The organism is Kitasatospora sp. NPDC048286, from assembly GCF_043201735.1.
Classification (GTDB): domain Bacteria; phylum Actinomycetota; class Actinomycetes; order Streptomycetales; family Streptomycetaceae; genus Kitasatospora.
Map to the genome: position 1 here is coordinate 1 of NZ_JBICZE010000020.1, position 56,687 is coordinate 56,687.

At 72.5% G+C, this 56,687-nt stretch carries 49 protein-coding genes and 1 pseudogene (1 of these 50 running past the window's edge); 22 read left to right on the forward strand and 28 right to left on the reverse strand.

Annotated elements, in window-relative coordinates; translation table 11 throughout:
- Window positions 1–586 precede the first annotated feature (586 nt).
- The 5 genes from ACGF13_RS34975 to ACGF13_RS34995 all read right to left on the reverse strand — a co-directional run bounded on the left by ACGF13_RS34975 (window position 587) and on the right by ACGF13_RS34995 (window position 5,639).
- Window positions 587–1,960, reverse strand: coding sequence for a Helicase associated domain protein (locus tag ACGF13_RS34975; RefSeq protein WP_392883184.1), 1,374 nt, complete (start codon window positions 1,958–1,960; stop codon window positions 587–589).
- 388 nt (window positions 1,961–2,348) lie between these two features.
- Window positions 2,349–3,086, reverse strand: coding sequence for a VOC family protein (locus tag ACGF13_RS34980; RefSeq protein ID WP_392883186.1), 738 nt, complete (start codon window positions 3,084–3,086; stop codon window positions 2,349–2,351).
- 368 nt (window positions 3,087–3,454) lie between these two features.
- Window positions 3,455–3,718 (reverse strand): hypothetical protein, encoded by a 264-nt coding sequence (locus tag ACGF13_RS34985; protein WP_392883187.1) that lies wholly within the window; start codon window positions 3,716–3,718, stop codon window positions 3,455–3,457.
- A gap of 41 nt (window positions 3,719–3,759) precedes the next feature.
- Window positions 3,760–4,503: a response regulator gene (locus ACGF13_RS34990; protein ID WP_392883188.1), complete on the reverse strand. Its 744-nt coding sequence runs from the start codon at window positions 4,501–4,503 to the stop codon at window positions 3,760–3,762.
- Window positions 4,500–5,639, reverse strand: coding sequence for a sensor histidine kinase (locus ACGF13_RS34995; RefSeq protein WP_392883189.1), 1,140 nt, complete (start codon window positions 5,637–5,639; stop codon window positions 4,500–4,502). Before ACGF13_RS34995 ends, ACGF13_RS34990 begins: the two co-directional genes overlap by 4 nt.
- 167 nt (window positions 5,640–5,806) lie before the next feature.
- Here ACGF13_RS34995 and ACGF13_RS35000 point away from each other — a divergent pair, with 167 nt between their 5' ends.
- From ACGF13_RS35000 to ACGF13_RS35010, 3 genes are all read left to right on the forward strand, one after another.
- Window positions 5,807–6,997: an alpha/beta hydrolase family protein gene (locus ACGF13_RS35000; RefSeq protein ID WP_392883190.1), complete on the forward strand. Its 1,191-nt coding sequence runs from the start codon at window positions 5,807–5,809 to the stop codon at window positions 6,995–6,997.
- Between the two features lie 208 nt (window positions 6,998–7,205).
- Complete coding sequence (locus tag ACGF13_RS35005; protein WP_392883192.1) at window positions 7,206–7,484, forward strand: hypothetical protein; 279 nt, start codon at window positions 7,206–7,208, stop codon at window positions 7,482–7,484.
- Window positions 7,485–7,914: 430 nt separating this feature from the next.
- Window positions 7,915–8,682, forward strand: a complete 768-nt coding sequence (locus ACGF13_RS35010) for a hypothetical protein (protein WP_392883194.1) — start codon at window positions 7,915–7,917, stop codon at window positions 8,680–8,682.
- Between the two features lie 537 nt (window positions 8,683–9,219).
- Here the strand turns inward: ACGF13_RS35010 and ACGF13_RS35015 are convergent.
- A complete protein-coding gene (locus ACGF13_RS35015) occupies window positions 9,220–9,945 on the reverse strand; it encodes a hypothetical protein (RefSeq protein ID WP_392883195.1) in 726 nt (241 codons plus the stop codon).
- Here ACGF13_RS35015 and ACGF13_RS35020 point away from each other — a divergent pair.
- Together ACGF13_RS35020 and ACGF13_RS35025 are read left to right on the forward strand one after the other, a co-directional pair.
- The gene (locus ACGF13_RS35020; protein WP_392883196.1) at window positions 9,944–10,489 is read left to right on the forward strand and encodes a hypothetical protein; all 546 of its coding nucleotides are present in this window, start codon (window positions 9,944–9,946) and stop codon (window positions 10,487–10,489) included. The two genes, ACGF13_RS35015 and ACGF13_RS35020, sit on opposite strands and share 2 nt — an antisense overlap.
- Before the next feature lie 535 nt (window positions 10,490–11,024).
- A complete protein-coding gene (locus ACGF13_RS35025; protein WP_392883197.1) occupies window positions 11,025–11,429 on the forward strand; it encodes a DoxX family protein in 405 nt (134 codons plus the stop codon).
- Window positions 11,430–11,461: 32 nt separating this feature from the next.
- On the opposite strand, the gene ACGF13_RS35030 is transcribed toward ACGF13_RS35025, so the two are convergent.
- The gene (locus ACGF13_RS35030) at window positions 11,462–12,574 is read right to left on the reverse strand and encodes a hypothetical protein (RefSeq protein ID WP_392883198.1); all 1,113 of its coding nucleotides are present in this window, start codon (window positions 12,572–12,574) and stop codon (window positions 11,462–11,464) included.
- A 438-nt stretch (window positions 12,575–13,012) separates the two neighbouring features.
- On the opposite strand from ACGF13_RS35030, the gene ACGF13_RS35035 reads away from it, so the two are divergent.
- The 6 genes from ACGF13_RS35035 (at window position 13,013) to ACGF13_RS35060 (ending at window position 19,996) form a co-directional block, all read left to right on the forward strand.
- On the forward strand, window positions 13,013–13,294 hold the full coding sequence (locus ACGF13_RS35035) for a hypothetical protein (RefSeq protein ID WP_392883200.1): 282 nt from the start codon (window positions 13,013–13,015) through the stop codon (window positions 13,292–13,294).
- A complete protein-coding gene (locus ACGF13_RS35040) occupies window positions 13,284–13,718 on the forward strand; it encodes a GNAT family N-acetyltransferase (protein ID WP_392883202.1) in 435 nt (144 codons plus the stop codon). The genes ACGF13_RS35035 and ACGF13_RS35040 overlap by 11 nt, the downstream gene beginning before the upstream one ends.
- An 885-nt stretch (window positions 13,719–14,603) precedes the next feature.
- A complete protein-coding gene (locus tag ACGF13_RS35045; RefSeq protein WP_392883204.1) occupies window positions 14,604–14,855 on the forward strand; it encodes a hypothetical protein in 252 nt (83 codons plus the stop codon).
- A gap of 611 nt (window positions 14,856–15,466) precedes the next feature.
- On the forward strand, window positions 15,467–15,673 hold the full coding sequence (locus tag ACGF13_RS35050; RefSeq protein WP_392883206.1) for a thiazolylpeptide-type bacteriocin: 207 nt from the start codon (window positions 15,467–15,469) through the stop codon (window positions 15,671–15,673).
- Window positions 15,674–15,778: 105 nt separating this feature from the next.
- A complete protein-coding gene (locus ACGF13_RS35055) occupies window positions 15,779–16,681 on the forward strand; it encodes a lantibiotic dehydratase (RefSeq protein WP_392883208.1) in 903 nt (300 codons plus the stop codon).
- Window positions 16,682–16,723: 42 nt separating this feature from the next.
- Window positions 16,724–19,996: a BTAD domain-containing putative transcriptional regulator gene (locus ACGF13_RS35060; protein ID WP_392883210.1), complete on the forward strand. Its 3,273-nt coding sequence runs from the start codon at window positions 16,724–16,726 to the stop codon at window positions 19,994–19,996.
- A gap of 64 nt (window positions 19,997–20,060) precedes the next feature.
- Here the strand turns inward: ACGF13_RS35060 and ACGF13_RS35065 are convergent, their stop codons facing one another.
- The 6 genes from ACGF13_RS35065 to ACGF13_RS35090 form a co-directional block, all read right to left on the reverse strand.
- A complete protein-coding gene (locus tag ACGF13_RS35065) occupies window positions 20,061–21,692 on the reverse strand; it encodes an alpha/beta hydrolase (RefSeq protein ID WP_392883212.1) in 1,632 nt (543 codons plus the stop codon).
- An 837-nt stretch (window positions 21,693–22,529) separates the two neighbouring features.
- Entirely contained in the window at window positions 22,530–24,887 is a 2,358-nt protein-coding gene (locus ACGF13_RS35070; protein WP_392883214.1) for a Helicase associated domain protein, read from the reverse strand.
- 38 nt (window positions 24,888–24,925) lie between these two features.
- Complete coding sequence (locus ACGF13_RS35075) at window positions 24,926–25,363, reverse strand: helix-turn-helix domain-containing protein (protein ID WP_392883216.1); 438 nt, start codon at window positions 25,361–25,363, stop codon at window positions 24,926–24,928.
- The gene (locus ACGF13_RS35080) at window positions 25,360–26,067 is read right to left on the reverse strand and encodes a helix-turn-helix domain containing protein (protein WP_392883218.1); all 708 of its coding nucleotides are present in this window, start codon (window positions 26,065–26,067) and stop codon (window positions 25,360–25,362) included. The genes ACGF13_RS35075 and ACGF13_RS35080 overlap by 4 nt, the downstream gene beginning before the upstream one ends.
- On the reverse strand, window positions 26,064–28,226 hold the full coding sequence (locus ACGF13_RS35085; protein WP_392883219.1) for a hypothetical protein: 2,163 nt from the start codon (window positions 28,224–28,226) through the stop codon (window positions 26,064–26,066). The genes ACGF13_RS35080 and ACGF13_RS35085 overlap by 4 nt, the downstream gene beginning before the upstream one ends.
- Before the next feature lie 7 nt (window positions 28,227–28,233).
- Window positions 28,234–28,569 (reverse strand): helix-turn-helix domain-containing protein, encoded by a 336-nt coding sequence (locus ACGF13_RS35090; RefSeq protein WP_392883221.1) that lies wholly within the window; start codon window positions 28,567–28,569, stop codon window positions 28,234–28,236.
- A 333-nt stretch (window positions 28,570–28,902) separates the two neighbouring features.
- On the opposite strand from ACGF13_RS35090, the gene ACGF13_RS35095 reads away from it, so the two are divergent.
- Complete coding sequence (locus ACGF13_RS35095) at window positions 28,903–29,631, forward strand: MBL fold metallo-hydrolase (RefSeq protein WP_392883222.1); 729 nt, start codon at window positions 28,903–28,905, stop codon at window positions 29,629–29,631.
- Between the two features lie 118 nt (window positions 29,632–29,749).
- On the opposite strand, the gene ACGF13_RS35100 is transcribed toward ACGF13_RS35095, so the two are convergent.
- The 3 genes and pseudogenes from ACGF13_RS35100 to ACGF13_RS35110 form a co-directional block, all read right to left on the reverse strand.
- Window positions 29,750–30,247 carry a DUF4259 domain-containing protein gene (locus ACGF13_RS35100; protein ID WP_392883421.1) on the reverse strand — a complete coding sequence of 166 codons (498 nt, stop codon included), beginning with the start codon at window positions 30,245–30,247 and terminating at the stop codon, window positions 29,750–29,752.
- Complete coding sequence (locus ACGF13_RS35105) at window positions 30,244–31,029, reverse strand: transposase (protein WP_392883224.1); 786 nt, start codon at window positions 31,027–31,029, stop codon at window positions 30,244–30,246. Before ACGF13_RS35105 ends, ACGF13_RS35100 begins: the two co-directional genes overlap by 4 nt.
- A gap of 622 nt (window positions 31,030–31,651) precedes the next feature.
- Window positions 31,652–31,840, reverse strand: a pseudogene (locus ACGF13_RS35110) (ISL3 family transposase); the annotation flags it as partial.
- A gap of 614 nt (window positions 31,841–32,454) precedes the next feature.
- On the opposite strand from ACGF13_RS35110, the gene ACGF13_RS35115 reads away from it, so the two are divergent.
- The 3 genes from ACGF13_RS35115 to ACGF13_RS35125 all read left to right on the forward strand — a co-directional run bounded on the left by ACGF13_RS35115 (window position 32,455) and on the right by ACGF13_RS35125 (window position 34,473).
- Window positions 32,455–32,583: a hypothetical protein gene (locus ACGF13_RS35115; protein ID WP_392883226.1), complete on the forward strand. Its 129-nt coding sequence runs from the start codon at window positions 32,455–32,457 to the stop codon at window positions 32,581–32,583.
- Between the two features lie 80 nt (window positions 32,584–32,663).
- Entirely contained in the window at window positions 32,664–33,659 is a 996-nt protein-coding gene (locus tag ACGF13_RS35120; protein WP_392883227.1) for a hypothetical protein, read from the forward strand.
- A gap of 175 nt (window positions 33,660–33,834) precedes the next feature.
- Window positions 33,835–34,473, forward strand: a complete 639-nt coding sequence (locus ACGF13_RS35125; protein WP_392883228.1) for a hypothetical protein — start codon at window positions 33,835–33,837, stop codon at window positions 34,471–34,473.
- Window positions 34,474–34,542: 69 nt separating this feature from the next.
- Here ACGF13_RS35125 and ACGF13_RS35130 read toward each other — a convergent pair whose 3' ends face one another.
- The 4 genes from ACGF13_RS35130 to ACGF13_RS35145 are packed head-to-tail and all read right to left on the reverse strand — an operon-like array spanning window position 34,543 to window position 37,589.
- Window positions 34,543–35,421 carry a glycosyltransferase family 2 protein gene (locus tag ACGF13_RS35130; protein WP_392883230.1) on the reverse strand — a complete coding sequence of 293 codons (879 nt, stop codon included), beginning with the start codon at window positions 35,419–35,421 and terminating at the stop codon, window positions 34,543–34,545.
- A 7-nt stretch (window positions 35,422–35,428) separates the two neighbouring features.
- Window positions 35,429–36,190, reverse strand: coding sequence for a hypothetical protein (locus ACGF13_RS35135; RefSeq protein WP_392883231.1), 762 nt, complete (start codon window positions 36,188–36,190; stop codon window positions 35,429–35,431).
- On the reverse strand, window positions 36,187–36,945 hold the full coding sequence (locus ACGF13_RS35140; RefSeq protein WP_392883232.1) for a hypothetical protein: 759 nt from the start codon (window positions 36,943–36,945) through the stop codon (window positions 36,187–36,189). Before ACGF13_RS35140 ends, ACGF13_RS35135 begins: the two co-directional genes overlap by 4 nt.
- Window positions 36,942–37,589 (reverse strand): 2OG-Fe(II) oxygenase, encoded by a 648-nt coding sequence (locus ACGF13_RS35145; protein ID WP_392883233.1) that lies wholly within the window; start codon window positions 37,587–37,589, stop codon window positions 36,942–36,944. The genes ACGF13_RS35140 and ACGF13_RS35145 overlap by 4 nt, the downstream gene beginning before the upstream one ends.
- A gap of 297 nt (window positions 37,590–37,886) precedes the next feature.
- Between ACGF13_RS35145 and ACGF13_RS35150 the strand changes: the two genes are divergently transcribed.
- Window positions 37,887–38,651: a sporulation protein gene (locus ACGF13_RS35150; protein WP_392883235.1), complete on the forward strand. Its 765-nt coding sequence runs from the start codon at window positions 37,887–37,889 to the stop codon at window positions 38,649–38,651.
- Window positions 38,652–38,799: 148 nt separating this feature from the next.
- Here the strand turns inward: ACGF13_RS35150 and ACGF13_RS35155 are convergent, their stop codons facing one another.
- The gene (locus ACGF13_RS35155) at window positions 38,800–40,293 is read right to left on the reverse strand and encodes an FG-GAP-like repeat-containing protein (RefSeq protein ID WP_392883236.1); all 1,494 of its coding nucleotides are present in this window, start codon (window positions 40,291–40,293) and stop codon (window positions 38,800–38,802) included.
- Between the two features lie 375 nt (window positions 40,294–40,668).
- On the opposite strand from ACGF13_RS35155, the gene ACGF13_RS35160 reads away from it, so the two are divergent.
- Window positions 40,669–41,166, forward strand: a complete 498-nt coding sequence (locus tag ACGF13_RS35160; protein WP_392883238.1) for a phosphoribosyltransferase — start codon at window positions 40,669–40,671, stop codon at window positions 41,164–41,166.
- 51 nt (window positions 41,167–41,217) lie between these two features.
- Here ACGF13_RS35160 and ACGF13_RS35165 read toward each other — a convergent pair whose 3' ends face one another.
- Window positions 41,218–42,210 (reverse strand): Lrp/AsnC family transcriptional regulator, encoded by a 993-nt coding sequence (locus ACGF13_RS35165; RefSeq protein WP_392883239.1) that lies wholly within the window; start codon window positions 42,208–42,210, stop codon window positions 41,218–41,220.
- Between the two features lie 209 nt (window positions 42,211–42,419).
- Here ACGF13_RS35165 and ACGF13_RS35170 point away from each other — a divergent pair, with 209 nt between their 5' ends.
- On the forward strand, window positions 42,420–44,015 hold the full coding sequence (locus ACGF13_RS35170; RefSeq protein ID WP_392883422.1) for an MFS transporter: 1,596 nt from the start codon (window positions 42,420–42,422) through the stop codon (window positions 44,013–44,015).
- Window positions 44,016–44,092: 77 nt separating this feature from the next.
- Here the strand turns inward: ACGF13_RS35170 and ACGF13_RS35175 are convergent, their stop codons facing one another.
- On the reverse strand, window positions 44,093–44,413 hold the full coding sequence (locus ACGF13_RS35175; protein ID WP_392883240.1) for a hypothetical protein: 321 nt from the start codon (window positions 44,411–44,413) through the stop codon (window positions 44,093–44,095).
- A 256-nt stretch (window positions 44,414–44,669) separates the two neighbouring features.
- Window positions 44,670–45,026, reverse strand: a complete 357-nt coding sequence (locus tag ACGF13_RS35180) for a beta/gamma crystallin domain-containing protein (protein ID WP_392883241.1) — start codon at window positions 45,024–45,026, stop codon at window positions 44,670–44,672.
- Between the two features lie 418 nt (window positions 45,027–45,444).
- Here ACGF13_RS35180 and ACGF13_RS35185 point away from each other — a divergent pair, with 418 nt between their 5' ends.
- Complete coding sequence (locus tag ACGF13_RS35185) at window positions 45,445–46,968, forward strand: S8 family serine peptidase (RefSeq protein ID WP_392883242.1); 1,524 nt, start codon at window positions 45,445–45,447, stop codon at window positions 46,966–46,968.
- A gap of 208 nt (window positions 46,969–47,176) precedes the next feature.
- Window positions 47,177–48,655 carry a purine-cytosine permease family protein gene (locus ACGF13_RS35190; RefSeq protein ID WP_392883244.1) on the forward strand — a complete coding sequence of 493 codons (1,479 nt, stop codon included), beginning with the start codon at window positions 47,177–47,179 and terminating at the stop codon, window positions 48,653–48,655.
- 102 nt (window positions 48,656–48,757) lie between these two features.
- Here ACGF13_RS35190 and ACGF13_RS35195 read toward each other — a convergent pair whose 3' ends face one another.
- From ACGF13_RS35195 to ACGF13_RS35210, 4 genes are all read right to left on the reverse strand, one after another.
- Window positions 48,758–49,960 (reverse strand): glycosyltransferase, encoded by a 1,203-nt coding sequence (locus ACGF13_RS35195; protein WP_392883245.1) that lies wholly within the window; start codon window positions 49,958–49,960, stop codon window positions 48,758–48,760.
- A gap of 79 nt (window positions 49,961–50,039) precedes the next feature.
- On the reverse strand, window positions 50,040–50,705 hold the full coding sequence (locus tag ACGF13_RS35200; protein ID WP_392883246.1) for an HAD family hydrolase: 666 nt from the start codon (window positions 50,703–50,705) through the stop codon (window positions 50,040–50,042).
- Window positions 50,706–50,759: 54 nt separating this feature from the next.
- Window positions 50,760–52,274 carry an MFS transporter gene (locus ACGF13_RS35205; RefSeq protein ID WP_392883247.1) on the reverse strand — a complete coding sequence of 505 codons (1,515 nt, stop codon included), beginning with the start codon at window positions 52,272–52,274 and terminating at the stop codon, window positions 50,760–50,762.
- Between the two features lie 125 nt (window positions 52,275–52,399).
- Complete coding sequence (locus ACGF13_RS35210) at window positions 52,400–53,875, reverse strand: amidase (protein WP_392883249.1); 1,476 nt, start codon at window positions 53,873–53,875, stop codon at window positions 52,400–52,402.
- A 292-nt stretch (window positions 53,876–54,167) separates the two neighbouring features.
- Between ACGF13_RS35210 and ACGF13_RS35215 the strand changes: the two genes are divergently transcribed.
- Both ACGF13_RS35215 and ACGF13_RS35220 read left to right on the forward strand, forming a co-directional pair.
- Entirely contained in the window at window positions 54,168–55,280 is a 1,113-nt protein-coding gene (locus ACGF13_RS35215; RefSeq protein ID WP_392883250.1) for a transposase, read from the forward strand.
- A gap of 377 nt (window positions 55,281–55,657) precedes the next feature.
- Window positions 55,658–56,687 carry the 5' portion of a methyltransferase domain-containing protein gene (locus ACGF13_RS35220; protein ID WP_392883251.1) on the forward strand. The gene runs 8 nt beyond the window's last position, so 1,030 of the gene's 1,038 nt are visible here — the first part of the coding sequence; the start codon lies at window positions 55,658–55,660; the stop codon falls past the right edge of the window.

The following is a 56,687-nucleotide window of genomic DNA, read 5'->3' on the forward strand; positions in this document are numbered from 1 at the left end:
GGGCCGAACGGTCGCGGGGCGTGGCTTGGCGGTAGGCCGTTCACCGGCGGGACAGGTGCCGGTGTGGCTTGATGCAGCAATTGTTGCCAGGCGGGGCCGGTCACCGACAAGACCCCCTCGCTACGACCCACCGTCGTAGCCATGGGCGGACGGCGTTGACCCGAGGAGTGGACGCCCGCAGCGCGCCGGCCCCCGCTGACCCCTCGCAGCCTGAGCAAACACTCTCCGACCACTCGCCAAATAGTCTCAAAGTGGCGCAAAACGGACACCACTATCCGTCGTCGTACACCGCATTCCCGTGTGAGCGCACTCACCACACCGGCCCCGGCAACATGACCGACCGGCCCACCGCCACCACGCTGAGTCAACACCGGGCGGCCGCCATTGAGACCGCCACCACACCCGGCAGACACGACGGCAGGCGGTTGTCCCGCGCGCTGACCAGCACGGATGCGGGACAACCGGCACTGTCCCGAAGCAACCTCCGGGGCAATGCCCGGGGCAACGTCCGGAGCAACTCCCGGGGCAACCCCAGGCCCGGCCCGGCTGCGGCCAGGACGGCAGCGTCGATGCGGTGCGGTGCGGGTCAGCCGGTGACGGTCTCGGCGTGCCGGGTGAGCGCGTCCAGGAGCGCGGTCTGCTGCTCGGTCAGCTTGCCGCCGGTGCGGGCCGTCGCCTGCTTGCGCAGCCAGGTGCCGGGGCGGAAGGCGGGGTCGTCGCCGAGGCCGGTGCGGTTGGCGGGGCCGGTGAGGGTGCCGTCGGCGGCGAGGTAGGCGAGCAGGCGGCGGTAGGAGCGGTTCCAGTCCGGCTCCAGGCGCCACAGCTCATCGAGGGCGTCGAGCTTGGCGGCCTGGTCGGGGCTGAGGTTGTCGGCCTTGCGCTGGCGGCGCATCCACGCGCCGACCGCGTAGCCGTCGAGCTTCTCGGTGGCGGGGATCGCGAGGTGGCCGTGCTGGGTGGCGAAGGCCTTGGCGTAGGCGTGGCCGCGTTCCCAGGCGTTGGCGTGCTTGGACCAGATCATGCCGAGCGCGTCCAGCTCGCTGACGCGGGCGGCGTCGAGCAGGTGCTGGCCGTTCAGGTGGCGCTGGCGGTCGAGCCAGGAGATCAGGGCCGCTTGCGCCGTCTTGTCGGTGGGGTCGAGGTGGCCGTGCTGGAGGTGGAAGGCGGCGGCGACGGCGTGCATGCGCTGCCACTCGACCGCGCGCGGGTTGAACGCGCGCAGCTTCACCGTCTGGAGGATCCGCGCCGCGTGGCGGCGGGCATCGATCCGCAGCCAGTCCACCGGCGACTCCACCGGCGCCGGCGGCTGCTCCCCCTCGTCTCCGGCTTCGCCAGCCTCGGCGGCCGCGCCGTCCTCCGAGGCCGTGGTGGTGAGCAGGGCCGGCTGGGCGCGGTGGGCGCGCAGCTCGGTGATCCGGCCGACCACCCGGGCATCATGCGCGGCCAGGGCGCGCAGGACGCGCCAGACCGTGCGGAAGGAGGAGGCCTCGATCTCGGCGTCCGCCTCGGCCTTCACCGCCTCGCCAGCGTCGTGGACCTCGGCCGGGTCCGCGGCCGCCGTGTCGTCACCGACCACCGGGGTCGGCAGGTAGACCGGGATGACGCCCCAGGACACCTTGCCCTGCCGGTAGGACTGGCGCAGCGCCCGCCCGACGGCCTGGACGATGTCGATCACGCTCGACTTGGGGTCGGCGAAGCAGACGGCGTCGACGGCGGCGACGTCGATGCCCTCGGTCAGCAGCCGGCTGTTGCAGATGATGCAGCACTGCTCGCCGTCCTCGCCGGTGGAGGCCTTGAACTCGGCGAACGCGGCCCGGCGGTCCTTGAGCCGGTCGGTGCCGGCCACGGCGAGCGCCGTCAACCGCTCGGGACGGTCCGCGTCCTTCAGCAGGGCGGCCGCCGCCGGCAGACCGTCGGCGAACTCCCGCGCCCCCGACACCCGGGAATGGAACGTGATCACCCGGCGCAGCTCCACGCCGCCACAGGCCTCGCTCGTCCAGCTCGCGACCGATCGCGAGAACGGCGTCGCGCAGGCGCAGCAGCGCGGCGCTCGTGCGGGCCGGCTCCCGGACCGGGGCGGGGTTGACCCGTCTCAACATTGTTTGACGAGTCTCAGCGAAGTTTGACCGTCCGGGCGGCCCGGCAGGTGATCTTGACGGGTGGTGGGACGCGGGCCCTGGAGAGATCCTTGACGCTGGGCTCCGGCGCTTTCGGCCCGCTCGTGACCTTCCTGGCGTCCGACGAGGCGCGTTGGATCACCGGGGACGCCACCCCGTCTCTGGCGGCATTGCGCTGACCCCACGCCGTCTTCGCCGCTGACCCGAGCCGGACGGAGTCGTCGCTCGGGCTCAGCGAGGGCTGAGGAGGCAGAACTCGTTGCCCTCCGGGTCGACCAGAATCTTCCACGAGATCGAGGACTGGTCGATGCCAGGGTCGGTGGCGCCCAGGGCGCGCAGCCGGGATTCCTCTCCCGCCAGGTCGTCATCGAGGTAGGGAGCGACATCGAGGTGGACGCGATTCCACCCGCTCTTGATATCGGGAGTGCACACGAACTCCAGGTAGGGGCCGACGCCTTGGGTGGAGCGCAGGGAGGCGTGGTCGCCGGCGACCTCGTGCACCGTCCAGTCCGTCGCCTCGCCCCAGAACCGGGCCATCGCGCGCGGGTCGGCGCAGTCAACCACCACCGCGGCGATCGGCCCGGTGTCCCGGTAGATGGGGCGGGGTTCCAGGACGCAGAACTCGTTGCCCTCCGGGTCGGCCATGACCGTCCAGGGGACATCGCCCTGGCCCACATCAGCGAGGGTCGCGCCGAGGTCCTTCAGATGCGCGACCAACTCCGCCTGGTGGGCGGCCGAGGTGGTGGCCAGGTCGATGTGCACCCGGTTCTTCACCGTCTTGGGTTCGGGGCGGGTGATGATGTCGATGCAGACGGCCGTGGGGGCGGGGTAGTCGAAGCCCACGGGTTCGAGGTTCGTCACGCCGGGTGCCTCGCTGTCGACACCCCAGCCGAGTGCCTCCGCCCAGAACCGGCCGAGCACGGAGTCGTCCTGGGCCTTCATATTGATCTGCACGAGTCTTGTTGCCATGCCGCAAATCCTAGAACCGGGCCCAGAGCCAGAAGTACGCGGTCAAACTTCGCCGAGACGCCGTCAAAGTTCGGTGAGACAACCGAGCCGCCGTCAAACTTCGCTGCGACTGGTCAAACTTCGATGAGACGGGCCACACCGGACTCCTTCGCTCTTCGTTCTCGCTGTCCCAGGTCCAGGCGCGATACGCCGTGACCTGGGGAAACGGGCTGGTACCGTCCTAGCGAACCGGACATAGCGGGCACGCTGGGACGGTGCTGGGACAGCGGTGTCCCGGGTCTGTCCCAGCCCCCGGGCGGCCAGGGGCCGGCCCGCCGCTGCCGACGGTATCCGCCCGCACCGCGGCCCGTGGGCCGTTCTGGTCGACATCACCCCGCCGCCCCGGCCCCGGCGACGAGCAGACCGCGGCGCAGCTGGCGGCCTGCGCCCGGGTGTGGGAGCAAGGCGGGCGAGGACGGGTCGGGCCGGGCGTGGGAGCGGTGCTGGAGGGCGTTCCCGCGGCTGCTGGTGGTCCTGGTCGGCACGGCGGCCGCCGGGGTGCGGTCGGCGGTGGCGGATCTGCGGCTGGCCGCCGAGGAGAACCCGGTCGTCGCCCCGCCCACCGGGTTCTCGGTGCCGTCGACGAAGCCCAACAGGTCGCGGTCGTCGAAGTAGCGGAAGCCGTGCGCGGAGTCTACGCACCGCCGGGGGTGTCCCCTTCGGGTCTGCCGTCCCCGCCGGTGGGGCGGCGGCCTGTGGGCGGGGGGTTCCCACCTGCGGTGACCATGCCTGTCTCGTAGGCGATGACGACCATCTGGGCCCGGTCATGGGCGTGGAGCTTGGCCAGCAGCCGCCGGACATGTGTCTTGACGGTCGCGATGCTCAGCCCCAGGTGCTCGGCGATCGCGAGGTTGGGCAGTCCCCGGGCCACCAGGCGGAGGACTTCCCGTTCCCGTGGGGTCACGCCCGCCAGCTCCCGGGTGAGTCGCGGGCGCGGCTCGTGGCGTCCGGCGAACTCGCGGATCAGGCGGCGGGTGACCGCGGGCGCGAGCAGGGCGTCGCCGGAGGCGACCACCCGCAGGGCTGTCAGCAGGTCGGCGGGGAGGATGTCCTTCAGGAGGAACCCGCTGGCTCCGCCGCGCAGTGCCGCGTACACGTACTCGTCCAGGTCGAACGTGGTGAGGACCAGCACGCGGGTGCCGACGGCGTCCGGATCCGCGCAGATGCGCCGGGTGGCCTCCAGGCCGTCCATGCCCGGCATCCGGATGTCCATCAGCACGACGTCGGGCCGCAGCCGCAGGGCGAGTTCGACGGCCTGCTCGCCACTGACGGCCTCGCCCGCGACGGTGAGGTCCGGCACGCTCTCGATGAGCAGGCGGAAGCCCGCCCGCAACAGCGCCTGGTCGTCGGCGATGAGAACCCGGACCGGCCGGTTCACCGTGCTGTCTCCGGTCCGCAGGGCAGCCGCGCATGCACCCGGAATCCGCCCGTCGCCAGGGGGCCGGCGGAGAGGGTCCCTCCGCACATGGCCGCCCGCTCCCGCATCCCGATGAGTCCGTGCCCGCCGCCAGGACGCCGGGACGGGATCCAGGACGGGATCCGTGACTGCGCGGCGTTGACGACCTCGATCTCGACCGCCTCGGGACCCGTCCGGGACAGGTTCACCCGGCAGTCCGCCGATCCCGCGTGCCTGACGGCATTGGTGAGGGCTTCCTGAACGATCCGGTAGACCGCCAGTTCCACACCCGGGGGGAGCGGTGGACCCGGGTCGACGGACAACTCCACGCGCGGGCCTGCGCCGTCCGCGAGCGCGGGCAGGTCCGCCAGGCCGGGGGCGGACCCCAACTCGGCTCCGTCACCGGGTGATCGCAGAACGCCGAGCATGCGGCGCATCTCGGTGAGCGCCGTCCGGCCCGCGGTCCCGACCAGTGCGAGGGTGTGCTCGGCCTCCTGCGGGTTGGTGGAGGCCACCGCACGGGCCACCTCGGCCCGTACCGCGATGACCGTCAGATGATGGGCCACCACGTCGTGGAGCTCGCGGGCGATCCGCAGGCGCTCGTCCGTCACGGCCTGCCGGGCGGCGAGTTCCGCGTACGACCGCTGCTCTCTCAGTGCGGTGCCCACCAGCCAGGGCAGGGTCATCATCAACGACGCGAAGACGACGCCCCCCGCGGCCCCGGAGACCGGGACCGGTCGCGGTACGAGGACCATGGCCGCCGCGACGGCACCCAGCGAGCAGCCGAGCGCCGTCGCGGACCGGCGCCGCGGTTCCCGCGCCGCCACCGTGTACAGGGCAGCCCCGACGGGAACCCAGGACTCCTCCCATCCGGTGAACGCCATGGCGAAGACCGCTCCGGCCAGGACCGTGTACAGAACCCGGACGGGCCATCTACGCCGTACCGCGACCGGCAGCCAGACCACCGCCGCCACGGCTCCCGCGCCCCAGCCACCGCTGCGCGTCTCGCTCGCGCCGAACGCCAGGGCGAGGAGCACGGCCGCGACCGTGTCCACGCCGTGCCACTGTCCGTCCCGCAGACGTCCGGCCACCAGCGGCCGTGACTGCCCATCGCCCATGCCGGCCACGCTATCCGAGCGGGGCCCGGGGCCTGTCAGCCCGGAGGACGTCATCTCGCAGGCTGAGTCATCCGCGCGGCCGATGCCCGTCGTACCCTCCTGGGCTGACACCGGGTTCCTCCCCGGGGGCGAAGCCGTCGGGCTCGTCGGGCGGAACAGTGGAACGCATGAATCGGAGAACACTGCTGTCCTCGTGCGCCGGACTGACCGCCGCCATGGCCCTGGGTCCGCTCGCGCCGCCGGCCGTCGCGCGCCCGGGGCAGGAGGAACCCGTGCGGTTCCGGCTGCCCGCCCCGAACGGGCCGTACCCGGTGGGTACGGTCGCGCTGCACCTGGCCGACACCACGCGGCCGGACCCCTGGGTGCCCTCCCGCCCCTGCCGTGAGCTGATGATCAGCATCTGGTACCCCGCCCGCGGCGGCGCGGCCCGCCCCACTGCTCCCTGGATGCCTCCGGCGGCGGCCGACCGGTACCTGGGCCTCCTCGGCCTGCCCGCCGGCCGGGTACGGCTGGGAGGCACCCACGGCCACGAGGGCGCTCCCGTCGGCGGCCCACCAGGCCCCCTGCCGGTCGTGCTCTACTCTCCCGGTGCCAACGCGTCACGGTCGTTCGGCACCGGCATCGTGGAAGACCTCGCCAGTCACGGCTTTCTGGTGGTCACCGTCGACCACACCCACGACGCGGCGGCGGTCGCCTTCCCCGGTGGACGCGTCGAGACGAATCCGCTGGGCGGGGTCAGCGACTACGCCAAGGCCCTCGCGGTCCGTACCGCCGACATCCGCTTCGTCCTGGACCGGCTCGCCGTCCTCCGCTCGGGCGGTCACCCCGGCGTCTGCCGCACCCCGCCGCCCACAGGCATGCGCGGGGCGCTCGACCTGCGGCGCGTCGGAATGTTCGGCCACTCCCTGGGCGGCGCCACCACCGCCGCGACGATGCTCACCGACGGGCGGATCACGGCGGGAGCGAGCCTCGACGGGGGCGCGGCGGGCCCGGTGGTGGACGCCGGCCTCGACCGTCCCTTCCTGGTCGTGGACACCCCGGGCAAGGGCAGCATGGAGAGCAACCCCGCCCTGCGTGCGTTCTGGTCTCATCTGCGCGGCTGGCGCCTGCATCTGACCGTACGGGGAGCCGCGCACCAGTCGTTCGGCGACGACGTGCTGATCCTGCCGCTGATCGCCCCTCTCCTGGGCATGTCACCGCCCGATCTGGAGGAAGAGGTCGGGACGATTCCCGGGCACCGGGCACAGGCGTTCCAACGCGCCTACCCGCGGGCCTTCTTCGACCTCCACCTCCGCGGCCAGGGGCAGCTGCTCGACGGTCCCTCCCCCGGCTTCCCCGAGGTCGACTACGCCCGGTGAACGCCTTTGGCGCCGGTCCCGGCCGGCGTCGCGGTCGCCGACCGAGGCCGCGGAACCGCTGCAGGCCTGCCAGCAGCCTGCCCGGTGTCTTGATCAGGTGATCCGGGAGCGCTGAACATTCGGGTGACGGAGGCCGGTGCTCCGGAGATACTGCGGTCACGGGGGCCTGCCGGAATTCGGGCCGCAGACTCGCAGGGGAATCACGGGGATGAGGAAGAAGCTGCGCGTGAAGGGTGCCGCGCTGGCCGTCCTGGCCGGTGTGTTGGCGGCGGCCGCCGCCATCGCGGCGGGGCAAGAGCACTGGCCGAGCACCGGGGGCGTCGTGCAGGCGAAAGACGACTACTATCCGAGCCCCGGCGGGATCGTGCAGGCCGGAGACGACTACTGGCCGCACAGCGGCGGCGTCGTGCAGGCGAAGAACAACACCTGGACGAGTGAGGCGTTCCGGCCGGACTTTGAGGCGGGCACCCTGGACCTGCGGGCCTGACGTCGTCCTGGTGGGAAGGCGATCGCGCCCGGAATGTGGTGGTGACGGAAGCCCTCGACCACCCGGGTGTCGCGGGGACCGAGTTCGGTGTACGCAATCGGGCCCGGCCAGTCGCCGTAGGCAGGGGTGGGGAAGCCGTCGCTGCTCGGCATGGCCGGGGTCCTACGTGTCGTACGCCGCCCGGAGGCCGTGGACGTGGGCCTGGTAAATGGTCCACCGGCGGCGCGGGCCCGTTGTCCGGCCGGGTTGGCCGTTGGCCGCCGGCCGGACGGCGGGTGGGCGGCGGCGGTAGCATGCGGCCATGCGGATCGCTGAACGCCTTTGGTTGGCAACGGTCTTGGGGCTTACCTGCCTTGCGGCGGCCGGGTGTTCGGGGGGAGGGTCCCCGACGGGCCCCGGCACCGGTACGGGTGCGGCCGGGGCCACTGCGGTGGCCGATGTCGAGGGCACGGAGTTCGGGTCCGGTCACATTCGGCAGATCGTCGAGTCCGTGTACGTGCCGGGCACGGCGGGGCTGCGCGGCGGCGAGGTGTTCCGCCCCGGGCAAGGGAAGCCGCTGGCCCTGTCGCCCTGCCGGGTGGAGCAGCCGAAGTCCGGGGTGCGGGTCGATGACAGGATCCGGATCGGGTCGGCGACGGTGCCCGTGCCCGCGGCGATCTACGAGCTGCGGGTCCCGGCGGAGTCGGACGGGATGTGGGCGAGCGTGTACGTGCTCACGCCCGGCGCGGACACGGCGAAGCTGCTCGCGGACCTGCTGGCGGCGGGTCAGGCGTGCGGGTCGCGCACGGTGGCGGCCGCGGACTCCTCCTCGCGGGCCTCGGCGCGGGTGGCGACCGCCGCGTGGGCCGCCATGGGCGCGGACGGCCCGGAGGTGGCCGTGATCAGCGCGTCGGTGCCCGATGCCGCCGGTGCCACGGCCCCGCCGAAGGGGCCGAACTGGACCATCGGCCCGGACGGGAGGCTCGCGCCGGACGGTGACCTGACGGCCCTCCGCCCGTCCGGTGAGGGGTTCCTGGACTACGGCGAGGCCGTGTTCTACGGCACCAAGGGCCGGATCCTGGTCGAGGTGGCCAAGGTCGGCGGGAACTACCCCCCGACGGGCTCGGCGCCCGACGTCCCGGCCGTAGAGGAGGCGTACCCGGCCGCGCAGCGGGCCCTGAAGGAACTGCTCGCCGGGTTCGCGGGCCTGCCGGACTGACCCGGGGGCCGGCGACGTCGGCGGCGCTCAGACCGGCGGGGCGGGGGCGGGCAGGGAGGCAGGGTTGACCGGAGCCGGCCCGGCCGGGGTGACGTCCTTGCGCGTCGGGCCGGGTCCTTCGGCGGAAGGTGCCTGTCGAGGCCTCCTCCTCAGCCGCCCCGACTGGCCTGGTCACCCCAGGCCGCACTGGGAGGAGAAGTTCGGCCAGTTGTGCTGGAAGGGCTTCCCCTGGCAGGGCGCGCCGACCGAGGCCCACCAGATTCTCCGCGAGGCGCAGCGGGAGGCGGACGCGACCTGCCAGAGCTGCCCGGCCCCTGGCCGCAAGCGGGTTGTATGGATCTGGGATGACTGTTGCGGCACCTGGATCATGCCCTGGGTGAAGACCTGCTGTGACAGCTGCTACTGGGTACCCCGGAACCTTCTCGACGACGGGGAGTACCGGTTCTTGTTCGAGACGTACGAGGAGCCCTCTGCCTGGCCCGCAGCGGACTGAACCACGTCAACGACCAGCCGCCTGGTCACGCTCCTCGGGGCCGCTCAGGAGGTCAGTGCTGCCGTCACGCGGGCGAGCCGGTCAGGCGGCAGGGCGAAGCCGTTGGCTGGGTTGCGGTAGGAGTAGCCGCCGTCGTTGACCTGGTGGCCGGACGCGGCCGTGGTCCAGCGCACCGGACCGCACTGGCCCTGGTCGTCCAGCAGGGCGGCCGCAAGGCGCTCGGGGTGTTCGACCGCGGTGCGGGCCCGCAGTGCTGCCGCCAGCCGCTCCACCGCCGTGGCCGGCACGGCCGCGTCCCCGAACGCGGGCAGCAGGAGCAGCAGGCGGGCGTGGGGGTCGATAGTGGAGCCGCCTTCCGGGCCATTGTCCGCCGCCGCCGTCAGCTCGGGCCACGACAGGGCTGGGCCCATGAAGTGGCCGTCGTCGCTGGCCAGCAATTCCGCGCGGTCCCAGCCCGGATGGTGCAGGAGGTAGTCGGTGCCGGCATCGTCTTCGAGGTTGCGGTAGACGATGTGCAGCCGGCAGCCCGCGTTGACCGGGACGGTGAAGACGGGCCAGTCCCGGCGCTCGAGCATCCGGTGATGGAAGTCCAGGGCCGCTTCGTAATCGGCGCCGAAGAGGAGCTTCTCCGTTTCCTCCCCCTGCGCGCAGGAATAGAGGTGCCCCGGCCAGAACAACGGGTCTTCGAGCAGCTCAGGGCGATGGGCGAGGCGGCCGCTCTCGTAGCCTGGGATCCGATCCGGAGGAACGTTCGTCACGCCGACCATCATGCAACTCACCACCGACACCCCCGTCGAGGCCGGCTGCCAACCCCAACTCGTGCCTGCCCAGGACGCTGGCACCGCCACCTCGACCGCCAGCGCCGCGCTGCTCGCCTTGGCCTACCCGCCCGACACCTCCCACCCCGGATGGCTCGTCTCCGGGCTGGACACCGCGACCGGCGACATCGTCTTCCGCTTCGACACCGGCACCACCGAGTGGGACAACCTCACCGCCGAACGAGGCCTCCGCCGTCACGGCTACGTCTCCTTGGCCGGCCTCCTCCACGAAGGGTGGACCCCACTGCCCGACACCGGACACAGCACCCACCTCCTGCCCGCCGTGCCGCCCGGTGACCACGACCGCTGGTCAGCCGGTGACGGTCTCGGTGTGCTGGTGCAGGGCGTCCAGGAGCGCGCTCCGGTGGTCGGTCGGCTTGCCGTCGGTATGGGCCCCCGCCTGCTTGCGCGGCCGGGTGCCGGGCCGGAACGTGGGGTCGTCGCCGGGCCCGGTGCGGTCGGCGATGCCGATGGGGTGCCGCCGGCGGCGAGGTAGGCGAGCAGGCGGCGCTCGGAGCGGTTCCGGTCCGGCTCCAGGCGCCACAGCTCGTCCGGGGCGTCGAGCTTGGCGGTGGGCGGTATCGCCGGGAACCGGCCGGACGGCGGCGGGGATGGCAGCCCAGGCGCAGCGCTGCGCGCAGGTCGCGGCAGCGGGAGCAGTCCGGTGGCGGGATGGTGTGTCCAGCGGCTTCGGTGGCAGGGACGAACGACCGGGCCGGCCCCGGCAGGACGGCGGGCGACCACGGTCACCGGTCAGGGATCTTCCTGGACGCCGCCGTGTTGCCCGTGATCCATGAAAGGCCCGACACCGGCAATTGCGGTGGCTGAGCACGGGCGACCGCCTCGGCCCGCACGCCTGCGGCCGGGCTCAGGGCCGTCAGCGTCACCGGCTGGTCGCGGCGCCGGCCGAGCAGAGCCCGCAGGGCGCCACCTGCCCCGGGGAGAAAATTCCTCTCACCGGACCGATGAGTTCGGATGGTGGCGGCGGTCAGATCCGAGAAAGCAACGACAGCTGCCCGGGGAGACCTGAAATGTCCAGCACCGCCACCGCCGTGAAGTCCAGCCAGGCCGTCGTCCGGACGGTCTGGACGCTGCGGATCCTGCTCGCGCTCTTCTTCGCCCTGGCCAGCGCGCTGCCCAAGCTGCTCGCGCTCCCCGCCGCCACGACCGTCTTCGACGCCATCGGCTGGGGCCATTGGTTCATGTACCTGACCGGGCTGGTGGAGCTCGCCGGGGCAATCGGTCTACTGGTCGGACGGCTGGCCGGGCCGGCCGCGACGGCGCTCATCGTCTTTCTGGTGTTCGCGTTCGTCACCCAGCTCGCCGCAATGCACGGGGAGAACGCCGGGACCCCGTTCCTCTTCATGGTGCCGCTGGCCGTCATCGCCTGGAACCGACGCGCCGAGACGGCCGAGCTGCTCGGCCTCCGTCGTTAGACCGGGACCTGAAGGACGCCCGGTGTGCCCTGTCAGCCGTCGAATCGAGACCAGGGGATGTGCAGGTCGCCAAGCGGGCCCAGCGCGCTGCGGTGACAGGCCCCGATCCAGACGTCGACCTCGTCCTCGTTGTGCCAGTCCGGCGAGATGTGGGCAACGACGCCGGGTCCCACGAGAAAGTCAGTGGGGACAATGGGCGCGAGGAACGGCCGCAGCGGCACGCGACGCAGGCAAGCCTCCAGCTTCGGGATCAACTGCGTGGGGAAGTTGCGGGGGAAAGCCTTGTACGGGGCCGTCATCGCGGCCTCGTAGAGGGAGAACTGCAGGAGGAATCCGCTGAGCGGCTCCTGCTCGGGTACCGGCTGGGTGTCCTCGGTGAGCCAGACGATCGGATCCGTGTCCTCACCATCGAGCTCCCAGGGAATCGACCAGTCCCAACCCCCGTGGTTCTCGTCGGCGAAGAAGAGCCGCTCGCCCCGGTTGTCGGTCGACAACCTTGTGACCGACCTGATCCGGTTCTGGCCGCCCCGGATGGCCGGGCGTTCGCCGGCCAAGCGGTAGAAGCGGGCAAGCGCCAAGGGAAGCGATTTGGGTATCTCAGTGAAGGGAGGCTGCCGTTCAGTGACGGGGTGCCAGCCGGTTACGAAGAGCTCCAAGGCAAGGCCAGGGTCCGTCTTCACATGGTCGAGCCATCCGATGCCAGGCAGGGCCGGTGGGACAGCCGGAGGCCGCACCTTGGTGAGGACCTCGCGGCTCAATGGCGGGGCGATCCGCAGGCGGCAGCGGATGAGTTCGTCACTGGTGTATTCGCACATGCCGACCTGGACGACACCGAGGTACAGGCAAGCGTCGTCAAGTCGCACAGCAAGGTGGAGCGGTAGTCCCGTCTGATCGCTCACTGCAGTGAAAGGCAGCGGCTTCACGAGCCGCGAGTAGACAGGCGCAGGAACAGGGCCAATCAGGCGGAACTCCTGGTCGTTCCACACCCCGCCGTCCGCGGGATCCGGGAACGGATCAGCAATGATCACCATCGCTGCCGATCCGAGTGCCACCAAGGCGCCAGCTACCGGAAACACGTGAACGTCGGGACCGGCGAGATCGATCACAGCACTCACATCGACCATGTTCAGGCGTGTCAGCGGCATCCGACGAGTCTATCCGGGATAGATCACAGCCCCGCCGCTGCAGTGAGTTTGCCCACTCGTACCCCTCTCCTGCCAGGGGAGTGCCGACGCCCTGGGCGGGAAACGATCACGTACAGCCTGGGAAAAAGCCTCACTCGGCGCCTACATAGGCCCTGATCAGGGAGTTTCGTCGGCGCCCCTTCGGTCTCTGCCTGCGGTACCAGAGCCTGCCGCTCGACCCTGGCCACCTTCTCCTCCGCGGCGGCGTTGAACACTGCCACGACGAACCGTCGCACCTCGGCCTCCTCCGTCTCCTCCAGAGAGACCGACACGATGTGTTGATTGAGAGCCACCCTGGCTGAGGGGTGCGACACGCCGCGTTCGGAGCAATGTCGTCGACTGCTCCGGTTGGCCGCGACACGCTGTGGCCCTTGATCACGGTCATGTCAGGAGGCCAGGGTGGCTTTGCCACGCGAGTTGCTGTTCGAAAAGATCCGGCGGGACCGACGTCAGGACCCGATGGTCTCGGGCCGGCAGCTGGCCCTGCGCTACAAGGTCAGCCGGAACACGGTGGCGGAGGCGCTTCGCTCGCCCGTGCCGAGGACGCGCAAGAAGCCGGAGCCGCGCACGTCGGTGCTGGAACCGGTGAAGGGTCCGTATCGACGAGATGCTGTGGGCGTGAGCCCATGTTTTCGTCAGCTCCCAGGCGCGCTCGGTATGGTCTTGGCACATGAGCGTTGACGTTGAGATCGTTCGCGAGACGAATGACGAGTTGGTGGACGCCTTTGCGCGCCTACTCCCGCAGTTGTCAACAGCGGCCAAGCCGCTGGACCACGGCACGGTGGCCCGGATGGTGACCTGCAACTCGAACACGCTGCTGGTCGCCCGGCTCGATGGGGTGATCGTCGGCACGCTGACGTTGGTCATGTCACCGCTGCCGTCCGGCTTGCGGGCGCGCATCGAGGATGTGGTCGTCGATGCGGCCGCACGTGGGCACGGGGTCGGCGCAGCCCTGACAGATGAGGCTGTCCGACTGGCGAAGGATGCTGGTGCTCGAACGGTTGACCTGACGTCCCGCGCATCACGACAGGCCGCGAATCGGCTCTACGAGCGGGCAGGGTTCCAGGCCAGGGATTCGAAGGTCTACCGGTTCACAATCGCCTAAGAACTCCTAACGAAATGATCTCCGAGGGGGCGGTTCCGGGTGTTGTCAGGCAGCATGGGAGTGATGAACTCGGAAGAGCCGGTGCCTCGGGAGTTGAAGGCCCTCGATACGGTCTCGCTGGTCAGGCTTGAGGAACGGGCATGTGGGCTCCGGCTCAACCAGCGATTGGACCCGGCATGGGTGCAGGCGAATGCTGCGCCCGATGGGATTCACTACCTGTGGCCGGCCGTTTGGAACAGCCTGCCTCACCGCCCCGGCGTTCCACGTCAGTTGCGCTGCGAACTGCTTATCGCGCTTCATGCGGGAGACCGCGTGATGAGCCTGTTGGACGTCCTTCCTGGTGACTTCGCTCCTCTTCCGAGAGTCACCTCACAGGACGAGGGCATGAAGGTCAGCCAGCTCCTGGACAGCTCCCCGAGCGTCAGGGAATGGCTACTGGGCAGGAGCCTCCCGGGCCGGCCGTGAGAAGCGGCGCCAGCAGATGAGCGCACACCCCAGGCTCAGCCTTCCTCTTCGGCCTTCAGCTCGGCGGCGCGTTCCTGACGCTGCTTCTCCACGACGAAGCCCCAGGCTTCCGTCGGCGGCCTGTCGGGCCGCTCCGGCGTCCTTGCCGGCCGCGGTCACGGAGGCGTAGGCGTCGGTGGCGGCCTCACGGGCCACCATGGAGGACCAGCGCGCCTGGTTGGCGGACACCCGGGCGCGGGCCGCGGAGGCCGTGGCCTTGCCAGCGTCGCGTGCCGCGGCCTGGGACGCAGTGCGGGCGGCGGAGGCGGAAGCAGCGGCACGGCCGGCGGAGGCTTCGGCGTCCTTCGCGGACTCGTAGCGTCCGACGGCGACTTCACCATCGCCCCCGGCCCGGACGCCGTTCGCACCCCCGGCACCGCCGTGTACGTGGTCTCCGGCCAGGGCCAGCGGGCCCTGCCGCTGGGCGATGTGTTCCACTCCGTTGTCCGGTTCGAGGGGCCGGACCGGCAGGTGATCTGGGACGTCGACCCGGCCGCCGCTCGCGCGGCGCGCAGCCGCATCGCCGACCGGGCCGGCGCCTCCGGGGACCTCCTGGTCGCCGCCCACCTGCCCGGCACGTGCTTCGGACGCGTCATCACCGGCGGCGGGCCCCGCCGCTTCACCGCCGTCTGACCGCCGCCGAGGGGCCCGGGCCGGTGCCGCGAGGGGGCTGGCCGGGATTCGAGCGGTGCCGTTGCGGTGGCCCGGCCCTCGGGGCGCGTGTGCTCCGGTTCCGCCCCGGCGGTCGGCGGGGGCGCCGCGTGGCGGAGGAGCCGACGGTCCGCTTCCGGGACGCCGAGCTGGACCGTTCGACAGGACTGTGACGGCGGGCCTCCCCGGCCGACCCTCACACCGGCGGCGTGCGGGCCGGATCCGGTCGGGTCGGACGACCGTACGCATGCGGGCGAACCGGGCGCCGCAACGTCCCGCCGGGGGTACGGCCGCGGGCGGGGCCGGGAACGGATTACCGGCCAATGTCCCGGCCGTCCGGCTCGGCGGCGCCCGCCGCGACCTAGACTCGGCCCACGGGGCGGCGCGAAGGCTGGGGGTCGCAGCGATCCGAGCCGCTCGCCCACGAGGGACCGCGCACGTCCGCGGCATCCGCTCGGGACTGCCGGTCGCGGCCTTGGCCCGGTACGCCCGCCCTGTCGGGGTTCGCCCTCGTACGCCCAGTCCAACTCGCTCCAAAACGTGCCGAATTGACGATGCGTCACCATCATCATTTCGAGAACCGGGAGACCTCCATGTCCGAACAGCTGCAGGACGCCCTCGCGCTCGACGACCTCGACCTGGGCGAGCTGACCGTCACCGCGCTGCGTGACAGCATCGCGCTGCCGGAGGGCGGCGCCTCCAGCAGCCCCGCCTCCAGCTCCTGCAACTCCTCCTCCAACACCAGCATCGTCCACCCGCCGGCGACCAGCGTCATCCACCCGTCGGCGTCGGCCGTCTGAGGATCGCGCGACTGAACCACCGAACCACCCACGGGACCCGGCGCGTTCCGGTGCGGACGCGCCGGGTTCCTCCCTCGTCCGCCCGCCCATCGGAGGTCCTCCGCCGTGCCCAACCGCGCCCCGGCCCCGGCCGCATCGGCACCCGCGCCACCGGTCACCGCGGCCTACGCGCTGGTGCGCGCCACGGTGCTGACCCGGGCCGCGCAGTCCGCCCCGTCCGGCCTCGTGCGGGACCTGCTGGCCCGGCTCACCGCCGTGGAGGCCGCCGACGCCGCTCTGCGGCCCGCCCTCGGCGACGATCTGTACGCCAGCCGGGCCGAGCACGGCGAGGAGTTCCACCGGCGGGTCGTGCTCCCGCTGCGCCGGGCCCTGCACGGCGGCCGTGCGCCGCGCCCCGCGCAGCTCGACCGGCTCGCGGACCTGCCCGTGCGGGTCCCCCGGCTCGCGCACTGGCTGGAGCTGAGGCGGCGACACGCCCTGCTGCTGGCCGAGCTCACGGCGGCGGTGGCGCCGGCGCTGGCGGCCGAACGGGCCGCGCTGGCCAAGGTGTGTCGCGAGCCCGCGTTCCGGCGCGCCGTCGCCCTGGGCAGCGCCGACCTGCTGCGTGCGGTGGTCAACGCCTCGGCGGCGAACCCGGAACGGGGCGGCAGGGCACACAAGGAGGAGGCCGCCGTACTGCGCCACGCGCTGCGGGCGACCGGCAAGACGAGCCCGCTGTCCTGGTTCACGGCGGTCGGCTGGGCCTCGGACGAGCTGCGCGGGAACGGGACGCAGACCGCCCCGCGCGTGGTCGTCCGGGAGAACCGGGCCCTCGTCGCAGCGCTGGTCGACGCCCTGCTCGACGAACCCCGGCGCAGCCGGAGCCTGCCGCACCGGATGACCAGCGCCGCCCGCGTCGACGCCGGGCGGCCCACTACCGGCGCACGCGGGTGGTGCGGCCGGCGACCTTCCGAACATGACTGGTCGCTTGAGCGCCCCGCGCTCGGTGCCGCCCGGACATCGGGATAATGATCTTGATTGATCGGTGGTGCTGAGCGAGGAGCGGGCGGGGTGCGGATCAAGGTTCTGGGGCCGCTGCAGGTCGTACGGGGTGGGGACAGGACGGCCTTCGAGATCGGCGGGGCCCGGCTCCGGCTGCTGCTGGTCCGGCTGGCGCTCGACCCCGGGCGCGTGGTCACCCGGGAGCGTCTGGTGGACGACCTCTGGGAGGACACCCCGCCGGAGGAACCGGCCGGCGCCCTGCAGTCCCTGGTCTCCCGGCTCCGCCGGGCTTTGGGCACCGACCGCCCCGTCATCGGCTCGCACCCTGCCGGGTACCTGCTCGACCTGCCCCGGGCAAGCGTGGACGCCTGGGACTTCGAGCGTCGGGCGGCGGCGGGGCGGGCGGCGCTGGCGGCGGGCGGGTTCACCGAGGCGGTCGCGCTGCTGGGCGGGGCGCTGGAACTATGGCGCGGGGCACCGTTCGCGGACGCCGGGGGCGCCGGATTCACCGCCGCGCCGGCGGCCCGGCTGGCGGAGCTGCGGCTGTCGGCTGTCGAGGACTGGGCCGACGCCCTGCTCGCCCTCGGCGAGGCCGGCACTCTGCCGCGGCTGGTTGCCGAACTCACCGGACTGTGCGTCACCCACCCGCTGCGCGAGCGGGCCGCCGTCCGACTGATGCGCGCGCTCCACGCGGACGGGCAGCAGGCGGCGGCGCTGGAGGTGTTCGATCGGACCCGGCGGGCGCTGGCCGAGGAACTGGGCGCCGACCCGTGCGCCGAACTGCGGGACGTCCACCTGTGGGTGTTGTCCGGCGCGCAGTCGCCGACGCCGGCTCCGGCCCCGGTTCCGGGCGGGTTCCCGGCCGGGCGGGCAGCGCTGCCCACCTGGCTCACCGCTCTGGTCGGCCGCGACGAGGCCCTGACGGTGGTCCAGGAGCGTCTGCGTCGCTCCCGTCTGGTGACGCTGACCGGGCCGGGCGGCGTCGGCAAGACCCGGCTGGCGGTCGCGCTCGCGGCGGCCGCGCCGCCCGCGACGGACGTGCGGCTCGCCGAGCTCGCGGGTGCCGACGGCCCGGACACGGCGGCCCGGGTCGTGCTGGCCGCCGTCTGCCGCCCGGCGGAGGCCGGGGCGCTGGCGGGCGGCCTGCCCGCCGGCGATCAGTCCGGGGACCCCGTCGAGCGGATCGTCCGAGCCCTGGAGGGACGTGACGTCCTGCTCGTCCTGGACAACTGCGAGCACCTGATCGAGGACGCGGCCCTGCTGGCGCACCGCCTGCTGGCCGCCGCACCCCGGCTCACCGTGCTGGCCACCAGCCGCGAACCGCTCGGCGTCCCCGGCGAGGAGCTCTGGCCTGTGACGCCGCTCGCCGTACCGGCGCCCGGCGCCACCGTGCAGGAGGCGCTCGCGCACCCGGCCGTCGCCCTGTTCGCCGAGCGGGCCGCCGCGGCCCGTCCCGGATTCGCGTTGGACCACGACACCGTCGAGCCGGTCGTCCGGATCTGCCGGGAACTGGACGGCCTGCCGCTGGCCCTCGAACTGGCGGCGGCCCGGCTGCGGGCCCTGAGCCCCGGCCAGGTCGCGGCCCGGCTGCACGACCGGCTCCGACTGCTCGACCGGGGCCCCCGCACCGGCCCCGACCGCCACCGCACGCTGCGCGCCGTCGTCGCCTGGAGCTGGGAGCTGCTCGACGAGGACGAGCGAGTGCTGCTGCGACGGCTCTCGGTGTTCGCCGGCGGGATGACCCTCTCCGACGCGCACCTGGTCTGCGCGGGCGACTGGCCGGACGGGCCGACGCCCGACCCGGTGACCGTCGAGGACCTGCTGACCTCCCTGGTCGACAAGTCCCTGGTCGACACGCCCCTGCTCGCATCCGCCGGCCGGGAGCCCGGGGCGGTGCGGTACCGGCTGCTGGAGACGGTTCGCGCGTACGCCGCGGAACGGCTCGTCGAAGCCGGCGAGGACGGCCGAACCGGTGCCGCCCACCTGCGCTGTTTCGTCGGGCTCGCCGAGAACGCCGAACCCCTGCTGCGGACGGACGGCCAGATCGGCTGGCTGGCCCGGCTGGACGCGGAGCAGGGCAACCTGAACGCGGCACTGGGCCGGGCGGTCGCCGTCGGCCCGCCGGAGCACGCGCTGCGACTGGCGGCCGCCCGGGCCTGGCCCTGGCTGATGCGCGGCCAGGGCCGTGAGGCCGGTGAGCGGACGGCGGCCGTTCTCGCCGCCCACGGCTTCACTCCGCCGCCCGGTCTGGAGCAGGCGCACGCCCGGTGCGTGATCCTGGCCCAGCTCACCTCCCCACTCCGGGAGACCGGTGACGCCGCGATCCCGCCCGAGGCGATGGGCACGGCACTGGTCACGGCACAGCAGGCCGATCACCCGGTCGCCCTGGCCGCCGCGCTGCTGCTCGCCATGGCGGGGCCGCCGGACGCGGTGGGTACGACGGCGCAGCAGTACGCCGAGCACCCCGATCGATGGATGCGGGCCGCCGCCCGTCTGGTGCTCGGCCGGGTCGAGTTGAGCGCGGGCCGGATCGGGCACGCCGAGCACTTCCTGCGGACCTCGGTCGACGGCTTCCGCGCCGTGGGCGACCGCTGGGGGCTGGCCCTGGCGCTGGTCACGCTCGCCGCACTGCTGTCCGTCACCGGCGCCGCCGAGGAGGCCCTCGCGGCGCTGACGGAGGCCGGTGAACGGGACGCCGAGATGGGCGGCTCCGGCGAGGCGCCGCTGTCGCTGCTGCTGTCGGGCCGGCTGCGGGCACGCTGCGGCGAACCGGCCGCGGCCCGGGCCGACCTGGAGCGCGCGCTGGCCACCGCCGAACACGCCAGGGACCCGCAACAGCAGGCCGCCGCCCACTACGCGCTCGGCGAACTCGCGCGGCGCGAGGGGGACTTGGAGGCGGCGCTGCGCGGCCAGCATGAGGTGCTGCGGCGGCTGGAGCAGCTGCCCGCGACCGGGCCCGGCGCCCCGGCGCGGCTGCACCTGCTGGCCCTGCTGCATACCGGTCTGGCCCGCACCCAGCAGCGGCGCGGCGCGCCTGACGCGGCCGGCCCGCTGCACCGCCGTGCCCTGCAACTGGCCGCGGACAGCGGCGACCAGCCGGTGCGGGCGGACGTCCTGGAGGGGTTCGCCGAGTACTGCCTCGCGCGCGGCGAGGCAGCGCGCGGTGCGGCGGCGCTGGGCGCGGCATACGGCCTGCGCGGGGCCCACGACGTGGGCGACCCGGAACTGCGGGCCGTCCTGGAGGGCTGCTCCGAGGCCCTCGGGGAGGCCGGCTTCCGGGCCGCCTGGGAGCGTGGCAGGGCGCTGTCGCAGCCGGAGTCGCTGGCCCTGGAGGCGGGCTGACCAGCCCTTCGGAGGGCGTCCGGCGCGCCGCCCCGGGTGGGTGGCGCGCCGAGCGGATGTGCGATCAGCCGGTGAACGGCGGTTTGGCCGGCGCACAGACCGTACCGGGGGCGGGCAGAATGCCGTCGATCAGGTATCGGGTCTCGTACCGGGCGGCGCAGTCACTGGGGTTGGCCAGCACGGTGTGGCCGTAGCCGTCGACGGTCAGCAGCTGCGCGCGGGCGAGCGAGCGGGCCATCGCGCGGGACCCTTCGTACGGCATGGCCGGGTCACCGGTGTTGGCGACCACCAGCACCGGCCGGGCGGTCGGGTGGTTCCAGGGGCCGTCGTAGCGGTCGCGGTCCCGGGCGGGCCAGTCCGCGCAGCGCTCGTCGGTCCAGGCGAAGTACGGGCCGGCCTCGCCGGAGCGGGCCCGGGCGGACACGGCCAGGGCCGGGTAGTCGGCCCGGGCGGGTGGGTTGGCGCTGTCCGAGCAGACCACCGCGAGCGCCTGGTCCGGCGACTGGCGCAGGACGGGCGGCAGCGGAGTGCCCGGCGTGGCGGGGGCCTCGGTGGCGGCCCACAGCGTCTGGAGCCTGGTGCCGAGGTGGCTCCAGCCGGTGTCGGGAATGCCCGGGGCGGGGTTGGTGGCGTAGAGCGAGATGATCGTCGCTTCCAGGGCCGAGCCGGCGGTGTAGGTCATGCCGTCGACCGCGACCGGCCGGGTGCGCAGCCGCTGGAGCAGCTCGCCGTACCTGGCCCGGGTGGCGGCGGCCGTCCCGGCGGAGAAGGCGCAGGTCTGGGTGCCGGCCTGGCCGCACTGGTCGAGGAAGGCGTCCAGGACGCGGGAGGCGGCCACGTCGCTGCCGTTGCGCAGCAGGGTGCCCGTGGTGGTGGCCTGGTCTCCGCGGCCGGTCGACCAGGCCACCGGGTCCGGGGCACTGTCGAGGACCATGGCGCGCACCCGATCGGGGAACAGGTTGGCGTAGGTGGCGCCGAGGTAGCTGCCGTACGAGGTGCCCAGGTAGCTGAGCCGGCGGTCGCCGACCGCGCGGCGGAGCAGGTCCATGTCCCGGGCCACGTTGGCGGTGGAGATGTGCGGCAGCAGGTCGGGGTTGCGGGCCGCGCACTGCCGGGCGAGGCGCTGGTAGGCGTCGGCCCAGGTGTTCTGTTGCTCCGCGCCCTCGGGGTAGCCGGCGGCCGTGCCGGCCAGCAGGGCCTGCTCGTCGGCGGGGTTGTCGAAGCACTGGACGGGTGCGCTGGCGCCGGTGCCGCGCGGGTCGAAGCTGACGATGTCGAAGCGCTTGCGCACCTGTTCGGGGAACTGGCCGAGCATCAGGGGCAGGGCCAGGGTGCCGGCCACGGCCGGGCCGCCGGGGTTGTAGAAGAGCGAGCCGATCCGGTGGGCCTGGTCGTCCGCCGGGTGCCGGATGACGGCGAGGTCGATGCCGGCGCCGCGCGGGTCGTGGTGGTCGAGCGGGACCCGCGCGGTCGCGCATTCGAAACCGTCCGCGCACGTTGCCCAGGCCAGTCGCGGCGCTGGAGCGGTGTCCGGCGCGGCCACGGCGGTCGCCGGGCAGACGGCCGCCAGCAGCGCAGCCGCGGCGATGCCCGCGCCCAGCCTCCACGAGGCCGCCGGGCGTCGGACTACGGCGGGGGCGGCCTCGGGCCGGCGTGGGTCTGCCGCGGGGCCGGAGGAAGGGGAGGTGCAAGTCACGCGAGTGCCCTTTCGTCAACGGGCCGGACGGTCGTTCGCGCTCCTCGGTCGCGGCGCACCGTCCGGCACGTCGGACAGTTCCGCACCTCGCTGGCAGAGCGCTGGCATCCCGCTGGCAGCGGCTCAGGCACCGTTCGGCAGGGCGTGGGCACTTGCGGACGCCGGGAGGGCGCACCCAAGGGCTGTCCCGTTGCACCAGGGTGCCGGCATGATGATCTGCATGACCGCAGACCGAAAGGCCCATGCCGCGTAGACGGCCCGGCAGGCTCCGTGCCGACCAACGACATGACCCGCGCGCCTGGGGCGACCCGCCACCAGACCGCATCCCATGGCTCTCGACTCGCACCAGCCTGGCGGTACATCGGGTCGAGAGACGGTCGGCCGACTACTACGTGTACCCCGGTGCCACGGATCGGGCGTTGTGGCGGTATCGAGCGTTCTCCCTGTCACCGGGGCGCCGCCCCCTGTACCCGCAGGACGCGGAGTGCTCGTGCCGTGGGTGCTCCTTCGACGATGTGCGTCACGCGCGGGATGTCCTCGATGAGGTTCTGCGGGAGCTGCCTGCCCGTGCCCGCGAGGAGCTGGGACACCGAGTGGCTGTACTGGACTCTGCCTACGTCCAGCGCACTTTGCCGGATCCCTTTGCTGGTGAACGGCAGTGGCGCTCTGACCGTTGGTGGCGCCGCCGTCTCGCCGGCGGCAGGGAGGGGACGTGAGTCTTGCCCGGGGTGCCTACCGCGGTGAAAAGATCGCTGCCATGGCCGGCGTGATCACGGCATCGGAATCATCCTGGACAACCCCGCACTCCGCGGATCGTCGCAAGCTCGCCCTTCCGCTTCACAGGACGTGACAGGGGGTCTCGGCATGCCGCGTGAGCGCGTCCAGGAGCGCGGTTTGCTGGTCGGTCAGCTTGCCCTCGGTGCGGGCCTTGTCCTGCTTGCGCAGCCAGGTGCCGGGGCGGAAGGTGGGGTCGTCGCCGAGGCCGGTGCGGTTGGCGGGGCCGGTGAGGGTGCCGCCGGCGGCGAGGTAGGCGAGCAGGCGGCGGTAGGAGCGGTTCCAGTCCGGCTCCAGGCGCCACAGTTCGTCCAGCGCGTCGAGCTTGGTGACCTGGTCGGTGGTGAGGTTGTCGGCCTTGCGCTGGCGGCGCATCCACGCGCCCACCGCGTGGTCGTCCAGCTTCGCGGTAGCGGGGATCGCGAGGTGGCCGTGCTGGTGGCGGAACGCGGCGGCGTAGGCGTAGCCGCGCTCCCAGGCGTTGGCGTTCTTCGACCAGATCATGCCGAGCGCGTCCAGCTCGCTGACCCGGGCGGCGTCGAGCAGGTGCCGGCCGTGGAGGTGGCGCTGGCGGGTGAGCCAGGAGATCAGCTCGGCGTGCTTCGTCTTGTCGGTGGGGTCGAGGTGGCCGTGTTGCAGGTGGAACACGGCGGCGACCGCGTGCATCCGCTGCCACTCGACCGCGCGCGGGTTGAACGCGCGCAGCTTGACGGTCTGGAGGATCTGCGCCGCGTGCCGGCGGGCATTGATCTTGAGCCACTCGATCGGCGACTCGACCGGGGTCGGCTGCTGCCCGCCCTCTTCGGCCTCGGCGCCCTGGCTCTCGGCCGGCTTGGCTGCCGTGGTGTGCGCGGTGCCTTGGGAGCGCTGGGCACGCAGCTCGGTGATCCGGCCGACCACCCGGGCGTCGTGCGCCGCCAGGGCGCGCAGGACCCGCCAGATCGTGCGGAAACCGGAGGCCTCGATCTCGGCGTCGGCCTCGGCCTTCACGGCCTCGCCGGCGTCGTGGACCTCGGCCGGGTGCGCGGTGGCGGTGTCGTCGCCGACCTCCGGCGTCGGCAGGTAGACCGGGATGATGACCCAACTGACCTTGCCCTGGCGGTAGGACTGGCGCAGCGCGCGGCCGATGGCCTGGACGATGTCGATGACGCTCGATTTCGGGTCCGCGAAGCAGATGGCGTCCACGGTGGCGACGTCGATGCCCTCCGTCAAGAGCCGACTGTTGCACAGGATGCCGCACTCCTCACCGTCCTCGCCCGTGTGGGCCTTGAACTCGGTGAACGCGGCCCGGCGGTCCTTGAGCCGGTCGGTGCCGGCCACCGCCTTCGCCCAGATCCGCTCCGGACGGTCCTTGTCCTCCAGCAGCTGGGAGGCGTCCAGCAGAGTGCTCGCGAACTCCCGCGCCGCGGACACCCTGGAGTGGAAGGTGATGACGCGGCGCAGGCCGAGGTCGGCGACGGCGCGCAGCACCGCGATCTGCAGGGCCAGGCGCAGGAGTTCCTCGTTGCTGCGCTGGGAGCGGAGGTCGGCGACGGCCGGGAGGTTGAGGAGTTCGCGCAGGTCTTCGTCGGTGACGACGGGGACCAGGACGCGGTAGTCGGCGAGGTAGCCGTGCTCGATGCCCTGGCCGAGGGTCCAGCTGAACACGGTCTTGCCGTAGACCGTCTCGTCGTCCATGGAGCAGAGAGCGGGCAGCGCCTGGCCGTCGGCGTCGGCGAGGTCGGTCAGGCCGTCCTTCGCCCGCCGGTCGTCCGCGATCCGCGGGGTGGCGGTGAAGTACAGCCGGCGCGCGGCGGGGACCTGGGCGTCGTCGTGCACGGCCGCCCAGGCCTTGCCCTCGGCCCCGGCGGTGCGGTGGGCCTCGTCGATGACGACCAGGTCCCACGCGGGCAGGCCGCACAGCCGGTGGGCCTGGACGATCCGCTCCAGGCTCGCGTAGGTGGCGTACACGGTGACCGGCTCGCCCGCCTTCTCCTTGGCGACCAGGTCGGCGATCCGCGGGGCCTGCGTGCTCACCTGGGCGTGGACGCGGCCGCCGGCCTCCGCGCTCTCCAGCGCCTCCTCCCGCGAACACGCCGCCACCGCCAGCCCCCGGCGCCCGCCCCGCAGCGACCAGGACTCGGCGGTCTGCTCCAGCAACTCGATCGTCGGCACCAGCACCAGCACACGGCCCCGAGCGGCCAGGCGCCGGGCGCAGCCGGCCGCGATGAGGGTCTTGCCGGAGCCGGTCGCCGCGATGACGGTCGCGCGGCCGCCGCCCTTCACCTCGCGCACCGCGGCGGCCACCGCGTCCTTCTGGAACCAGTGCAGCGGCAGCGGGTTCAGGGCGGTGCCGAGCGGCTGCGCCGGGAGCAGCGGCTCGGCCTCGGCGCGCAGCCCGGCCGGCACGTTCTGCTCGGCGGTGGCGGTGGTGGTCTCCACGGCGGTGGCTCTCCTTCGTGTGCCGGGCGGTGTCGGGGTCAGTGCTCGTCGGGGTAGGCGTAGCGATGGAGGGCGTCAATGAGGCTCTCCACAAGGCCGCCAACCGGCGTGATCGTCCACTCGCTGTCGAAGCCGCCCTCGGTGAGGAGGACGTCCGCCAGGGCGTCAGTCAGTTTCTGGGCCTCCTTCTCGCTTGGGCGAACAACCGGGTCGAGCACCACGCGGCACTCCTGGGCGGCGCGGCGCAGCACGGCGAGCATCTCGTCGGGGCCCGTGAACCAGTCGAGGCGGTCCTCGGCCGTCGCGGTGGCATGCCGGGCGGCTCGGGAGAGCAGCCGGTGTGCGGTGCTCGGGGAGATACGCAGGTTCAAAGCGATCTGGCCGATGGTGTGGCCGCTGTCCTTCAGCGTGACGGCTTGGACGCGCAGCTCTTCTCGCCTGGTGGTGCCGGGGCGGCGGGTGTGTCCGGCGCTCATCGGTCCTCCTCGGGCACCCAGCCGCGGACTTCCAGGTAGGCGATGTCGGCGTCCTCGACGGCGCGGCCGGTCTCCACCAGCCACTCCTTCATGGCCTCGGTGACGTCGCCGTGGTGGTCCGCCACGCGCTGGGACCATTCGGCGGCGTCGAACCCGCCCGTGCTCGCGGAGCCGTAGGTGCGCTCCTCCGTGCCATCGGAGCGCGGGATGAAGCCGCGGCGGATACCGCCGGAGTCCTTCTCCGACCCTGCCGAGTAGACGTACTGGTCGGCCTTCATCCGGACGGTGAAGGCGAGGCGGCCGCCGGCCTGTCCGGTCTCGTGCACGACCGGGGCGAGGTGGCTCGCACCGGAGCGGATGGCCTGGCGTCCGGCGCGGCCGGCCATCGACCCACCGGCCTCGCCGACGGTGTCCTTGCCCCGCACCCGGGCCTTCTGTCCGGTCTTGGTACGGCGGCGGCTGATGTTCGCCTCGGCGATCCCGGACAGTGCCTCGGCGTCGCGCTCGCCTCCGCGCACCGCGCGGACCAGCTGGCGCAGCACGCCCACCATGCTGGCGCCCTTGCCCTTGGTGAAGAACTGGGAGACGAGCGAGGCGTCGCGGCCGAGCATCCTGGCGACCTGACGTTTGGTGAAGCCCTCGTCGATCAGCTCCTGGGTCAGGCGCGCGGCCTCGTTGGGGTTGTTCGGGTCGGCCGGACTCACTGCTGCTCATCCCCCTTCCGGGCGAGTTCGGCGCGGCCCAGGCCGCGCAGCTTGAGGTACTGCTCCTGGCTGGTCGGGTGCTCGACGGGGCCGGTGAGGTGGCCCTTGAGGAGGTAGTCGCCGGGCTCGCCGCGGTAGGGCCAGGGCTGGCGCTCGGTCAGGGCGATGCCGTCGGTGCCGAAGTAGACGACCGTGCCGGGCTTCGCGTGCAGGGCGCCGGCGTGGGCGATGATGTCCTTGCCCTGGCGGTACTTCATGTCCAGCAGCGCGGCACGGGCGCCGGACCAGACGTAGGCGGCCCATTCGGGGTGGGCGTAGGGGTCGCGGGAGAAGCCGGCCTGCCGCTGCCAGGTGACGACCTCGGCGTCCTGGCCGAGGATCTCCACCCCGGCGGGCAGCGCCTCGCCGATCGGAGTGGTGCCGGAGACCAGGCGCGGGCGCTGCGCGAAGCCGCCCAGGCCGAACAGCAGCACCGAGCGGACGGCGCGGGAGGCGAGGTAGGCGGCCTGCCGCTGCCGCTCGTCGCCGTGCATCTTCGAGAGGTTGGTCAGGTCCGCCCAGGCCGCCTTCAACCGCTTGCCCCACTCGTCCAGGGGCTTGCCGTCCTCGAAGAGCAGGCCGCCAAGGATCTCGATCCGCCACGGTGCGATGTGGTTGGCGAGGGCGAGGTGGATCTCCGCGCCGCCCGCCCACGTCGTGAACGTCGCGCCGGGCTCCGACGGGTAGATCCAGGCGCGGTCACCGGTGACCGGGGCGGGGAGCAGGCCGACGTGGTTCCACCCGGCCGGGACGGTCACGCGCACGTTCCAGTGCGAGCAGGACATCAGGGCCTTGGTCTGCTCCTGCTCGGTCATCGCCGCGAACGCCCGCGCGGTGATGCGGCGTGGGGTGCCGACCGGTGACTTCCACAGGTGCTTGGCGTAGGCGAAGGTGCGGTCGTACTCCACCAGGGCGGGCAGCTGCTCCCGGACGCGGGGCTGCAGGATCAGCTCGGTGCGGCCCTGGCCGCCGGTCGCGTGCAGGAGGCCCCGGAGTTCCTCGCTGAGGACCGGGTAGCCGCCCGCCCACTTGCCGGTCGTCGGGATGGTGCGCGACCACAGGTCCCGGCCGGTCTGCGACGGCGAGCCCATCAACACGGCGTCGTCCCAGTGGCGGCGCAGCGCCTGCCACAACAGGGTGAACGCCTGGCGGCAGGTGACGACGTCGGCGCCGTCCGGGTCGAACCACTCCCCCATCGAACGGATCTCGGTGCTGCCGCCGTCCGGCGCGGCCGTGGGGGCGTAGCGGCCCACCGGCTGGCGCTGGTGGACGAAGTGTCCGGCCAGCTTGTCCCGGCCCGAGCCGACAGCGGTCGTCCACCGCTCCGACGGGGTGTTCAGCCAGGCCGCGACGGCGTCCTTGAGCGTGGAGTACCGCTCGGCGCCGTCGTGCCAGGGGGCGCCGGTGGTGATGTAGATCCGCTCGGTGCCGGGCGCGGTGGCGAGGACGGCGTCCAGGATCTCGCCCGGGGTGCGGGCGCCGAGGTCGAGCCGCACCACGCGGTCGCGCACCGCGAGGTCGCCGGTCGCGGCGTCCAGGAACACCGTGGAGCGGGCCTGCTGGACGAAGTTCGGGCGCTTGGAGAGCAGACCGGTCGTCACCGCTTCGAACCGCGCGCCGGCCGGACCCTCGGGGAGGGTGGGCAGCTCGCGCGGACCGGCCTCGACTGCCGGACGCGGCACGGCAGCGACCGGAGCGACCGAAGCCTCCGGTTCGACCGGCGCAACGGCTGCGGGAGCGGCGGAGGCGGGCTGCTCGGTGACGGCGGCGGGGCGGGTCAGCGCCGGGGCGACCGCGCTCGCGGACTCGGCCACCGGCGCCGGCGCCGGCACAACGGTGACGGCCTGGTCGTCGGCCTTGGCGGCGCGGACGGCGGCCGGGGTCGGGTCCAGCAGCGGCGCGATCCGCACGACGTCGCCGACCGACAGGCCCGAGGCCTTCGCGATGGCATCAGCCTTCGCGCCCTCGTACCCCGCGAGTTCGCTGATCCGGCGGGCGCGCTGCTGGTTGAGCTTGTCGAGCGCGGCCTGCGCGGCCGCGACCGTCTTCTCGGCCTTGCCGATCTCCTCGCGCAGCGGGCGCAGCTCGGCGACCTTCGCGGTGTACGTCTTGCGGTCCATCAGGGTGTCACTTCCCTTCCGTGGCGTCGGTGCTGGTGCCGGTGTCGAGGGGGCGGGCCTGTCGGGCGAGAGTGAGCCAGCCGTCCGGGCCCTGGGTGCCGTGGATGTCGGCCAGGCCCGCGAGCAGGAAGGCGTAGGCACCGCGTTTCGGGGCCCGCGGCTGAGCGGCGCCGTTCTCCCACTTCGCGAACGTCTCCCGCCGGGTCTTCAAGGCCTCGGCGACCTCGATCTGGGTCAGGCCGGCGGCCTTGCGCAGCCGCTCCCGCTCGGCCGGTTCCGGCAGGTCCCCGCCGTCCCGGGCCTTGGCCAGCAGCGCGTCCACCGCCGCGAAAATCTCAGACATCACATACCTCCTGACGAGATAGGCAGCATAGATCACCTCTTGATACGCATCACTTTTCGCCGCATGTTGGTAACACAATGACCGCATAGGCTTCGCCGGGCGCGCTGGAGCCGCGGTGCCTGCACGTCGCGTACTGTCCTGCGACAAATGATCTTGACCGTTTGCCAGATGATCTTGACGGAGGTCCCGTCCCGCATCGACGTGTGGCCGTGGATCCGACGTCTGTCGGCGAACGGGCGCGGGCGGCATCCGCGCCTTCCAGTTGCCGGCGCCTCACTCGAAGCTGTCGGCGGTTGATGGTCCTGCCGGCCGCCAGTGTGGGAGCATGCGCCGGTGCGCGAGCTGACTGTGCTGGGGACGTGTGGTGGCTGGCCGGAGGCTGAGCGGGCGGCGAGCGGCTTCCTCCTGGAGACTGACGGGTTTCGCCTGGTCCTGGACCTCGGCTACGCGACGCTGCCCCGGCTGCTGGCGCAGTGCACGGCGAATGAGCTCGACGCCGTGGTCATCACCCACGAACACCCCGATCACTGCGCGGATCTGAGCGCGCTGTGCCGTGCGCTGCTCTTCGGCGGGGGCCGCGACGGGCGGGTGCCGCTGTACTGCCCTCCGGGGGTGCTCAGGCGGGTGCAGGCGATGGAGCCGACGGAGGAACTCCGCGAGGTATTCGATCCACATCCGTTTCCGGGCAGCTACGAGGTCGGTCCTTTCCAGCTCGAAGGACAACTCCTTCCGCACCACGTGCCGCACGCGGGGGTGCGGTTGACAGCCCCTGGACTGACCCTGGCCTACAGCGGTGACGCCGGTCCAGACCGTGTCCTCGGCGAACTGGCGGCTGAGGCGGACCTGCTGGTCGCGGGAGCAACCCTGCAAGGTCCGGCGACTGACCCGTACCTGCTCAGCGCGGCCCAGGCCGGCCAGTGGGCTGCCTGCGCGGGAGCGGAGCGCCTGCTGCTCACACACTTCTGGCCCGGCGCTGAGCGCAGGCGATCCGTCGCAGAGGCGGGCGCCGCATACAAGGGGGAGGTCCTGTCCGCGTGCGAAGGGATGGCCCTTCCTCTCTGACGCGTCGGTGTCACCAGGCCGTGCCGGGCTGCTGTGCGTGAGACCCCGCGCCAGCTCCGTGCTGTCCAATCTCGGGTTCTGGCTCAACTTCCGTGACCGGTAACACTGGGTTACTCGGTTAGAGATCGAAGAGTCGGTCTTCCTGAGGCTCAGGCTCAGGCGCGAGGACGGAACGGATGCGGCTGATGGCCTGCCGCCACTTCGGGCCGTCCACAGTCTCGTCCCAGAGGTCGGCGAGCTCGGACTCCGCGGCAACCACACGGTCGAGCGCCTCGACGGCGAGCGACCGAAGATCGATGGCGAAGATCGGAAGGGCGTCGTCGGGGCCGTAGCTTGTGCTGACTGGTTCACCGCCCGGGCACTGTGCGGCGATGAGGGCGGCGGCGGCAACGGCCTCAGCTCCCTCAGGACTTTCAAGGTAGTCCCGGGTCTGGATGGTGCGGATCAGCGTCGTCCGGATCAGGGGCTCGCGCTCGTCCTCGGCGGCTTCGTCCAGCGCGTCGGCGAAGTCTGCGGCCATGTCGTTCTCGAACGGACCGATGTCCCAGGTTCCCATGATGATCTCCTCGCGCCGCTGTGCGGCGATCATCGCAGCGGCCGCCGACAAGGCCGTCATGAGGCCAGCAGGACCCGTTTCCGCAGGAGCGCGAAGCCCGCGCGGCCGAACATCTGGCGCTTGAGCATCTTGATCCGGTTGACGTGGCCTTCGACGACACCGGAGTTCCAGGGGAGGGTGAGTCCTGCGATGACGGCGTCCCGGTCGCGGTCGATGCCGGCGGCGAGGGTGTGGAGGCTGGGCAGGTCGTCCTGGCGGACCGCGTCGAGCCATTCCGGGAGCCGCTCGCCCTGGCGCTCGGTGAGCATGACGGCGAAGGAGCGGACGTGCCGGGTCAGGGCGTCGAGCTCGGGGCAGTGGGCCAGGACGGTCTTGAGCTGGAGCTGCTCGGCCTCGGACAGTGCCGTGGGCCGCCGGAGAATCCAGCCGGCGACGGTGCGGGGCGACGGCGGCGGTGCGGTCACCGGCTGCGGCGAGGTGCGTTTGAGCCGGAGGTAGGCCCGGACGCGCTGGTAGCTGCCCTTGTAGCCGAGCGGGACGATCTCCTCCCAGAGCTTCCAGGCGTTGGTGAAGCCCTCGCTCCAGCGGTCGTCGAGGTAGGGCTTGTAGTCGTCGAGGACGGACGGCCGGTTCTGCCACTGGCCGTGGAAGAGATCCTCCGGGGTCGCGGCGTCGGCCAGGGCCTTGACCGTGCGCCAGGTCATGCCGAGCTGCCGTTGGACGGCGCGCCGGCTGTGGCCCGCAGCCAGGAGGGCGTGCACTGCGGCGTGCCGGGCCCGGGTGCGATCGGCGAACCGGAAGCCCGTCGGCCAGGGCTGGTCCGAGTCCTCCTTCTGGGTCACGGGTTCGGTGGTAACGGCCGGACCTGAAGCTGGAGTTACCGCGCGGAGGCACTGCCAGTGGCGGGCGACGGCTCGCTCGGCCGCCTCGCTGAGGTTGTGCCACAGGTGCCAGCGGTCCGCGACCTGGACGGCCTGCGGAGCTCCGGAGGTAGCGCCCTCGGCGAAGAACGGCGCGCGGTCCCTGCAGACGATCTCGACGCCCGGCCGCTGGGCCAGCCAGGCTCGACGCCTCCCGGTCGGGCAGCAGGTCCACCGGCCGGCGGGTCTCGGCGTCGACCAGCACGGTCCCGTAGGCGCGGCCCTTGCGCGTCGCGTACTCATCGACGCCCACCACGCGCGGGACCGGCGGCGTTGGGATGGGAAGTTCCTCCACCAGCCGCAGCACCGTGCTGCGGCTCACCGACACCCCGAACACCCCGGCCAGCCGAGCACCGGCCCGACCGGCCAGCGCCAGGCCCACCGAGGCGAGCTCCGTCCGCAGCCGCTCGGTCCACCGGCTGTGGCGCCGAGTCAGCCCTTCGATCTGCTCGACGAATGTCCGCCGCTCGCACGACGGGTTGCCGCACACGAAGCGCCGAACCCGCAGGCTTAACCGGACCCGCCTGCCCCCGACCGGCCCGTCGACGGGAAACCGCAGGTAGGAGCTGTGCACCCGGGTCGACCAGCCCCCGCACCCCGGGCAACTGTGCCCCGCCGCCGCAGACTTGACCCCCACATTGACCGCCTCGGTGTCCACGTCGACCGACAGCACCGCGACGCCCGCGACCGACGGAAACAACAACCCCTCCAAGCGGGGCACCAGATCATCCACGGTCCCGCACTGTCGGCCACCACGGCCCAGCCGCTGGCGAATTCCGGGCAACTTCCCGAGGCCGGCAGCATCGCCAGATCGTCACTCAGCGTGCATGGACCACGGAAGTTGAGCCAGAACCCCTTCTCGCGATCAAAGCCAGCACCCAGGCGCCGCTGCGGCCGCTGCCGGTCCGGGTCCGTCCTCACCTCGGCGAGGGCACCGACTCCTACATCCGTCGCCTCGCGCGGGCCAACCACCTCAAGCCCAGCTACCTCAACAGCGTGACCAGTCCGAGGTCCCGCCACGGGAAGCCCGACATCGCCCTGCTCGCCCAGCTCGCCGGGCGTTCCGCCGCAGGCCTGCGGCGGGCACTTGCCGACGCCTCCGGCAAGCCCCACCCCCGGATCGCCGAAGGCCCCACCAGCGGCGCAGCACCAGTCTTGACGCGCGGCGTCGATCTCCTGCTCGCGACATCCGACCTGCAGAACCGAGGCGTCCCGCTTCGACTCGCCGCTCAGCGCCACGGATTCCGCCCCAGGAACCTCCGAAAGGCTCTCCAGCAGCAGGAGCCCCGTCGGCTCTCCCGCAATGTCCCCCGCTGGGATGCCACACGACGAGAGCTCATCAGGTCCATGGCCGCCGATGGTCTGACCACGACAGAGATCTGGGCCCGGATGATGGACGAGTACGACACCCCGCTCACCTACAGCGGCCTCAACACCTTCCTCGCCCAGGAGCGGTCCGCCCCCACCCAGGAGTAGGCCAGAAGCAGTCCGCCTCTTGATCACCGGTCGTTAGACTCCGGGGTTCTGATGCTGCCGGTGGACGGGAAGGCCAAGTCATGGACGACGACCCTTGGGCCGGCTGGCCAGAACGGTGGGCCGGCACGGACTGCGACGTGCGGACGGCCGTGGGCGCGATCCCGCCGGAGGTCAAGGACGGGTTCAGGTACGACGAGGTCCCCTGGCACCGGTTCCGGCACTTCTACGGCCCGGGCGAGGAGATCCCCGGCCTGCTCGCCACGCTCGCGTCCGGGGACACCGAAGCCGCTGACAGGGCCCTGCGGCAGCTCTGGACAAACCTTCACCACCAGGGCGGCACGATCGCGGTGGGAGCACTGGCGATACCGTTCCTGCTCCGGATCGCGACGACCGGGCACCCCGGGCTCCGCGCACAAACGCTTCACCTGGTCGCCGAAATCGGCCGGTGCCAGCACATGGGGGACGGATCGCGCGAAGGCCTGCTCCAGGTCGCCGAGGAGCCGCTGATGGTCGAGGGCAGCACGATGTGCCCGGTGGACTGGACGATCCAGGCCGCCCGTCGGGCGGTCACGGACGACCTGCTCCTCCTGCTCCCGCTTCTCGACGGCCCCGACCCCGAGGTCCGCTCCATGACCGCATACGTCCTGGCTGCGGCAACCGACGAGATCCCACGCGTCTCCTCGGCCCTGCGGTTCAGGCTGGCGAACGAAGACGACGCGGCGGTCCGGGTGAGCCTGATCCTGGCGATCGCCCAACTCGCCCGCGAACACCAGGACGACCACGCTCCCAGGTGGACCCGGGACCTCTGGTCGGACCCGGGACGACCTCCCGAGATCCGCATCGGCGCCGGCCTGGCCTGGCTGTGCCTGGTCACCGACCCCGCCACCGACGAGCTCCGCGCCCTCCTCACCGACCCCGGCATTCGCCGGTACGACGACCTGCTCCAGTCGGTGCCGTGGCTCACCTGGTGCGACGCCCCCGGTTTCGCGCTGCGCAGCTGCATCGACGAAATGCTCGCGGCGAAGGTCCCCGCAGCGGTGCTCGACGATCCCTGGGGCGGTGGGCCGTCAAGCTGAGGCACGCAGCGGTCGGCCAGCCTTGGCCGTGGGCCTCGGAAACGTCAAGGCTCGTGATTGAAGGCAACCCCCAGTGCCCTCTCAAAGCTGTCCATCAGAGCCGTCAAGATCATTTGGCAATTGGTCGAGATCATCTGTCACGGGACAGTCGCGTACGCCCTCGGATTCCGCGAGCATGACGGGGCGTCATCATCCGATTACCGATTCGCCGGACAGGAGTCCGCCGGCGGAGCCGGATGAGGCCATGCCTGCTGCTGATGACCCGGTCTTCGCGCTCCTGCGCGCCTCGTTGGACCCCACCTGCCACACGGCTGCCGTGCGCTCCGAGCACCCCGTGTGCCGTGTCGTGGCCGCCACCGCCCGCAAGGACGTCGCCGCCGGTGGCATGGAGAACATCTCGTTCCTCGCCGCCGGCGTCGCTTTCGCCGGCGCCGCCGTCACCGGCCTGTTCGCCGAGCACTACGACGTCGAACCGGCCAAGCTCATGCGGGACCTTCTGGCCACGGCCGCCGAGGACCGGAGGAAAGGACGCGGAGAGGACGTCCCGTGGCAGGACCAGGTGCCCGCTGTCCTCGGCGCCTTCTTCGACCCTGCCACCATCACCGAGGCTCCGGCGATCATGGCGCGCGTCTGGATCGAGGGCGAGAACAGGTTCTACGACCTGCTCGTGGACCTCGCCGCGCTGACAGCCACCATGATGACTTCGCTGATCAACCTCAAGGCCTACACCCAGGAAGAGATCTTCGAGGAGATCAGCCGGATCCTCGACCTGACCGGCGATAACGACGATCCGTCACGACCGACGGACGACTGACTTCCTCGCCTGCCACGAGAAGGGCACACATGAGCGGCGACCACACCCCGGCGGCTGGTGGGTCCGGTCTCAGGAGGTGAAGGCCCGGGGTGCCCATTGGTCGAGGTAGTCGGCGATCGGTCGCAGTTCGGTGGTGAGGAGCCGCTGCTGTGCCGCCGTCCAGGGCTCGGCGAGGACGGTGGCGATGGCGCCGGGGAAGGTGGAGAAGCGGGCGCAGGCCAGGACGGTGGCCCGCAGGTGCGGGCCGGGCAGGTGGGCGAGCCCGGTGCGCAGGATGTTCTGGAGCCACGGCTGCTGTTCCGGCCGGTACGGCGGGAGTGTGCGGAAGCGGTGGGTGACGACGGCTTCGGGGATGCCGAGTGAGGGGCGTCCCGCGCGCCACCACCGCAGGGCCAGTTCGACGTCCTCCAGTCCGAATCCGCTGAAGGCCGCGAAGCCTCCCTCGGTGAGGAAGCGGTCGCGGACGACCGCCAGGCAGCCGCCCGGGAGGAGACCGACCTCGCCGGGTGCGGGCCCGGTCGCCGGGCGCCAGCGGTAGGTCAGCAGGGCGTCCACGAGTTCGGCCCCGCAGCCCACGAAGCGGCTGTCGGAGGCGTCCCGCACCGCGGGGCCGACGAGCGCGTCCGGCGTGCGGTCGAGCGCGGTCACGAGCGGTGTCAGCCACCGGTCGTCCACCGCGCAGTGGGCGTCGAGGAAGACGAGGACCGGCTGGTCCGCGGCCTGTGCGCCGCGGTTGCGGGCCGCGGCCACGCCGACGTGGTCCCCGCGCAGGGTCCGCACCCACGGCGGCCAGGTGCGCTCGCAGCCGCCGTCCGTGCTGCCGTCGTCGACGAGGACGAGTTGGCGTGGCCGCACGCTCGCGCTCGCCACCGACCGGATGGTCTCGGCGACCCGGTCACCCTCCTGGTAGGCGCAGACGACGACGGAGACGGGCACCGAGGAGCGCATGCCGGCGTCACCGTTCCGGTGGGACGGCGGGTTGCGGAGCGGCGGCGGTGAGCTCGGGTGGCAGGCTGTCGGCCACCGAGGCGGGTGTCCGGGCCCGGCTCCAGAAGCTTCGGCACTCCGGCAGCAGACGGCCGTGCCGGGCGGTGTCCACCCAGGTGTACCGTTCCGGTTCCCGGGTCAGGGCGAAGCCGCGCAGCAGTGCGAACTCGCAGAACCTGCCGAACCCGGCGGCGTGCGCGTAGTCGCCGATCGACTGGCCGTGCGCGTCCCGGCAGTGGGCGCGGAGCCCGGCGTACACGTGCCGGGGGACGATCAGGGGCGGCGGCTCGGTCACGTCCGCTCGTACCTGTTCGCCGTAGAAGGTGGTCGGGCACCGCCGCCAGCCGTCCGACTCCGGTCGGGTGCCGCCCGAGTCGAAGGCCATTCGCGGCCGGCCGTGGTCGAACAGGCGGGCCGTCAGCTCGCAGGGCGCCGTGAACACCTGGTCCGAGTCCAGGTGCAGGATCATGTCCGCGTCCGTGTAGCGGTCCGCGTGGAGCTTGGTGATCTGCTGGCCGAGGTAGTCGTCGGTGTAGTCGCGGCAGGTGGACAGGCGGGCGCCCGTCGACTCGATCGCCGACGGCTCCATGCGTTCGAGGCTCGACCGCGGTACGACCACGACGACCTGGCGGTGGCCCGAGGCGAACAGGGCGATGGACCGCAGCGCCAGGTCCAGCCACTGCCGGTCCCGGTGGTACGAGCGGATGAAGACGTCGATGACCGGGGTCATTCGACGGGCTCGTCTCCGATGCCGATCTCGGGTCCCGGGGTGCCCGTGATGCCGCCGGGCGGCGACGTCATCAGGAGTTCGTCGAACCCGGGGAACACTTCGGCCCACCGCGTGTCGCCGGCCCAGTGCGGCGCGATGCCCGCCGCGAGTGAGAGGTGGAACCCCGTGAGCCGGGAGATCCGGGACCGGTCGAGGTTGAGGGCCAACACGTCGCCGAGACGGGTGGCGTCCAGGCCGAGTTCCTTCAGTACCGCGGGCGGGCTCGCCGAGTACGCCGTGAACTCGCTCCTGTCGGTCAGGACCCGGGCCTGCCGGGGTACGAAGCCGACGTCGGCGAGCTCACCGGAGACGACCGCCGACTGCTCGTTGACGAACAGGGACACCCAGTCCACGCCCGCGCCCGCCAGGTCCTCGAGGAGGAGCTTCGTCATCGCCGCCGCCAGCCCCACGTTGGTCGCGTCCCGTACGGAGAGGAACGCCGGGGTGAGCAACGCCTGGCCGTTGTCGCCGACCACTGCCACCGCCGTGCCGCGCAGGGTCCTCGCACCGATGCCGGACGGCGGCCACGGGCGCTCTTCGAAGGCCACGGCGGTCCTGGTGTGGGCTCTCGCCGTGAGCGGGACCAGGACCTCGTCGAGCAGGTGCCCGAGGCCGAGCTGTCTGAGGAACCGGGACAGCTCCGGCCGGTACTCGCCGAGGGGGTCGGTGGTGATCCGCAGTTCCAGACGGTCGTTCAGCTCGTCGTGAAGGTTCATCGCTTCTCCTCGCTGGTGCTGCTGTCGTCCACGTCGTAGAGCCACGCCACCGCCGAGTACCGCACGCCGGTGCGCACCGGGCGCACCTCGTGCAGCACGTCGGAGCGGAAGGTGACGATGGAGCCGGCTTCCAGCCGGATGTTCTCGGGCGCCACGGTGCCGTCGGGCCGCGGAACGTGGAGGACCAGCGCTCCGCCGTCGAAGGTCGGGAGGCCGTCGTGGGGTGTCGCGTCGTTCAGCAGGCAGACGATCGTCAGCCGGCGACGGCGGACGACGGCCGGGTCCAGCGGGTCGTCGGAGCTGTCCCGGTGGGCGCGGAAGAGTCCGCGCTCGGCGTAGCTGCAGAACTTCGGGCCGTCCAGGGCGACCCGTCGCCATCCCCCGTCCTGGATCGTCTTCCGTGCGACCTCCCGCATGGCGGTGACGACGGGCTTCGCCCGCTCGGGCGCCAACAGGTGCTCCGAGCAGCTGCGCATGCTCAGGTCGACCACGTCGTTGCTGCGGCGCAGCACCGGGCCGGTGATGGCGGCGGACCGGGCCATGGCCTCGACGGCGGCGCGGCAGTCCTGTGGTGACAGTGCGTTGCGCCAGATTCTGAGCTGCGCCTCGTTGTGCTCTTCACGGCTGGGAGTTCCGGTCCGCATCCTTCTCCCGTTCTCGGTCGGTCGTGCGACGGCTACGAGAAACCCGCCGACACGTTAACCAATGGTGATGGCGATCTCGCGGAAGGTGATCGCCCGGGGGTTTGCCGTGTCTCCGTCGTCGGCTCACGCGTCCCTTCGGGGCCCGCCGTTGGACGGCCGGGCGCGTCGGCGGCGGGAGGGGCCACGCGGTTGCGGGCGGAGGCCGGGGTGCCGCCGGATGCGGCCGGTCGGCGGTAAAGCGCAGGCAAAGTAGGATCGGTGCGCTCGGTCCCCCGGTTCTGTGAGGAGTGCCCTCGGATGGTGTTCAAGCGGCTTCTCGGCGCCCTGGGCGTCGGTGGACCCACCGTTGACACGGTGCTGTCCACCCCGACCGTCCATCCCGGCGGCACCGTGCACGGCCAGGTCAACCTGGTCGGCGGCAGCCGGGACGCCGACATCAACGGCATCACGCTCTGCCTGGCCGCCCGGGTCGAGGTCGAGCACGAGGACGGCGAGAGCCACACCGTCAAGGAGTTCGCCCGGGCGCAGGTCTGCGGCCCGCTGCGGCTGGCCGCCGAGGAGCAGCGCGCCGTCCCGTTCGCCCTGCCCGTGCCGTGGGAGACGCCGCTGACCGCGATCGGGGGCCACCACCTGGCGGGCATGGTGCTCGGGGTCCGCACCGACGTGGACATCGCCGGCCAGCTGGACCGGGGGGACACCGATCCGCTCGCGGTGCAGCCGCTGCCGGTGCAGCAACGGGTGCTGGAGGCGCTGGCGGCGCTCGGTTTCCACTTCCAGCGGGCCGACCTGGAAGCCGGCCGGATCCACGGCACGGGCCAGACGCTGCCGTTCTACCAGGAGATCGAGTACAAGGCGGCGCCGCAGTTCGCCCGGCGTTGCAACGAGATCGAGCTGTCCTTCGTCACCGACCCGCACCGGGTCGAGGTGGTGCTGGAGTTCGACAAGCGCGGCATGTTCCGTGGCGGCGACTCGGTGCGCACGTTCGTGCTGGACCACGCGGCCGGGCAGCACGACCTGACGGGCACCGTGGACGGCTGGATCCGCGGCGTGCTGGGCCACTGACCGCGCGCCGCGCCCCCGGTGCCCGGCTGCCGAGGGTCTTCGGGAGGGCGACGGCGGCCGGGGCGGCGGGCGAGCGTGTCGTCCGCCGTCCCGGCCGCGGGAGAAGAGGGAGACATCGCGCGGCCACGGGGGTGGCGTGGTCGCGCACCTACCAGCCGTTGCCGATCTTCACTGGTGGGGTGTTGCTGTAGCCGCGGCTGCTCTCGCCCGGGTACAGCCACAGATCACCACTGGCGTCATTACGGGCGACGATGTCCTGATGACCGTCGCGGTCCCAGTCGGCCACCCCGAACGGCGAGAAGCCTCCCCAGCCGTTGCCGATCTCCACACGCTGGAAGCTGCTGAAGCCGCGGGTGCTGTCGCCCGGGTACAGCCAGAGTTTCCCGCTGTCGTTGTCCCGGGCGACGATGTCCTGGTGGCCGTCGTTGTCCCAGTCGGCCACCCCGAGCGGCGAGTAGGGCAGCCAGCTGTTGCCGATCCTGACCGGTTGCACGCTGCTGAAACCGCGGCTGCTCTGGCCCGGGTACAGCCACAGATCACCACTCGCGTCATTACGGGCAATGATGTCCTGATGACCGTCATGGTCCCAGTCAGCCACCCCGAACGGCGTGTAACCCTGCCAACCGCTGCCGATCTTGACCGGTTGCACGCTGCTGAAACCGCGGCTGCTGTCGCCCGGGTACAGCCACAGATCACCACTCGCGTCATTACGGGCGACGATGTCCTGATGACCGTCATGGTCCCAGTCAGCCACCCCGAACGGCGTGTAACCCTGCCAACCGCTGCCGATCTTGACCGGTTGCGCACTGCTGTAACCACGGCTGCTCACACCCGGGTACAGCCACAGATCACCACTCGCGTCATTACGGGCGACGATGTCCTGATGACCGTCGTTGTCCCAGTCGGCCACCCCGAACGGCGTGTAGGGCAGTTTGGTCATCTGGCTCAGCAGCCAGTCACGGTTGGGGCCGGCCCCCACCTCGCTGTACGAGGCGGCACCGCCGCAGCTGGCCCCCTTCAGGACGCCTACCTGCACAGTGTTGCCGCCGCCCTGCGGGGTCACCAGGAGCGGGCCGCCGCTGTCGCCCGGGCATGGGCCCTTGTCGACCATGATTCTCTTGATTCCGAGATTGTCCGGTTGCGGCGGAGTGATGAAGACGCTGACGAACTGCAGTTGACTGGGCAGGACACCGGCTGAGTTCACTCCCCATCCAGTGGCGATCCCTTGGTCGAACTGGGTGAACGGCCCTGCGGCCACACCGTCCCACAGGAAGGACTGGTCCGGTACGGCCAGTTGAATGGGCGTCACATTGGTGACGGGAGAACTGAGTTCGATCAGGGCCACGTCGTTGTGTCCGCCTATGTAGGCGGGGTTTCGCAGGATCCGCTTGACTCTGCGGATCTGGCCGCCCGTAGCCGCCATGCCGTTTCCGACCCGCACCGTCATGTCGCCGACCGAGGTCGGCACCGAGCAGTGCACCGCGGTGAGAACCCAGCTGGGGTGGATCAGGGAACCTGTGCAGAGACCGCCGACGGCGGTATTGCGAACCTCGGCCACGAACGCCAGATCACCGCTCGAATCTGGATTTCCACCGGTGATGGCGTGCGCCGCTGACGGGAAGAGAGTCGACAGCGTGGCCATGAGCGCCGCTGTGAAGAATTTACTGCTTTTCCCCTTCACCGAACCTCCAGGGGATCAACCTTCGAGACAGACCTCACGAAGGGGGGCGGGCTGCCACGCCCGTATGACGTCACGCTAAATCCTCGATTCAGCGAAGGCGCGGGCGAGGCAGGCAGCCCTACTCTGATCAGGTGAGCACGCTCAGCCGGGCGGCTCTCACAACAGCCCTCGAACACGTTGGCCGGGGAATAATGCCCCGCCCCAGACCCCAGGGCGGGACGCTTTCCCAGGCCAAAGGGCCGACCGGGCGTGCGGCCGGCGTGGGGAACGCCACACTTCCGGTCCTGGGCGTGCCGGTGCTCGCCGCCCGGGCGGCGGCCCAGGACACTGGTCGCCGTGACTGATGTGCGCGAGACCTTGGATTACCAGACCTTCGGACGGGCGGTGCGCGAGCTCGCGCAGACGATCGCCGACGACGGCTACGAGCCCGACCTCGTCCTGAGCATCGCCCGCGGCGGGGTGTTCGTGGCGGGCGGTCTCGCATACGCGCTGGACTGCAAGAACATCCACCTGGTGAACGTGGAGTTCTACACGGGCGTGGGCACCACTCTCGAGATGCCCGTCATGCTGGCGCCCGTTCCCGCCGCGATCGACTTCACCGACAAGAAGGTCCTGATCACCGACGATGTCGCCGACACCGGCAAGACATTGAGGCTGGTGCACGACTTCTGCCTCGACCATGTCGCCGAGGTCCGGTCGGCCGTCATCTACGAGAAGTCGCACTCCCTCGTGAAGTGCGAGTACGTGTGGAAGAGGACCGACGACTGGATCGAGTTCCCGTGGTCGACGCAGGGACCGGTCGTCCGGCGCGAGGGGCAGGTGCTCGACGCCTGATCGGAGGTGGACGCGGCCGCGCACCCGGCGCGGGCGTCCGTCCTGCGGTCCTCACCCCAGGGCGGGGTGGACCAGCCGTCCGTGGTGGATGAGGGAGACGGACTGCTTGAGGCGGCGTGCGCGGACGCTGATCTCGTAGCCCCTGAGGCCCTCGATGCCGGCCAGGCGGCCGCTGAGGTAGTGGTAGAAGGCGGGGGTGTCCTCGCAGATGACGACGGCCATGAGGTTGTGCCGGCCGCTGGTGGCCGAGACGAAGGCGCATTCGTCGTGCCGGGCGAGTTCCTCGCCGATCCGGTGGAGTTCGGGCAGGTCGACCTGGAGCCAGAGGATGGCGTTGAGTTCGTAGCCGAGCCGTTCGGTCAGGATGTCGATGCCGTAGGTGAGGGTGCCGGTGGCTTCCAGGGCCTCCAGGCGGCGGGCGACGCGGGCCGCGGACCAGCCGGTGGCCTGGGCCAGGTGGGTGTGGGAGGCGCGGCCGTCCTGCGCCAGGGCCTCGAAGAGGGGGCGGTCCTCGTCGGTCGGGGCGGGCGGTGGCCCGGTGGGCGCGGGGCGTTGCTCGGTCAGCTGTCGCACCTGGTCGTCGGTGAGGGAGCGCTTGCCGCCGGCCCAGCCGGCCGTGCCCGGCGCGGTGAACGGGTGGATGAGGAGGTCCACGTTCATGTCGAGGATCGAGGTGGCTTTCGGGAGTTGCCGCAGCAGGACGTCGTCGCGCCCGGTGCCGGCGGTCGAGCGGATGGTGCAGATGATCTCCGATCCGCCGGAGGCGACGCTGGCGTAGCCGACTTCGGGCCTGCGGGCGAGCGAGTCGGCGACGGGCCCCGCGGCGTCGGGGCGGCACCGCAGCCGCGCGATCCAGTCCGCCCGTCCGTGGGCGGTCGGGCTGCTCAGCCCGACGACGCGCAGGACCCCGTCGCGGCGCAGCGCGTTGTAGCGGCGGGCCACGGTCTGTTCGGACACCCCGATGACCTCGCCGAGGCGGCGGAAGGAGGTACGGGGGGCGCAGTAGAGCCCGTGGATGATTTTGCGGTCAAGGTCGTCGTGCACGGAGGAATGCTTACACAGTCTCGGGCTGCTGTGGAGGTTGTTGTACGTCTGCCGTGATCGCTTGTGGGTTTCTCGACCGTTCGGGTGAAGCTGGTCCGCGCCACACAGCAGCAGTCGGTGCCCGCACGGCATCCCGCAGTCGAAGGAACCACTCCGTGAACTCCGCAACGGTGCAGCGCCCCGGGGCCGGACGAGGCGTCACGCTCGTCATGGCCTGCCTGGGCGTCTTCGTCGCCTACCTTCCCGTGACCACCGTGTCGGTGAGCCTGCCGGCGATCCAACGGGCGATGGGCGCCTCGACCTCCCAACTGTCCTGGGTGTCGGACGCGTTCGTGCTGCCGATGGCCGCGCTGATCCTCACCACCGGGGTGTGGGGCGACGTCCACGGCCGCAAGCGGGTGTTCCAGACGGGCATCGCGTTCTGCGCGCTGGGCGCGGCCGTCTCGCTGGCGTCGGACTCGGTGCAGTCGCTGTGGGTGGGGCAGGCGGCCTCCGGTCTGGGGGCGGCGGCGCTGCTGCCCACCACGCTGGCCCTGATCAGCCACGCGGTCCCCGACCACCGGGAGCGGGGCAGGTTCATCGGCCTGTGGGCGATGTCCATGCTGGCCTCGCTGGCCGTGGGACCGCTGATCGCCGGATCGCTGCTGGAGCACGTCGGGGTGCGCTGGATCTTCCTCCTGCCCGTCCCGGTGTCCCTGGTCGTGCTGGTCGTCGCGGCGTTCCTGCTGCCCGACTCGTGGGCGCCGCACAGCCGTCGGCTGGACTGGCCCGGGCAGATCAGCGCGGCGGTCGCGGTCACCGCGGTCGTCTACGGCGTGATCGAGGGCGGCGCCGACGGCTTCGGTACGCCCCACGTGGTGGCGGCCCTGGCGCTCGGCGCGGTGAGCGCGGTCGCATTCGTCGTCGTGGAGCGCCGCAGCGCCAGCCCGATGCTCGACCTGACGCTGTTCCGCAGCCCCGCCTTCGCCGCGACCTCCCTGGTCGCCATGATCAGCTTCCTGGGGCTGATCGGCTTCTTCTTCGCCCTGAGCCTGTACTTCGGCCTCGTGCAGCACCTGAGCACGCTGGAGGCCGGGCTGCGGCTGGTCCTGGTGTCCGGGACGTCCCTCGTCGTCGGTGTCCCCGTCGGGCGGCTGATGCACCGGGTCTCCGCGCGGGTCATGATCACCGCCGGTCTGGTGGTGATGGCGGGTTCGCTGCTGTCGCTGACCGGCATCGACGCCGGCACGTCCTACGGGTCGATCGCCTGGCGCCTGGTCCTGCTCGGCCTGGGCATGGGCACCGTCCTCACCCCGATGACGGCCTCCGCCGTCTCCTCCGTCCCGCACCACCTGGCCGGCATGGCCGCCGCGGGGAACAACGCCTTCCGCCAGGTCGGCGGCGCTCTCGGCCCGGCCGTACTCGGCGCCCTGCTCACCACCCGCGCCCTCGGCGCCCTGCCCGGGCGCCTCGCCGACGCCGCGGTGCCGGCGGAGACCGGCGAGCGTGTCCTCGCCGTCGCGCGGGAACAGGGGCTCGGCGCCGTGGCCGGGCTCGACCTGGGTGCCGCCACCGGACCGGCCCTCACCGCGCTGGGCGGCTCCTTCCTCGACGGCCTGCGGCTCTGCCTGATCGTGTCGGCCTCGCTCGTCCTGCTGGCCGCGCTCGCCTGCGCCGTCCTCCTGCGCCCGGCCGCGCCGCCCGCCGGCCGTCCGGCCGACGCGGCCGGTGCCGGCAGCGCGGCCCTGGCGCCGCGAACCGCCGGTGGTCCCGCGCACGTCTCCACCGGCGGCGTGCCCACCCAGGGGGTGCGAAGCGCACCGTGACGCCGGGCGGTGGCCGGGGCACGTTGCCGTGCCCCGGCCGGTGTCGACCGCTGTTCGGGGCGGTCGTCGTCCGGTTCTCAGCAGACCGCGGTCCGGTCGTAGGTCCCGCCGACGGTGTGGAAGTACCTGCTCTGCCTGTTCGGGATCGACTGGCACGAGGTGTCCCGCCAGTAGTTGACGATGATCCGGACACGCATCGTCCTGCCGCAGTTGTTGTACACATAGCCCGCGATCCCACCGTCGGCCATGTTCGTGACGCCGCTGCGGTCGATGCAGGCCGGCGCCGTACCTCCGGCGGCCAGCGGCGCCGAAGCGGCCTGGGCCGGCACGGCGCCGCCCAGACCTGCCAGCACGAGGGCGGCCGAGCCCGCGAGGATCCGGGACTTCGTTGCTCGCATGGTGTTCCTTTCGACGCGGTCCGCGCCCTGGAGCCTCGGAAGTCGGCTCTCCGCGAGACATGGCTCCCGGGTGCGTCGCGCCACCAGGTTCGCCGCGCCCCGGGCCGGGCTCAACGTGATTCGGACCAGGCCGAACCACGCCGAAGCCCTGGACCGCACGCGCGCGCCGGGTGGGGTGGGCGGGCATGCCGGTGCCGGTCACGCCCTGGTGGGGTGTGGCCGGCACCGGTGTGGGGAGCGGCCGGGTGGTGTCGTGTCACCCGATCTTGATGGCGGCGACCCTCGGCGGGTGGTTGGGGAAGGTGATGTCGGTCCAGCGCTCGATCCGCACGGAGTCGCCGTTCACGTCGTAGTAGGTCAGGTCGTTGTTGCCCGTGGAGATCCGGTCGACCCACCACCCGCCGAAGTCGGTCCTCCCGCCGTTCGCGTAGCAGTCGACGCTGTCGCGGCCGTCGAGGTGCGACCAGATCTTCAGGAAGTCGTTGCGGCCGCCGTCGCACTGGACGTGGTCGATGGCGAAGGCGTCGCCGCTCGGCAGGCCGACGGTGAACGTGGCGGCCGCGGCGAACGCCATGGCCATGGAGCGGACGGCCCTCTTGGTCTTCGAGATCACGGATTCTCCCTCGTACGAGGGCCGGGACGTGGCCCGGCGCTGTCGGTGACGTCGCGTCATGACGGGAACGGCGTCGGAACGGTGCTTCGCCGTTTCGGCTCCTCACGGCCGGTGCCCGTCGGTGAAACGGCTGTGAGGAGCCGGGACCTCAACGTAGTGACCCCGGTCCCCCGTCCGGCCGCAACACTCCGGATGCGAACCGGCGGGCCGGGACATCACCCGATCGTGGCGCTCACGTGCGCGGCGGGGCGGAGGCGGCAGGGGCGGTCGGGAGCCCGGGGGCGGCGCGCCACGGCCGGGCGACGGGCGGGCGGAGGGCAAGCCGTTTCGGTGCGCCGACGCGGGGGACTTTTCGGATAGTCGCGGCAGGCGTCGGCGGGCGAGGCTGGGCCCTGCCCCCGGATGATGTGGAGACCACATGGCTCGACGACGTTCCCTGCCCCGGCTCGGCCTGGCCGTACCGGTCGTGCTGTCGCTGACCGCCTCGCTCGGGTTCCTCCCCGCGCCGGCCTCGGCGACGCCCCGAATACCCTCCGCCGCACCGGCCGGGGACGCGCCCGCCCTGGCGTACGTCGTCAACACCGGGACCGACCGGCACACGATCGCGCAGGTGCGGCGGGCCGTCACCACGGCCGGCGGCAGCATCGTCGTCACGTACGACGCGATCGGCGTGATCGTCGCCCACTCGGCGGACCCCGACTTCGGCAAGCGGATGCGCGCGGTGCGCGGAGTGGAGTCGGCGGGGGCCACCCGGACCGCGGCGCTGAGCACGGTGGGGACGACCGAGGAGGGCGCGGTGCGCCGCCTCTCCGAGGCCGAGGCCGCGAGGATCGCGAAGGCGTCCGACGGCGGCGAGCCCCTCGAGGCCGAGCAGTGGGACCTGCGGGCGATCGGCGCGGACAGGGCCGCGAAGGTCAACCCCGGCAGCGGGGACGTCACGGTCGCGGTGATCGACACCGGCGTCGACGACACCCACCCCGACCTCGCCGCGAACTTCTCCCCCGCGCAGTCCGCGAACTGCGCCGGTGGCAAGGCCGACACCACGTACGGCTCCTGGCGGCCTGCGGACCCGGACTACTTCCACGGCACGCACGTGGCGGGCACGATCGCTGCGGCCCGCAACGGCGTCGGCGTCGCGGGCGTGGCACCCGGCGTGAAGGTCTCCGGCATCACCGTCTCCCAGCCCACCGGGCGCCAGCTGATCTACGCCGAGAGCGTCGTGTGCGCCTTCGTGTTCGCCGCCGACCACGGTGTGCAGATCACCAACAACAGCTACTACGTGGACCCGTGGCAGTACAACTGCCTGGACGACCCCGACCAGAAGGCCATCGTCGACGCGGTCGACCGCGCCCAGCGGTACGCGCAGCGCAAGGGCACCCTCAACATCGCCGGGGCCGGCAACGCCAGGCACGACCTGGCCTCCGCGGGCTTCACCGACGCCGGCAGCCCCAACGACTCCACCCCCGTGAACCGGACCGTCGACCCGCACCGGTGCTGGGACCTGCCCGCACAGCTGCCGGGCGTCGTCACGGTCAGCGCGACCGGCCCCAAGGGCGCGAAGGCGTACTACTCCAACTACGGCCTCGGTGTGATCGACGTCGCGGCGCCGGGCGGCGACCAGTACGTGGCCTCGGACACGCCGTCGGGGTCGGGCGGCGTCCTGTCGACGCTGCCGAACAACCAGTACGGCTACGAGCAGGGCACGTCCATGGCCACGCCCCACGTCGCCGGGGTGGCCGCGCTGCTGAAGTCCGCCCACCCGCAGGCGACCCCGGCCCAGTTGCGGGCGCTGCTCAGGGCCCAGGCCGACAACCCGGGGTGCCCGGCCGACCCGTACGACTGGAACGGCGACGGCGTCGTGGACGCCGTCTGCGCGGGCGGCGGGCGCGTCAACGGCTTCTACGGCTTCGGCGTCGTCGACGCGCTGCGCGCGGTCAGGTAGGCGGAGGGGATACCCGGCCGGGGTGTCCCGGCCGGGACCGCCAGGCGCTCGTGGTGACGCACCGTAGCGGGTGGTGTGCTGGGGGCTTTCGGGGTCGGGGAACTGGACAACGTAGGATGGCCGAACTCCCGCGCTACGCGCGAAGAGTTCCATAAATGTTCTATTTGTCTGTTTTCATCTCCCGCTTCACACGCACGGAGCCACCCTCATGGACAACCTGTCCACCGTCGACGTCGACGGCGCGATAGAGACCCGCGGCATCGAACCCGTTCCGGACCACGAGCGCCGGGGCAGAGTGCGCGAGCTCTTCCCGACCTGGGTCGCGGCGAACATCAGCGTCCTGCTGCTCACCATGGGTGCGGCCCTGGTGGTGTTCAACCGGCTGAACTTCTGGCAGGTCCTGGTCGTCGCCGCGTGCGCCGCGCTCGCCTCCTTCGGCATGGTCGGCGTGCTGTCGGTCTCCGGGAAGTGGGGCGGGGCGCCGGGCGCGACGCTCTCGCGGGCCACCTTCGGGGTGCGCGGGAACCTGTTCCCCGGCGCGATCCTGTGGATCGCCCGGTTCGGCTGGGAGACGATCAACGCCGTCACCGGCGCGTACGCGGTGCTGACCGTCCTCGACCTGCTCTTCGGCGTCAAGAGCAACACCGCGCTGATCGTGGTCACGCTCTTCGCCTTCGTCGCCTGCACCTTCCTGGTCTCCGGCATGGGCCGCAAGGCGCTGAACGTCTGCAACACCTGGTCGACGTACCTCTTCGGCGTCTTCAGCGTCCTGGTGCTGGGCTACCTGGTCGCGACCATCCACTGGAGCGAGGTCTTCGCCAAGCCCGCGGGCACCACCGCGATGATGATCGCCGGCATCGGGACCATCGCCGCCGGCGGCATCAGCTGGGTGCCCACCGGCCCGGACTTCACCCGCTACCTGCCCCACGCCGCCTCCGGCCGGAAGATCGCCAGCGTGACGGTCTCCGGCGCCGGCCTGGTGATGGTGCCGATGGTGCTGATGGGCGCCGTGATGGCGGTGGCCTCCCCCGGCCTGGCCGACGCCGCGGACCCGGTCTCCTTCCTCGGCGACCTGCTGCCGACCTGGCTGGCCGTGCCCTACCTGCTGACCGCGATCGTGGGCATGCTGCTGATCAACAGCCTGTCCATGTACTCGGCCGGCTTCACCGCCCAGACCATGGGCGTCAAGCTGCCGCGCGCCATGGCCGTCAGCATCAACGCCGTGATCTCGCTGGTCGGCGGCCTGCTGCTGATGCTGGTCGCCAAGAGCTTCCTGGGCTCCTTCATCACCTTCCTGATCCTGCTCGCCGTCTCCTTCTCGGCCTGGATCGGCGTCTACGCGGTGGACATGTTCCGTCGCCGCTCGCGTGCGGTGCGCTACGACGCCGCCGGGCTGATGGACACCACCAAGGGCAGCCGGTACTGGTACAAGGGCGGCTTCTGCTGGCAGGCGATGGTGTCCTGGGTCGTCGCGCTGCTGTTCGGCCTCGCCTTCACCAAGTGCGACTGGTTCGCCGGCCCGCTCTCCGGCACCTTCGTCGGCAAGTACGGGCTCGCCTGGGCGGCGACCATCGTGATCTCCGCCGCGATCATGGCCGTACTCCCCACCCCCCGGGAGAACACCCCCGCCGCCGGCGGGCAGGGCGCCGACGCCCCGGCGGAGCGCACCGACCGGGTCACCGTCTGACCGCACGGCGCGACCCCGCACTCCCCCGCACCGCCCCGCCGGCTCGATCGAGCCCGCGGGGCGGTGTCGTTTCCGGGCCCGCCGGCAGCGGACGGCGGGCGGTCAGCGGTCGAGGCGTCCGAAGTCGGAGTCGCAGGGCCAGCTGCAGAAGCCGGCGCGTTCGACCTCCTCGTAGAAGGGGGTGCCGTCGTCGCCGCGGTGGGCGGCCCGGTCGTGGTGGAGGTGGACGATCGGGTCGCGGTGGCGGTCCATCGGGCCGTAGCGTTCGGCGCGCCACACGAAGTCCTGGTCCTCGCCGCCCCAGCCGCAGAAGCGCTCGTCCATGCCGCCGATGCGGGTGAAGAGGTCCTCGCGCAGCCAGACGCAGCCGCCCGGCGGACGGCGCAGGTGGACCCCGCGCAGCCGGTCCGGGCCGGGGTCGGGGGCGGCGTCGAGGCAGCGGGTGCGCACCGCCCGGGCGCTGGAGGCGGGGTCGAGGAAGAGCATGTCCTCGAACGGCCAGTGGGCCTGGGTGCCGGGCCGCTGGAAGCGCTCGACGGCCCGGGCGACGAAGTCGCGGTCGACGAGGATGTCGCCGTCCAGGACGCAGACCAGCTCGGCGGGCCTGGCGCCGTGGACCACGCCGACGTTGACGGTCCAGGACTTGTTGAACCGGCCGGGGTCGGGCGCGAACAGGTAGGTGTCGCAGGCGTCGGCGAACGGCTCGCGCCAACGCGGGCGTTCGTCGCTCTCGACTACCACGACGCGGTAGCGCTCGCGCGGGTGGGACTGGTCGGCGAGCGCGTTGAGGACGGCGGCCAGGTTGCGGACCCGGCCGGTGGCGTCGTCGGGGGCGCGGAAGGGGATGACCACCGCCGCGTCGACGGGGTGGCCGGCCCGGTGCGGCTTGCGGGCGAGCGCGGCCAGCAGTTCGGCGGTGTCGGGGGCCGCGACGGCGGCCGGCGCCTCGGGCGGGCCCGGCTGGACGATCAGCCGGGACAGCGACTCGGTGCGGGCCGCGGCGGCGCGCAGCGCGTCGAGCGCCGGGTCCGCTCCCTCGGGGCGGCGCAGCAGGTCGGTGAGGGCGGCGGTGAGGTGGGCGGCGGCGGTGGCGTCGGCGGGGTCGTCGGCGAGGCGGGCGGCGCTGGTGCGGACGCGGTCGTCGTCGATGGCGGTGAGCGCGTGCGCGGCGCCGTGGTGGGCGTCGGCGGACCAGTCCCAGTAGTCGGGGGCGACGGCGCGGGAGAGCGGGTCGTGGACGAGGATCAGGCTGCTGGTGGCCGCGGCGGCGAGGGCGTCGGGGGCGGAGGGGCGGGCGGCGGGCATGGCGGTGTCGTGTCTCCCCGGCGGTGTCGGGCTGGTGTGGTGGTGGACGTGGTCGGGGCGGCGGGCGGTGTGGCGGGTGTCAGTGGGCGTCGGCGGTGGGGGTCCAGCGCAGCGGGGTGAGGTCGGGGACGACCAGGTCGGCGTGGGTGAAGTCGCCCGCGTTGTGGGAGGTGGTGAGGGCGACGCAGCGCAGTCCGGCGCTCTTGGCGGCGCTGACGCCGGCCGGGGCGTCCTCGAAGGCGAGGCCGTCGGCGGGGTGGACGCCGAGGGCGCGGCAGGCGGCGAGGTAGCCCTGGGGGTCGGGCTTGCCGGCGGTGACGTCCTCGGCGGTGACGATGACCTGGAAGAGGTCGGCGCCGCCGACGTGGTCGAGCATCTCGGTGGCGTGGGCGCGCAGGCCGGAGGTGACGACGGCGAGGGGGACGCCGCGGGTGTGGAGGTCGGCGAGGAGTTCGGCGGCGCCGGGGACGGCGAAGGGCGGCGGGCTGTCGGGGCCCATGAGGTAGCCGCAGGCCTCGTCGAAGAGTTCGTCGACGGTGTGGCCGGGGAAGTGGTGGACGTGGTCGGCGAGGGCTTCCTTGCCGCGCCGGCCGACGAAGGTCGCGAGGACGGTGTCGTCGCAGGGCACGTGGTGGGTGGTGAACAGGCGGGTCCAGGCGGCGCGGCTGCGGTGTTCGGTGGCCACCAGGGTGCCGTCGAGGTCGAACAGGGCGGCCTTGGCGTGGAGGTGGTGGAATTCGGTCATGGCGGGGTCGTCCTCTGGGTCGGGTGTGCGTGGTGCGGTGGTGGTGTGCGGGGTTCAGCCGGTGGTGGGCGCGCCGGGGCGTTCCCCGGTGGTGAACACCGGGGCGGCCGGGTCGGTTGCGTCGGCCGGGTCCGGTGTGTCGGGGGTGTCGGCCGGGTCGGGTGCGGTGGCGACGGCGCGCAGGGCGGCGTAGCCGCAGAACGCGGTGATGAGGGCGAGTCCGGCGCTGGCGAGGGTGTAGGCGGTGGTGGGTCCGGCCCAGGTGCTGCGGCTGAGCCAGGGGTAGAGGGCGCCGAAGAGGGCGACGCCGGTGACGCCGACGACGGTGGAGAGGGTGTTGACGGTGCCGCTGAGCGTCGCGGCGTGGCGGGGCGGGACGGCGGTGGTGAGCAGGTTGAGCACGGAGGTGTTGGTGAGGCCGAGGCCGAAGCCGCCGATGCACAGGACGGCGGTGAGCGGCCAGATGGCGGTGCCCTCGCCGACGGGGACGACGGGGGCGAGGGCGTAGGCGGTGGTGAGCAGGGTGCAGCCGATGAAGGGCAGTCGGCGGGCGAGGCGGTGCGGGGCGCGGCCGATGACGGGGCCGGCGAGGCCGAAGGCGAGGACCCAGCCGAGCGGGACGAGTCCGGCCTGCCAGGCGGGCAGGTGCAGGTGGTCCTGGAGGTGGAGGGAGAGCAGGTAGAGCATGGAGATGTAGGTGAGGGTGCAGCCGGAGGAGGTGGTGAGGGCCCAGCGGACGGTGGGGGTGGACAGGGGGCGCAGGTCGAGCGCGGGGGTGGCGCCGCGGGCGATGACGCGCTGTTCGGTGCGGACCAGTCGGACGGCGAGCGGGAGGGCGGCGGGCAGCAGGAGCCAGATCCAGGCGGGTCGGGTGAGGCTGAGCGGGATGAGGACGGTGAGGGAGGCGGCGGCGAGCAGCAGGGTGCCGGGGATGTCGTTGTCGCCGCGGCGGGGGGTGGTGGCGGGTCGGTCGTGCGGGAGCAGGACGACGCCGAGCAGCAGGATGAGGGCGCCGATGGGCACGTTGAGCAGGAAGACGGCGCGCCAGCCGGTGCCGAGGATGTCGGCGGAGACGATGGTGCCGCCGAGGATCTGGCCGAGGGCGGCGCCGCCGGAGAGGGTGACGGCGTTCCAGCCGAGGGCGCGGGCGCGGGCGGGGCCGGTGTACCAGCGGTGGATGCCCATGAGGACCTGGGAGATCATCAGGGAGCAGGCGGCGCCTTGCAGGCAGCGTCCGGCGATGAGGACGGGGGCGCTGGTGGCGAGTCCGCAGGCGAGGGAGGCGAGGGTGAACAGGGCGAGGCCGGAGAGGTAGACGCGGCGTACGCCGAGGCGTTCGCCGAGTCGGGCGGCGGGGGCGAGGAGGACGGCGGAGCACAGCGCGTAGGCGGTGACCATCAGGGTGAGTGCGGAGCCGCTGACGTGGAGGTCGGCGCTGACGGCGGGTACGGCCAGGTTGACGATGGCCAGGTCGATGTTGGCCATCGACTGTCCGATCAGCAGGACCAGCAGCGCGGTGCCGCTGGGTCCGGTCCGCCGGCCGGCGGGTTGCCGGGTGGTGGCTTGCACGGTGTCTCCCCTTCGTCGCTCCCCCGGCGGGTGGGCCGGTTCGTCGGCCGGGGGGTGGTCCTGGTGGTGGAACACCGGCCGGGCCGGTCGGGTTGCGTCCGGTCCGGCCGGTGGCGGCTGGGGGGTCAGGCGGTGGTGGCGTCCAGGTCGAGGTCCTGGTAGGTGGCGGCCCAGGGGAGGCGCTCTTCCAGGGCGGCGGCGGCGCGGATGACGAGGGCGTCGTTGCGGCGGCGGGCGGCGAGTTGCAGGCCGACGGGGACGCCGTTGCGGGCGCGGCCGACGGGGACGGAGGCGGCGGGGCTGGCGATCAGGTTGAACGGGCTGGTGAGGGACCAGCCGACGAACGGGTCGACGCGCTGGCCGTGGACGGTGTCGGGGCCGACGGTGTCGCGGCCGGCGGAGTTGGGGATGCCGGTGACGGCGTTGACGGGGCTGACGATCAGGTCGTAGCGGTCGAAGAGGTTCTCGAAGGCGTAGAGGACGCGGGTGCGGTCGAGGTCTTCGAGGCGGAAGTCGACGGCGCTGAGGGATTCGCCGACGCGTACGGAGTCCAGGTAGGCCTGGTCGATGGAGCCGGCGTAGGTGCCGAGCAGGTCGAGGCCGTTGTCGCGGGAGATGGCGGCGGATTCGGCGTGGGCGACGGACAGGTAGCGGCGCCACATAGCGGTGAGGTCGGCGTGCGGCAGCGGCAGGGTGAAGTCGATCTCCTCGACGGTGGCGCCGGCGTCGCGCAGGGCGGGCAGGGCGGCGCAGACGAGGGCTTCGACCTCGGGTTCGACGGGGTAGCCGCCGAGGTCGGGGCTGTAGGCGACGGTGAGGCCGGTGAGGTCGCCGTGGAGGGCGTCGACGAGCCGGTCGGGGGCGGGGTAGGAGTACGGGTCGTACGGGTGCTCGCCGGACATCAGGTCGACGCCGAGGGCGGCGTCGGCGACGGTGCGGGCGAGGGTGGCGTAGCAGACCATCGGGTTGTAGCGGCGGAAGGCGTTGGGCTTGGCGGGGACGGCGACCCGGCCGAAGGTGGGCATCAGGGTGAAGACGCCGCAGAAGGCGGCGGGTACGCGCAGCGAGCCGCCGGCGTCGGAGCCCTGGGCGAGCGGGACCATGCCGGAGGCGACGGCGGCGGCGCTGCCGCCGGAGGAGCCGCCGGCGTTCATGGCGCGGTTGAAGGGTGTGGAGGCGGGGCCGAACAGGGCGCTGTCGGTGGTGGCCTTGAAGCCGAACTCGGGGGTGTTGGTCTTGCCGACGACGATCGCGCCGGCCTGTTCGAGGCGTTCGACGCAGAGGATGGTCTCCTGCGGGACGTCCTCGGCGAAGACCAGGGAGCCGCGGGCCATGCGGACGCCGGCGACGGGGTCGAGGTCCTTCACGCCGATGGGGACGCCGTGCAGCGGGCCGAGTTCGGCACCGGAGGTGACGGCGCGTTCGGCGGCGGCGGCCTGTTCGAGGGCGCGTTCGCCGCAGACGGTCACGAAGGCGTTGACGGCGGGGTTGGTCTTCTCGATCCGTTCCAGTGCCGCCTGGACCGCCTCGACCGGGGAGATCTCCCGCCGGCGGATCGCCTCGGCGAGTCGGGTGGCGCTCAGTTCGGTGCTTTCGGTCATCTCACGCCTCGCACGGGGTTCGTCGGTTGGGCTCCAGGAGCCGGGCGTGAGGGGGAACACCGGGCCGGGCGTCCGGGTTGCACGGCGTCCGCGGCGGGGGCGGGGCGGTGGTGCGGGGTGCGGGGCGGGTGGGTTCGGCGGGGTCGGTGGGGCCGGCGGGCCGGGCGGGCCGTCGCGCGCGTGTACCCCGGTGTCGGGTACACGATCAACCACTTACCCCGCGCCCGTTGCTCGGCTAGTCTCGCCACGGAATAGACAGGTCTAGACCTATCGGAGATCCGGTATGGCCGTCGTGTCCCGTTCCCCCCTCGCCCGTCCCGGTGGCCCCGCCACCCCGTACCCGTACCCGGACCTCCTGCGGCTGCTGGGCGAGCACTTCACCCGGGCCGAGCCGCGGGACCGGGCGCTGGCGTACGTCCACGCGCTGCTGGCCTCCCCCGGCCGGGGCAGCGCCGCGCAGATCGCCGCCCGGTCCGGCGCCGACAGCGCCTGGAGCACCCAGCGGCTGCTCACCCGCACGGTGTGGGACGCCGACCGGCTGCGCGACAGCATCCGCGCGCACGTGGTGCCGCTGCTCGGGGCTTCGGGCCCGTGCGCGGTGCTGAGCCGGCACGAGACGGCCCGGGCGGGCACCGGCGCGGTCGCGGTCGCCCCGGCCGGGGCGCGGGCCGCCAACCGGGACCGCAACATCCAGGCCGCGGCGCTGCTGTGCTACGTGTCGCGCAACCGGGCCGCGGTGATCGACCGTGAGCTGTACCTGCCCTCGCAGTGGACGTCCGACCCCGCGCGCTGCGCCCGGGCCGGCGTGCCGCCGGAACGGGTGCAGCCGCGCAGTATGGCCGACCTCGGCCAGGAGATGCTGGAACGCGCGCTGGCGGCGGCGATGCCGATCGGCTGGGTGTTCGGCGGCCCGGACTTCGCCGATCCGCAGCTGCGCCAGTGGCTGTGCCGGCGGCGGCTGCCGTTCTGCGTCGAGCTTCCCCAACTCCCGTATCCGCAGAGCGAGTCGGACGCCTCGGCGGTGCGCGCGGAGCCGGGCAGGGAGGAGGCCTGGCAGTTGCTGGGCCGCACCCTGGGCCCGGTGTACGGCCATCCGGCACCGGGTTTCCGGCTGACCCTGCTGGCCCGCCGGCTGCCGTCCGGGCACACTTCGCGCTTCCTGCTGCACGCGCCGACCACGGCGCCGGACGTCCCCGCCGCGCGGGCGATGGCGGCGGCGGGCGCGGCGGCCGCCCGGGCGGTCCACGAGGCCGACACCCGGGCCGGGTTGAGCAGCCACCAGGTGCGCACCTGGGTGGCCTGGTACCGGCACACCACGCTGGCGATGACGGCGGCCGTCCTGCACCTGGAGGCGGGGACGGCCGGCGGGGGGCGGCCCGGGGCCGCGCCGGGCGGCCCGCGGTGACGGCCCACCGGCCCGAAAGGGCCGACCGGAAGCGCAAGTACCGCTCCTTTTAGCACCTGCTTGCCGCTCCGACTCAGGTGATGTTCTAATCGGTTCGACCGGGGGGCGATGTGCGCACGCAAGAAATCGCGGGCCCGCCCTCGTTTTCCGTCAGCAGAACACATCCGACGCCGGGAGCGCAATTCCGCTCGGACGCCGCGGAGCCCCGGCGAATTCCCCCGTGAATTCGCCGAGGAAACGGGCGTTTCCCGTCGGCCCGCACCGTCCGTCCATCCGTGTTGCCGTTCATCCGTGTTGCCGTTCATCCGTGTTGCCGTTCATCCGTGCATGCACCGTGTTTCGATAAGCCATTCCTACCGGGGAGCCTGCGGAACGACATGCCCCATTTGACGAGTGTCACCAGCCAGACGGCTGAGGGAGAGGTCCGGCTGGCCCTGGCGGGCCTGCGTGCCCGGGCCCAGGAGCTGAACCGGATCGCGGAGGCCACGGCCCGGCTGCTGGCCGCCCCCGACGCCCTGTCCCCGGAGTTCCCCGAGTTCCGGGAGTTCGCCCGGGAGGCGGTGCCGCGCTGGCACTTCGCCATGCTCAACGACCACGAGCGCAACGACGCGCTGGCCACCGCCCTGGAGCGGATCGTCCCGCAGGACGGCACCGTGCTGGACATCGGCGCGGGCACCGGCCTGCTGGCCATGATGGCCGTCCGGGCCGGCGCCGCCCACGTCTACAGCTGCGAGGCGAACCCGCTGATGGCGGAGGTGGCCCGGCAGGTCCTGGCCGACGAGGGCTTCGCCGACCGGGTGACCGTGCTCGCCTGCCGCTCCGACGAGCTGGCGGTCGGCCGGGAACTGCCGCGCCGGGTCGACGCGGTGATCTCCGAGATCGTGGACTGCGGCCTGATCGGCGAGGGCATCCTGCCCTCGATCCGGCACGCGCGCCGCGAACTGCTCGCCCCGGACGGGGTGATGCTCCCCGAGCGGGCCCGCCTGCTGGGGGCGCTGGTGCAGAGCGAGAACGCGGTGAACCTGAACCGGGTGAACCGGGCCGGCGGCTTCGACGTGTCCCGGCTGAACGCCTTCGCCACACCGGGGCACTTCCCGATCCGGCTGCACACCTGGCCCCACCGCGTCCTGTCGGAGACGGTCGAACTGGCCTCCTTCGACTTCGCCGCGGACCCGCTCGGCCCCGGCGGCGGCAAACTCGCCCTCCCGGTGCACGAGTCGGGCACCGTGCACGCCCTGGTCGCCTGGTTCGAGCTGGAACTCGGCGGCGGCGTGACCCTGCGCAACTCGCCCGACAACATCGGCTCGCACTGGATGCAGGCACTGTTGCCGCTGGCCCACCCCGTCGAGGCGCAGGCCGGCTCCACGCTGGAGCTCGACCTCTCCTGGAGCGACACCCGCCTCTCCC

What these genes read in the sequence shown, in the direction of transcription:
- ACGF13_RS34980 (WP_392883186.1), bottom strand. Translation starts at nt 3,086, where the DNA reads ATGGCAACAAGACTCGTGCAGATCAATATGAAGGCCCAGGACGACTCC.
- ACGF13_RS34995 (WP_392883189.1), bottom strand. Translation starts at nt 5,639, where the DNA reads ATGGGCGATGGGCAGTCACGGCCGCTGGTGGCCGGACGTCTGCGGGAC.
- ACGF13_RS35000 (WP_392883190.1), top strand. Translation starts at nt 5,807, where the DNA reads ATGAATCGGAGAACACTGCTGTCCTCGTGCGCCGGACTGACCGCCGCC.
- ACGF13_RS35005 (WP_392883192.1), top strand. Translation starts at nt 7,206, where the DNA reads ATGAGGAAGAAGCTGCGCGTGAAGGGTGCCGCGCTGGCCGTCCTGGCC.
- ACGF13_RS35020 (WP_392883196.1), top strand. Translation starts at nt 9,944, where the DNA reads ATGCAACTCACCACCGACACCCCCGTCGAGGCCGGCTGCCAACCCCAA.
- ACGF13_RS35015 (WP_392883195.1), bottom strand. Translation starts at nt 9,945, where the DNA reads ATGATGGTCGGCGTGACGAACGTTCCTCCGGATCGGATCCCAGGCTAC.
- ACGF13_RS35025 (WP_392883197.1), top strand. Translation starts at nt 11,025, where the DNA reads ATGTCCAGCACCGCCACCGCCGTGAAGTCCAGCCAGGCCGTCGTCCGG.
- ACGF13_RS35030 (WP_392883198.1), bottom strand. Translation starts at nt 12,574, where the DNA reads ATGCCGCTGACACGCCTGAACATGGTCGATGTGAGTGCTGTGATCGAT.
- ACGF13_RS35040 (WP_392883202.1), top strand. Translation starts at nt 13,284, where the DNA reads ATGAGCGTTGACGTTGAGATCGTTCGCGAGACGAATGACGAGTTGGTG.
- ACGF13_RS35050 (WP_392883206.1), top strand. Translation starts at nt 15,467, where the DNA reads ATGTCCGAACAGCTGCAGGACGCCCTCGCGCTCGACGACCTCGACCTG.
- ACGF13_RS35075 (WP_392883216.1), bottom strand. Translation starts at nt 25,363, where the DNA reads ATGAGCGCCGGACACACCCGCCGCCCCGGCACCACCAGGCGAGAAGAG.
- ACGF13_RS35085 (WP_392883219.1), bottom strand. Translation starts at nt 28,226, where the DNA reads ATGGACCGCAAGACGTACACCGCGAAGGTCGCCGAGCTGCGCCCGCTG.
- ACGF13_RS35090 (WP_392883221.1), bottom strand. Translation starts at nt 28,569, where the DNA reads ATGTCTGAGATTTTCGCGGCGGTGGACGCGCTGCTGGCCAAGGCCCGG.
- ACGF13_RS35100 (WP_392883421.1), bottom strand. Translation starts at nt 30,247, where the DNA reads ATGACGGCCTTGTCGGCGGCCGCTGCGATGATCGCCGCACAGCGGCGC.
- ACGF13_RS35115 (WP_392883226.1), top strand. Translation starts at nt 32,455, where the DNA reads ATGGCCGCCGATGGTCTGACCACGACAGAGATCTGGGCCCGGATGATG.
- ACGF13_RS35120 (WP_392883227.1), top strand. Translation starts at nt 32,664, where the DNA reads ATGGACGACGACCCTTGGGCCGGCTGGCCAGAACGGTGGGCCGGCACG.
- ACGF13_RS35125 (WP_392883228.1), top strand. Translation starts at nt 33,835, where the DNA reads ATGACGGGGCGTCATCATCCGATTACCGATTCGCCGGACAGGAGTCCG.
- ACGF13_RS35130 (WP_392883230.1), bottom strand. Translation starts at nt 35,421, where the DNA reads ATGCGCTCCTCGGTGCCCGTCTCCGTCGTCGTCTGCGCCTACCAGGAG.
- ACGF13_RS35135 (WP_392883231.1), bottom strand. Translation starts at nt 36,190, where the DNA reads ATGACCCCGGTCATCGACGTCTTCATCCGCTCGTACCACCGGGACCGG.
- ACGF13_RS35140 (WP_392883232.1), bottom strand. Translation starts at nt 36,945, where the DNA reads ATGAACCTTCACGACGAGCTGAACGACCGTCTGGAACTGCGGATCACC.
- ACGF13_RS35145 (WP_392883233.1), bottom strand. Translation starts at nt 37,589, where the DNA reads ATGCGGACCGGAACTCCCAGCCGTGAAGAGCACAACGAGGCGCAGCTC.
- ACGF13_RS35150 (WP_392883235.1), top strand. Translation starts at nt 37,887, where the DNA reads ATGGTGTTCAAGCGGCTTCTCGGCGCCCTGGGCGTCGGTGGACCCACC.
- ACGF13_RS35155 (WP_392883236.1), bottom strand. Translation starts at nt 40,293, where the DNA reads ATGGCCACGCTGTCGACTCTCTTCCCGTCAGCGGCGCACGCCATCACC.
- ACGF13_RS35170 (WP_392883422.1), top strand. Translation starts at nt 42,420, where the DNA reads ATGGCCTGCCTGGGCGTCTTCGTCGCCTACCTTCCCGTGACCACCGTG.
- ACGF13_RS35175 (WP_392883240.1), bottom strand. Translation starts at nt 44,413, where the DNA reads ATGCGAGCAACGAAGTCCCGGATCCTCGCGGGCTCGGCCGCCCTCGTG.
- ACGF13_RS35185 (WP_392883242.1), top strand. Translation starts at nt 45,445, where the DNA reads ATGGCTCGACGACGTTCCCTGCCCCGGCTCGGCCTGGCCGTACCGGTC.
- ACGF13_RS35190 (WP_392883244.1), top strand. Translation starts at nt 47,177, where the DNA reads ATGGACAACCTGTCCACCGTCGACGTCGACGGCGCGATAGAGACCCGC.
- ACGF13_RS35195 (WP_392883245.1), bottom strand. Translation starts at nt 49,960, where the DNA reads ATGCCCGCCGCCCGCCCCTCCGCCCCCGACGCCCTCGCCGCCGCGGCC.
- ACGF13_RS35200 (WP_392883246.1), bottom strand. Translation starts at nt 50,705, where the DNA reads ATGACCGAATTCCACCACCTCCACGCCAAGGCCGCCCTGTTCGACCTC.
- ACGF13_RS35210 (WP_392883249.1), bottom strand. Translation starts at nt 53,875, where the DNA reads ATGACCGAAAGCACCGAACTGAGCGCCACCCGACTCGCCGAGGCGATC.